Origin of the sequence: Acinetobacter kanungonis, from assembly GCF_009939195.1 — a bacterium.
Lineage (GTDB): Bacteria > Pseudomonadota > Gammaproteobacteria > Pseudomonadales > Moraxellaceae > Acinetobacter > Acinetobacter kanungonis.
In genome coordinates this window covers 1-45,671 of sequence record NZ_JAACKC010000011.1, presented here as the reverse complement: position 1 = coordinate 45,671, position 45,671 = coordinate 1, and the positions used below count along the sequence as shown (strand labels likewise).

At 43.3% G+C, this 45,671-nt stretch carries 42 protein-coding genes; 20 read left to right on the top strand and 22 right to left on the bottom strand.

The window, feature by feature from the left end:
- Positions 1-261: 261 nt before the first annotated feature.
- From GWK51_RS15985 to GWK51_RS15970, 4 genes are all read right to left on the bottom strand, one after another.
- Positions 262-831, bottom strand: coding sequence for a peptidylprolyl isomerase (locus tag GWK51_RS15985; protein ID WP_100242830.1), 570 nt, complete (start codon positions 829-831; stop codon positions 262-264).
- A 165-nt stretch (positions 832-996) separates the two neighbouring features.
- Positions 997-2,058 (bottom strand): alpha/beta hydrolase, encoded by a 1,062-nt coding sequence (locus GWK51_RS15980; protein WP_161934449.1) that lies wholly within the window; start codon positions 2,056-2,058, stop codon positions 997-999.
- Between the two features lie 265 nt (positions 2,059-2,323).
- Complete coding sequence (locus GWK51_RS15975; RefSeq protein ID WP_142769856.1) at positions 2,324-2,560, bottom strand: hypothetical protein; 237 nt, start codon at positions 2,558-2,560, stop codon at positions 2,324-2,326.
- 539 nt (positions 2,561-3,099) lie between these two features.
- Positions 3,100-3,954 (bottom strand): MBL fold metallo-hydrolase, encoded by an 855-nt coding sequence (locus tag GWK51_RS15970; RefSeq protein WP_161934455.1) that lies wholly within the window; start codon positions 3,952-3,954, stop codon positions 3,100-3,102.
- Positions 3,955-4,062: 108 nt separating this feature from the next.
- Here GWK51_RS15970 and GWK51_RS15965 point away from each other — a divergent pair, with 108 nt between their 5' ends.
- From GWK51_RS15965 to GWK51_RS15945, 5 genes are all read left to right on the top strand, one after another.
- Positions 4,063-4,941 carry a LysR family transcriptional regulator gene (locus GWK51_RS15965; RefSeq protein ID WP_161934448.1) on the top strand — a complete coding sequence of 293 codons (879 nt, stop codon included), beginning with the start codon at positions 4,063-4,065 and terminating at the stop codon, positions 4,939-4,941.
- 174 nt (positions 4,942-5,115) lie between these two features.
- On the top strand, positions 5,116-5,664 hold the full coding sequence (gene grpE, locus GWK51_RS15960; protein WP_100242867.1) for a nucleotide exchange factor GrpE: 549 nt from the start codon (positions 5,116-5,118) through the stop codon (positions 5,662-5,664).
- Between the two features lie 120 nt (positions 5,665-5,784).
- Complete coding sequence (gene dnaK / locus GWK51_RS15955) at positions 5,785-7,728, top strand: molecular chaperone DnaK (RefSeq protein ID WP_100242835.1); 1,944 nt, start codon at positions 5,785-5,787, stop codon at positions 7,726-7,728.
- Between the two features lie 116 nt (positions 7,729-7,844).
- A complete protein-coding gene (locus tag GWK51_RS15950) occupies positions 7,845-8,744 on the top strand; it encodes a matrixin family metalloprotease (RefSeq protein WP_161934447.1) in 900 nt (299 codons plus the stop codon).
- A gap of 118 nt (positions 8,745-8,862) precedes the next feature.
- Positions 8,863-9,240, top strand: coding sequence for a hypothetical protein (locus tag GWK51_RS15945; protein ID WP_100242837.1), 378 nt, complete (start codon positions 8,863-8,865; stop codon positions 9,238-9,240).
- A 49-nt stretch (positions 9,241-9,289) separates the two neighbouring features.
- Here GWK51_RS15945 and GWK51_RS15940 read toward each other — a convergent pair whose 3' ends face one another.
- The 4 genes from GWK51_RS15940 to GWK51_RS15925 form a co-directional block, all read right to left on the bottom strand.
- Positions 9,290-10,588 (bottom strand): lytic murein transglycosylase, encoded by a 1,299-nt coding sequence (locus GWK51_RS15940; protein ID WP_161934454.1) that lies wholly within the window; start codon positions 10,586-10,588, stop codon positions 9,290-9,292.
- Positions 10,589-11,257: 669 nt separating this feature from the next.
- Complete coding sequence (locus tag GWK51_RS15935; RefSeq protein WP_161934446.1) at positions 11,258-12,379, bottom strand: 5-(carboxyamino)imidazole ribonucleotide synthase; 1,122 nt, start codon at positions 12,377-12,379, stop codon at positions 11,258-11,260.
- Between the two features lie 15 nt (positions 12,380-12,394).
- Complete coding sequence (gene purE / locus GWK51_RS15930; protein ID WP_026441188.1) at positions 12,395-12,910, bottom strand: 5-(carboxyamino)imidazole ribonucleotide mutase; 516 nt, start codon at positions 12,908-12,910, stop codon at positions 12,395-12,397.
- Positions 12,911-13,203: 293 nt separating this feature from the next.
- The gene (locus GWK51_RS15925; RefSeq protein ID WP_100242840.1) at positions 13,204-13,542 is read right to left on the bottom strand and encodes a DMT family protein; all 339 of its coding nucleotides are present in this window, start codon (positions 13,540-13,542) and stop codon (positions 13,204-13,206) included.
- Positions 13,543-13,796: 254 nt separating this feature from the next.
- On the opposite strand from GWK51_RS15925, the gene mpl reads away from it, so the two are divergent.
- Entirely contained in the window at positions 13,797-15,164 is a 1,368-nt protein-coding gene (gene mpl, locus GWK51_RS15920; protein WP_161934445.1) for a UDP-N-acetylmuramate:L-alanyl-gamma-D-glutamyl-meso-diaminopimelate ligase, read from the top strand.
- 62 nt (positions 15,165-15,226) lie between these two features.
- On the opposite strand, the gene GWK51_RS15915 is transcribed toward mpl, so the two are convergent.
- Complete coding sequence (locus GWK51_RS15915) at positions 15,227-15,511, bottom strand: GNAT family N-acetyltransferase (RefSeq protein ID WP_161934444.1); 285 nt, start codon at positions 15,509-15,511, stop codon at positions 15,227-15,229.
- A 648-nt stretch (positions 15,512-16,159) separates the two neighbouring features.
- Here GWK51_RS15915 and GWK51_RS15910 point away from each other — a divergent pair.
- Complete coding sequence (locus tag GWK51_RS15910; RefSeq protein ID WP_161934443.1) at positions 16,160-17,122, top strand: TerC family protein; 963 nt, start codon at positions 16,160-16,162, stop codon at positions 17,120-17,122.
- Between the two features lie 64 nt (positions 17,123-17,186).
- Here the strand turns inward: GWK51_RS15910 and GWK51_RS15905 are convergent, their stop codons facing one another.
- The gene (locus tag GWK51_RS15905; RefSeq protein WP_235941176.1) at positions 17,187-17,819 is read right to left on the bottom strand and encodes a nucleotidyltransferase family protein; all 633 of its coding nucleotides are present in this window, start codon (positions 17,817-17,819) and stop codon (positions 17,187-17,189) included.
- Positions 17,820-17,908: 89 nt separating this feature from the next.
- Between GWK51_RS15905 and GWK51_RS15900 the strand changes: the two genes are divergently transcribed.
- The 4 genes from GWK51_RS15900 to GWK51_RS15885 all read left to right on the top strand — a co-directional run bounded on the left by GWK51_RS15900 (position 17,909) and on the right by GWK51_RS15885 (position 21,533).
- Positions 17,909-18,964, top strand: coding sequence for an aromatic ring-hydroxylating oxygenase subunit alpha (locus GWK51_RS15900; protein WP_161934442.1), 1,056 nt, complete (start codon positions 17,909-17,911; stop codon positions 18,962-18,964).
- Positions 18,965-19,017: 53 nt separating this feature from the next.
- Positions 19,018-20,337: a guanine deaminase gene (guaD, locus tag GWK51_RS15895; RefSeq protein WP_161934441.1), complete on the top strand. Its 1,320-nt coding sequence runs from the start codon at positions 19,018-19,020 to the stop codon at positions 20,335-20,337.
- 204 nt (positions 20,338-20,541) lie between these two features.
- Positions 20,542-21,069 (top strand): hypoxanthine phosphoribosyltransferase, encoded by a 528-nt coding sequence (gene hpt / locus GWK51_RS15890; protein WP_100242846.1) that lies wholly within the window; start codon positions 20,542-20,544, stop codon positions 21,067-21,069.
- A 206-nt stretch (positions 21,070-21,275) separates the two neighbouring features.
- On the top strand, positions 21,276-21,533 hold the full coding sequence (locus GWK51_RS15885; protein WP_161934440.1) for a GlsB/YeaQ/YmgE family stress response membrane protein: 258 nt from the start codon (positions 21,276-21,278) through the stop codon (positions 21,531-21,533).
- 67 nt (positions 21,534-21,600) lie between these two features.
- Here the strand turns inward: GWK51_RS15885 and GWK51_RS15880 are convergent, their stop codons facing one another.
- Both GWK51_RS15880 and dmeF read right to left on the bottom strand, forming a co-directional pair.
- Complete coding sequence (locus tag GWK51_RS15880) at positions 21,601-22,302, bottom strand: DsbC family protein (RefSeq protein ID WP_161934439.1); 702 nt, start codon at positions 22,300-22,302, stop codon at positions 21,601-21,603.
- A 463-nt stretch (positions 22,303-22,765) separates the two neighbouring features.
- Positions 22,766-23,749, bottom strand: a complete 984-nt coding sequence (gene dmeF / locus GWK51_RS15875; protein WP_216071796.1) for a CDF family Co(II)/Ni(II) efflux transporter DmeF — start codon at positions 23,747-23,749, stop codon at positions 22,766-22,768.
- 53 nt (positions 23,750-23,802) lie between these two features.
- Here dmeF and GWK51_RS15870 point away from each other — a divergent pair, with 53 nt between their 5' ends.
- The gene (locus GWK51_RS15870) at positions 23,803-24,069 is read left to right on the top strand and encodes a metal/formaldehyde-sensitive transcriptional repressor (protein ID WP_100242850.1); all 267 of its coding nucleotides are present in this window, start codon (positions 23,803-23,805) and stop codon (positions 24,067-24,069) included.
- 87 nt (positions 24,070-24,156) lie between these two features.
- Positions 24,157-25,341 (top strand): MFS transporter, encoded by a 1,185-nt coding sequence (locus GWK51_RS15865; protein ID WP_456236805.1) that lies wholly within the window; start codon positions 24,157-24,159, stop codon positions 25,339-25,341.
- A gap of 60 nt (positions 25,342-25,401) precedes the next feature.
- Here the strand turns inward: GWK51_RS15865 and mnmE are convergent, their stop codons facing one another.
- The 5 genes from mnmE to rpmH all read right to left on the bottom strand — a co-directional run bounded on the left by mnmE (position 25,402) and on the right by rpmH (position 29,503).
- Complete coding sequence (gene mnmE, locus GWK51_RS15860) at positions 25,402-26,757, bottom strand: tRNA uridine-5-carboxymethylaminomethyl(34) synthesis GTPase MnmE (protein ID WP_161934438.1); 1,356 nt, start codon at positions 26,755-26,757, stop codon at positions 25,402-25,404.
- 101 nt (positions 26,758-26,858) lie between these two features.
- Complete coding sequence (yidC, locus tag GWK51_RS15855) at positions 26,859-28,613, bottom strand: membrane protein insertase YidC (protein WP_161934437.1); 1,755 nt, start codon at positions 28,611-28,613, stop codon at positions 26,859-26,861.
- Between the two features lie 5 nt (positions 28,614-28,618).
- Complete coding sequence (yidD, locus tag GWK51_RS15850; RefSeq protein WP_161934436.1) at positions 28,619-28,939, bottom strand: membrane protein insertion efficiency factor YidD; 321 nt, start codon at positions 28,937-28,939, stop codon at positions 28,619-28,621.
- 9 nt (positions 28,940-28,948) lie between these two features.
- Complete coding sequence (gene rnpA, locus GWK51_RS15845; RefSeq protein WP_100242855.1) at positions 28,949-29,338, bottom strand: ribonuclease P protein component; 390 nt, start codon at positions 29,336-29,338, stop codon at positions 28,949-28,951.
- Between the two features lie 30 nt (positions 29,339-29,368).
- Positions 29,369-29,503: a 50S ribosomal protein L34 gene (gene rpmH / locus GWK51_RS15840; protein WP_000831329.1), complete on the bottom strand. Its 135-nt coding sequence runs from the start codon at positions 29,501-29,503 to the stop codon at positions 29,369-29,371.
- Positions 29,504-30,153: 650 nt separating this feature from the next.
- On the opposite strand from rpmH, the gene dnaA reads away from it, so the two are divergent.
- The 5 genes from dnaA to GWK51_RS15815 all read left to right on the top strand — a co-directional run bounded on the left by dnaA (position 30,154) and on the right by GWK51_RS15815 (position 36,906).
- The gene (gene dnaA, locus GWK51_RS15835) at positions 30,154-31,533 is read left to right on the top strand and encodes a chromosomal replication initiator protein DnaA (protein ID WP_142769874.1); all 1,380 of its coding nucleotides are present in this window, start codon (positions 30,154-30,156) and stop codon (positions 31,531-31,533) included.
- 110 nt (positions 31,534-31,643) lie between these two features.
- Entirely contained in the window at positions 31,644-32,792 is a 1,149-nt protein-coding gene (dnaN, locus tag GWK51_RS15830; RefSeq protein WP_100242857.1) for a DNA polymerase III subunit beta, read from the top strand.
- 14 nt (positions 32,793-32,806) lie between these two features.
- Positions 32,807-33,889 (top strand): DNA replication/repair protein RecF, encoded by a 1,083-nt coding sequence (gene recF, locus GWK51_RS15825; RefSeq protein WP_161934435.1) that lies wholly within the window; start codon positions 32,807-32,809, stop codon positions 33,887-33,889.
- Between the two features lie 43 nt (positions 33,890-33,932).
- A complete protein-coding gene (gyrB, locus tag GWK51_RS15820; protein ID WP_100242859.1) occupies positions 33,933-36,401 on the top strand; it encodes a DNA topoisomerase (ATP-hydrolyzing) subunit B in 2,469 nt (822 codons plus the stop codon).
- A 133-nt stretch (positions 36,402-36,534) separates the two neighbouring features.
- Positions 36,535-36,906 (top strand): hypothetical protein, encoded by a 372-nt coding sequence (locus GWK51_RS15815; RefSeq protein WP_100242860.1) that lies wholly within the window; start codon positions 36,535-36,537, stop codon positions 36,904-36,906.
- 58 nt (positions 36,907-36,964) lie between these two features.
- Here the strand turns inward: GWK51_RS15815 and tyrS are convergent, their stop codons facing one another.
- Positions 36,965-38,197, bottom strand: a complete 1,233-nt coding sequence (gene tyrS, locus GWK51_RS15810) for a tyrosine--tRNA ligase (RefSeq protein ID WP_161934434.1) — start codon at positions 38,195-38,197, stop codon at positions 36,965-36,967.
- A gap of 63 nt (positions 38,198-38,260) precedes the next feature.
- Between tyrS and GWK51_RS15805 the strand changes: the two genes are divergently transcribed.
- A complete protein-coding gene (locus tag GWK51_RS15805) occupies positions 38,261-39,391 on the top strand; it encodes an anhydro-N-acetylmuramic acid kinase (RefSeq protein WP_161934433.1) in 1,131 nt (376 codons plus the stop codon).
- A 54-nt stretch (positions 39,392-39,445) separates the two neighbouring features.
- On the opposite strand, the gene erpA is transcribed toward GWK51_RS15805, so the two are convergent.
- The 4 genes from erpA to GWK51_RS15785 form a co-directional block, all read right to left on the bottom strand.
- Positions 39,446-39,781 (bottom strand): iron-sulfur cluster insertion protein ErpA, encoded by a 336-nt coding sequence (erpA, locus tag GWK51_RS15800; protein WP_142769879.1) that lies wholly within the window; start codon positions 39,779-39,781, stop codon positions 39,446-39,448.
- A gap of 126 nt (positions 39,782-39,907) precedes the next feature.
- Positions 39,908-40,915, bottom strand: coding sequence for a putative solute-binding protein (locus tag GWK51_RS15795; protein WP_161934450.1), 1,008 nt, complete (start codon positions 40,913-40,915; stop codon positions 39,908-39,910).
- 189 nt (positions 40,916-41,104) lie between these two features.
- On the bottom strand, positions 41,105-42,115 hold the full coding sequence (locus GWK51_RS15790) for a putative solute-binding protein (RefSeq protein WP_161934432.1): 1,011 nt from the start codon (positions 42,113-42,115) through the stop codon (positions 41,105-41,107).
- Positions 42,116-42,334: 219 nt separating this feature from the next.
- Positions 42,335-43,342, bottom strand: coding sequence for a putative solute-binding protein (locus GWK51_RS15785; RefSeq protein WP_161934431.1), 1,008 nt, complete (start codon positions 43,340-43,342; stop codon positions 42,335-42,337).
- 183 nt (positions 43,343-43,525) lie between these two features.
- On the opposite strand from GWK51_RS15785, the gene abc-f reads away from it, so the two are divergent.
- Entirely contained in the window at positions 43,526-45,457 is a 1,932-nt protein-coding gene (abc-f, locus tag GWK51_RS15780; protein ID WP_161934430.1) for a ribosomal protection-like ABC-F family protein, read from the top strand.
- Positions 45,458-45,671: the final 214 nt, after the last annotated feature.

Genomic DNA, 45,671 nt, shown 5'->3' with positions numbered 1-45,671 from the left:
ACCTAATACCTCGTCAGTATTAGATGCTGGACTTGATATTTAAAACAACTCAGCACTTCGTGCTTCGCTCGTTTCCGCCTATCTCGTCGGTATGGGTGCATTATAGGGGAAATAAAAACCCTTGCAAGCACTTTTAACTCGCTGTTTTCATGAGTGTTGTATTTTTACGCACCAATTTGGTTCATTATTATACTTTTATTACCATAAACTACTAATTCTACAGCAGAAATATGAATAAAATATTTCTGCTGCATTTTTTCATTATTTTGTTGGGTTTGCCTGTTTAACGCTCACATTCAGAATTTTCACAGGTTGTTGCGGTACATCTTGGTGCATGCCATAGCTTGTGGTTGGCACTTTTACAATTTTATCGACCACATCCATCCCTTTTGTCACCTTACCAAAGACGGCATATCCAGCATTCATTGAGCCTTTATTTAAGAAATCATTGTCTGCAACGTTAATAAAGAACTGACTGGTGGCTGAATTGGGGTTATTGGTGCGCGCCATCGCCAATGTGCCGCGTGTATTCTTCAACCCATTTGAAGATTCGTTGGTGATCGGTGCTTTGGTTTGCTTTTCGACCATGTTGGCATCCATTCCACCACCCTGAATCATGAATCCTGGAATTACACGATGGAAAATAGTGCCGTTATAGAAATTTGCTTTTGCATAGTCTTCAAAATTTTTTGCTGAAATTGGTGCTTTATCATTAAAGAGCTCAATTTCAATATTTCCCATTGATGTTTTCATTTCCACCAGAGTATTGGCTGCATATGTACACACACTGAATGTTGCGGCAGTCAATAACGCGAGGCTTTGTTTTAACATGTTAGGGGTTCCTATGATGTATTTTATGGTTGGTTATATTTAGCACAACTCTCAAGTTTCAGGTAGTTTTGCCTTTCTTTTATTGATCTACCCAACAAAAAATACAACATTCTCTAGCTTATGGAGGGTTCAAATAAAACCCTCTCCTTATATTCCAACACGGTCTTAGCTGTGCTTATCCCAAAATTTTCGGAACTTGCGACTCATCTCGATATAGTTCTTTTTTGCAGTACTGGATAAACCTGCGAGATTGATAAACCCATGGGTCATGTTGGGATAATCATGGTGAGCCACGTTTACGCCCTGATGTCGAAGTTTATGCGCATAGATCTCCGCTTCATCATGCAGTACATCATGCCCTGCAGTGACCACAAAGGCCGCTGCCAGCTTTTTTAAATTGCCATAGGTTGGCGAAATAATCGGATCATCCAATGCGACTTGATGTTGCGTTGCATAATGCGCAGTCACGGTATCCACATCATCACCTGTTAAGATCAAGCCATCTTTATAGGCAAAGAAGGACGGATGACGACTTTTGAAGTCTAAAGCTGGATAAATCAGAAATTGAGCATGCGGTGCATAAGCTTTCCCCGCACTACGCTGTGCCACAACTGCACTTAAATTACCGCCCGCACTGTCCCCTGCCACTGCAATGCGATTTTTTAAAATCTTCAGCTGTTTACGGTTTTGATAAACCCAAGCCAAAGCATCTTCACAACTCTGGACAATTTGATGCGGCGATGCTTCTGGTGCCAATGGATAGTCGATACTAAGCACCTGTACATTGGCATGTCGCGCCAATAAACGACAGACCTCATCATAACTATCGACACTGCCCACAACAAAGCCTCCGCCATGATAGAACACCAACATAGGCAGTTTTTTATTGGGAGCTGGATGATAGTGGCGCGCAAAGATGGTGCCGCTGTGTAAAGGTAAGCGTAAATCTTCCACTTGTTTAATGGCTGTCGATTTTCCCGCCAGAAGTTGACTCTGTAATTCAAAGGCTTTACGAGAGTGTTGGGCATCTGCCGAAATAAAGCCTGTTTTATTTTGCTTATACTGGACGGCAACTAAACATTTAAGAAAAGAGTCTAATTCGGGATAATGATAAGGATAAGCCAAGGCCTTGACGATATTTTCCTGTACAAAATTGGGCAGCTTATCTAACAACCGTGCTGCGGTACCTTGATTTTGTTCCATGACTTTTTGTATTGATACGCCCATAAACGACTTATTCCTTGTTGTTTTATCTTTCGGTGAACTTTAAAAAATAAAGCTCAACCTTAAATTATGGCTTTTGCAACAAAGCTAATCTGCTTTAAGCATATTGTCATTAACACTCTTTCTGCAAGTTCAAGTCAAAATCATCAATACAAAGCTTTAAAGCTATAACAAGCACAAAGTATATAAGCAGTGAAAGAGCCTCAGACAGTACACCTCATTCAAGTACTGTCTTTTCCTCTAAATATGCATTAACTCAAGCCCGCAACTATTGTTGCATCGATTGCGGTTGTGCCTGCATATCCTGCATTTGAGCCTGAGGAGCATTCATATTTGCAGACCCATCTGCCTGCGCTGCAATTCCGACTTGTCCTTGTGCACCGACTTCAGCCCCAGTCGACATTTGAGCTGTTTCAGTCGCTTGTACAGGATCTTTTGAAGCACAACCCACTGCAAGCACTGAAATAGCTAACATAGAAATAGAAAATAAACCGACTTTTTTCATACAGAGTTCCTTTGAAAATAAAAACACAAAGCCTTGCTCCAGCTTTGCGAGAACTAGGATTGATGTTTTCACTGGGCTTTGCACACATCTACCGTTACGTTTTTTTATGAATTGGTGGCGTTCTGCAATGTTTTTTAAACTGGCCGATTCAAACTTAATTTGTCATTAGAAAAAGCATAAAGCTTGCAAATTGCTATTTTTATTCAATTAAATTGCATCAAGCATCAATCATCAGCCTGAGAACAAGATCAATCAGAGGCATGTTTAGTCATAAAACACGTCATGATTGTTGCGGAACCAACACACAACCGACGCATTGCAACGTGATTGACATTCAATTGCTATAAAACATTGCAGTTCTGCGCAATTTCACAAAAAAAAAGCTTATTCAGAGGTTGAATAAGCTTAAAAACAGATTCTGAATCAATCTATCAGAAACTACAGCAGCGATTGCTAAGGTATAGCTTAAAAAAATCTGTAAAAATTGTGAAATATTTAATTTCGTTTAACTTGATCGTTTTTTGCTCTTAATGAATGGATTAAGGCCATTTCATCTCGCCTTTAACCACTTTCGCGCCTAATTCCAGACTACTAGACTCTGTTAAATCAGGATATTGTTGCTGCATGCTTTGAACTAACGCAGCAGCATTTTTGCTTTTTTTCACGGCCATTTCATACTGCTTTAAATAATCGATGGAAAAGTTCACCGCATTTAGACCTTCTGCAGCACCCGCCTGCATATGCGCAGGAACAACGACTTCTGGTTGAAGCCCTTTGATGGATTCTAATGTCTTCAGCACTTCAGCACGATCTTGAGAATTTGGCGTATCCGCCATCCATAAATGAATACCCGATGAAACTGGAATACCCCCAACCACTGCTTTGGCACTCGGAATCCATAAATAAGTCAGTTCCTTGTGCCCTTTAATGGCAATGACTTCATTTTCCAGCGTTAAAGTTTTACCAGTATATGCTTCAGGTACAATGATTTTGCTGGGTGCATTTGCACCCATTTGTGGTGCCCAGTATTGCACTTTCAAGGCCTGAGTTGCCTGAATATGTTGCACGGTTTCAGGCGTTGCAATGATTTTCACCTTAGGGAAATACTGCTGGAAAACATCCAAACCAAAATAATAGTCAGGATCACCATAGCTGACGAAAATCGTGCTTAAGGTTTTGCCTCGATCCAGAATATCCGCGGCGATTCTTAGCGCTTCAGACTTAGAAAATTGAGCATTCACCAGCATGACTTCTTTGTCTCCTTCAATCAGGGTAGACGTCACGCCAAAGTGTTCAGGTTGAGCTAAATATGTGTGAATTTTTAAGTCTTGCGCATACGCAGTAGAACTCAATGCTAAGGCGGTTAAGGCAACAGCATAAAACTTGGCTTGCATGGTATTCATCTCAGATTCGATTCTGAATACTATAAGTTTCAGTTTTTGCCGAATAAACTACCTAGATTAAGATAAACTGTTGCAAATATTGCAACAATAATCAGAAACATGGATACCTTAAAAGCCATTCAGGTCTTTGTCTGTATTGCCCAACAAGGCAGTTTGACCAAAGCAGCAGACCAGCTCAATTTTTCGCGCGCCATGGTGTCACGCTATTTGGAGCATCTGGAAAATCACTTTTCTGCCCGATTATTTCATCGTAATACTCGTAAAATCTCGCTCACGGCTGCTGGTGAACAAGCGCTGCATTACTGTGAAAATATTTTGCAACAACAGCAACTGCTGCTGGAGATGACTCAAGATCAGCAACAAACAGGAATGATTCGACTGACCACGGGACTGTTCCTGTTACAAAATGGTCTAGCCGAATGTATTCAACACTTCCGTCAGCAATTTCCATTTGTACAGTTTGATATTGTGGTGACCGAAGACACGCTCGATTTAATTGAAGCGCAGATTGATCTGGCTTTTCGCATCAGTCCGAAAATTGCCGAAGGCTTAATTGCACGTCCCTTATTTCCCATCGACTCGGTACTGTGTGCGCATCCTGAGTATTTGGCTCAAGCGCCTGAAATTCAGCATCCCGACCAACTATTGCAACACACCTGTCTGACACATCACAGCATGCATTCCGTCTGGACCTTGAATGCCATTAACCAAAAACCGCAAAACTATGCCTTAAACAGTGTGATTCAAAGTAACGATGCCTATGCCCTATTGGAACTGTGTAAACACGCCCAAGGAATTGCCATGTTGCCAGCCGCACTGGTACAAGCTGAACTAAATCAAAAGCGGCTCCATCAGATTCTACCCGACTACGCCTTGCCGCAAATGCAATTGTCTGTGGTGTATTCATCACGTCGCCATTTAAGTAAAAAAACGCAAGAATTCATCGCATTTGTGGCTCAACACTTCAATTTGGCTTAAAAAAACAGAAATAGTGCAAATTTAATCAAGCCGACAACTTGAATTTTCCATCCCTGCCCCGAACTCTTTTACTAATCATGAATTTCACAACTCATGGCAGTTCAGAATTAACCAGTAAATACTGACGCCAAAGGACTGTACATGTTTAAAAACCCTTTTAAACGGAGTAAATCAATGACAACTGAGCAAAACGAACAAGCTCAAGACCTTCAACAAGAGCAAGCGGATCAACAAGCAGCGCAAACTCAAGCTGAAACCGAGCAAGCAGACGTTTCAGTTGAAGATTTACAGGCGCAAATCGGCAAGCTTGAAGACAGTCTAAAACTGGAAAAAGCGCGCACTGCCAATGCCGTTTATGAAGCACAGAAAAGCGTAGAACGCATTCAACGCGAATCTGAAAAACATAAAGACACGGTGCTGGAAAAGTTTGCCAAAGAATTACTCGACTCTGTCGACAATTTAGAGCGTGCAATTCAAGCGGCTGGTGCAGAAGAAACGCCAGTACTTGAAGGTGTAAAACTCACGTTGAAATCTTTACTCACGACACTTGAGAAATTTGGTGTGGTCGAAGCAGATACGCAAAATGGTTTCAATGCAGATTTGCACCAAGCGGTTGGTATTGATCCAAATGCCAAAGCCAACGAAATTGGCACAGTTTTACAGAAAGGTTACACCTTAAATGGTCGTTTACTTCGCCCTGCGATGGTGATGGTAGGCGCATAAACCCTATAAATACGGGAGTTTGTGAAAAAATTTCAGAAAAACAACTTGAAAAATTTTGAACGGCTCTCATATCGGATAACAAGCAAAAACATTGCAAAAAATTTTTGAGGAACAGATCTAATGGCTAAAATCATTGGTATTGACTTAGGTACTACAAACTCATGTGTTGCTGTACTTGAAGGCGACAAAGTTAAAGTAATCGAGAACGCTGAAGGCGCTCGCACAACTCCATCGATTATTGCGTATAAAGATGGCGAAATCTTGGTGGGTCAATCTGCAAAACGTCAAGCAGTAACCAACCCTAAAAACACATTATTCGCGATCAAACGTTTGATCGGTCGTCGTTATGAAGATTCTGCGGTACAAAAAGACATCGGTCTCGTACCTTACAAAATCATCAAAGCTGACAATGGTGATGCATGGGTTGAAGTTAACGACAAGAAACTTGCACCACAACAAATCTCTGCTGAAATCTTGAAAAAGATGAAGAAAACTGCAGAAGATTACTTGGGCGAAACCGTTACTGAAGCCGTAATTACCGTTCCTGCTTACTTTAACGACGCACAACGTCAAGCAACGAAAGACGCAGGTAAAATTGCTGGTCTTGATGTTAAACGTATCATTAACGAACCAACGGCTGCGGCACTTGCGTTCGGTATGGACAAAAAAGAAGGCGACCGTAAAATCGCGGTTTACGACTTAGGTGGTGGTACTTTCGACGTATCGATCATTGAAATCGCAGACCTTGATGGCGACCAACAAATCGAAGTATTGTCGACCAATGGTGATACCTTCCTTGGCGGTGAAGACTTTGACAACGCGTTGATCGAATTCTTGGTTGAAGAATTTAAGAAAGAGCAAAGCGTAAACTTGAAGAATGATCCACTTGCGTTACAACGTTTGAAAGAAGCTGCTGAAAAAGCAAAAATCGAGCTTTCTTCTTCTAACGCTACTGAAATCAACCTTCCATACATCACGGCTGATGCGACTGGTCCTAAACACTTAGTGATCAACGTAACACGTGCAAAACTTGAAGGTTTAGTAGCTGACTTGGTTGCTCGTACCATTGAGCCTTGCCGTATCGCGCTTAAAGATGCGGGTCTTTCGACTTCTGACATCTCTGACGTAATCTTGGTGGGTGGTCAGTCGCGTATGCCAATGGTTCAACAGAAAGTTGAAGAATTCTTTGGTAAAGAACCACGTAAAGACGTGAACCCTGACGAAGCGGTTGCGATTGGTGCTGCGATTCAAGGTGCGGTATTGTCTGGTGACAAAACTGACGTTCTTTTACTTGACGTAACACCGTTAACTTTAGGTATCGAAACAATGGGCGGCGTATTGACTCCGATCATTGAGAAAAACACCACGATTCCTGCGAAGAAATCTCAAGTGTTCTCTACCGCTGCTGACAACCAGCCTGCTGTAGACATTTCGGTTTACCAAGGTGAGCGTAAGATGGCTCAACAAAACAAATTGTTGGGTAACTTCCAGTTAGGTGACATTCCACCTGCGCCACGTGGTGTGCCACAAATTGAAGTATCGTTCGACATCAACGCTGATGGTATCTTGAAAGTATCTGCTAAAGATAAGAGCACTGGTAAAGAGCAATCGATCCAGATCAAAGCAAACTCAGGTTTGTCTGATGCTGAAATCGAAGCAATGATCAAAGATGCTGAAGCAAATGCGGAAGAAGATCGTAAGTTTGAAGAACTTGCTAAAGCACGTAATGAAGCAGATGCACTTGTTTCTAGCGCGCAAAAAGCAATCAAAGATCTTGGCGAACAAGTGACTGCTGATGAAAAAACAGCAATTGAAACTGCAGTTTCTGAGCTTGAAGCTTCTACGAAAGAAAATGACGTAGAAGACATTAAAGCGAAAACTGAAGCGCTGCAAAACATCATTATGCCAATCAGTCAACGTGCATACGAAGCTGCTCAACAAGCGGGTGGCGCACAAGGTTTTGATCCAAATGCATTCCAAGGTGGCGATGCGGGTCAACAACAAAAAGCGGACGACGGTGTTGTAGATGCTGAGTTCACTGAAGTAAAAGATGACAAAAAATAATTTGTCAGATTGAAAAGACCGCGCGTAAGCGCGGTCTTTTCATTTTTGGGTGCAGCATATTTCCACACCACGCACTTTTCGCTACATTAAGCACACATAAAAAAGAAAAATGATTTATGCATCGACTTGGGCTTACTCTACTCTTCATGGCTTTGCTATGGCTCAGCTATCAAAGCCATGCACACTATCAATTACGCTATAACGCTTGGTCGGATCGGATACTACATCCCTTTGATCAACGTTTACGCTTTAAAATTGGCAATGTGGATCCACGTTTTGGGCTCACACAAGAGCAAGTCATTCAACTGAGCCAAGAGGCCTTAAGCATCTGGCAGCAAGGTACACAGCAAGATCTGTTTGTTTATGATCCGAATGCCAAGCTCAGTATTGAACTGATCTATGATCAACGCCAACAAGTGGCAGATGCATTAAAACAGACTCAACAAAAACTGAATCACAGCATGAATCAAACTGGACGCTCATCGGACAATATTGAACATGCACGAGTTCAGCTTGAATTTCACCAGCAGCGTTTAGCACAACAAAAACAGCAATTAGAAACTGAATATCAGCGCTTACAAAGCCAGTTTGCTGATGCCAGATCAGCTGCTCAACAGCGAAATCTGCGCGATCAGCAACAACAATTGCAGCAAAGAATTGCCCAATTCGAACAAGAAGTTCACTACTATCAACAGCAAAATCAGAGCTTTAATCAGCAGGTTGATCAACATAACTTGAGTATTCAACAGTTGAATCAGGACATCGTGCAAGCCCAGCAACGTTTTCCTGCACGCGAATTTCATAAAGGTGTGTTTATGGGCAATAAAATTGAAATCTATCAATTTGATGGGCGCGATGATTTAAGACTCACCATCGCGCATGAATTGGGACACGCCTTGGGACTGGCACATCATAATGACCCAGAAGCCTTGATGTATCCCATGCTTGGAGAACAGGATTTACAGCATTTTCGGCTCAGGGCTGCGGATTTACAGTTATTAGCTGAACGGCAATAACCTCTTGCAAAATACCCTTAAACTTTATAAGGCTTTTGGCTGGATTTGCGCAGCAAAAGATTGGATTTCATGCTATTGTGATAGAACCATCCACACAGCAAACTGAGCGGAGAACAATGTGAGTTACTATCATATTCTCATTGAAGTGAATGATCATATCAGCACAATTGAACAGACTCGTGATTTGGAATTGTTTGATATTATTGAAATTCAGCCTTATCTCCACTCTATTATCCTGCCGTATTTCAATGAGCAAGAAATTGAACTGGAAGATGAAAATATTGAATTTCAGGATATTTTGCATTTAGAAATCAAGCAGACTTTGCTGCCGATTCAACATCTGATTGAAGAAGAACAACGCCTACTTCCAAGCGATACAGATGTCACCATTACTGCACATGAAATTTTTAATAACCGTGATTTAAGTCAGGATGTCACCACTGTGATTTTTGATATTCTAGAAGCGGTGAAACTCGATCCAATCGAAGCAGAATAAGCTCTCGGAAATGCGATGACGGTACAGCAGCACCGTCATCTTTCTATTTTTACTTCATCATTAATTTGGCATTTTCATTACGGAAAGCGCGTAAAGTCTGTTGCCCTGCACGCCCTGTCGGACTTAAACCCAGACGAATCTGTTCATCACGAATTGCTTGTCGGGTTTTATCACCAATCAAACCATCGACTTTACCAATGTCATACCCGCGGTTGAGCAAATATTGCTGAATTTCACGGCGTTCAGCGCGAGATGTACCTGCATCATTGGTCGGCCAACTTTGTTGAAACCCGCCCTTGCCCTGTAACCGATCGGATAAATGTGCAATCGCTAAGGCATAACTTTCTGCCGCGTTATAACTATAAATCGCATCAAAATTTTTAAAGACCAAGAACTTAGGACCATTTTCACCCGCTGGTGCCAGCAATCCTGCTGGGGTACTTTCAGATAAATTTCCCTGAATTAAGGCACTGCCATCCGCACGTTGCACACCTTGGCTCATCCAATACGACAAACTTTTCTTATTACGACGCCCTTCACCTGACATGGACAAGCTTGCAGGTGTCGTTACCTCAAAGCCCCACGGCATGCCCGTTTGCCAGCCACGCTTAGTTAGAAAATTGGCGGTCGATGCCAAAGCATCTGAGGTACTCGATACCAAATCACGGCGCCCATCACCATCGAAGTCCACCGCTAATTCTTCATAGGTAGACGGCATAAACTGAGTATGCCCAAATGCTCCTGCCCACGAACCGCGTAATTGCTCTTCGCTTAAATCACCACGCTGTATAATACGCATGGTGGCAAAAAACTCACCACGGAAATAACTTTGACGGCGTCCTTCACAGCTTAAAGTCCCTAAGGCCTGTAATAACGGATAACTCCCTGAAATATTGCCAAAATTACTTTCAACACCCCAAACTGCCACCACCGTTTCTGCAGGCACACCATAGGCTTGGGCAACGCGATTCAATACTTCACGATGTTGGACTAATTTTTGTCGCCCCATCTCCACGCGCTCATCATCCACCAGACCCGACAAATAATCCCAAATCGGTGTAGAAAATTCAGGTTGATAATTCAACTTATCAATCACGCTATAATCAGGCGTTAAATTTTGGGTATAACGGTCATAAGTGCTCGCACTGACCCCCGCAGCAAGTGCTTGGCTACGTAAATTCGACAAGCAACCTTGAAAATTATTCTCGGAACTGTAAGCACTTGGCTTTGTTAAGTTATTGTTATAAGTCGAAACTGAAGCTGGTTGACCATTAATAATCAATTCCGCATGGGATGGCGCCGCAATCCAGAAAATGGATCCAAAAATAAAATAATTAATTCGTTTCATCATCACTTTCGTTTTAAATTCAAATTATGCGCTTACCTTAACATTCCAGCGCAAAATTGACAGATAAGAAACGTAAAATTTGAATTCATTTTCTTAATTTTAAATTCATACTTCTTTTTTAAATTTAAAATAATTATCCACAATCCAAATAAAAGCGTTCTTTGAATTCAAAACCACACTTTTAAATTTAAACTCGAGATTTAAATTTAAAAGACCTTATCCACAGCCGTATTTTTTAAATTCAAAGCACAAACACCCTCAACCCAAGCAGACATGGCATAAATTATGACACTTGAGCATGCTTTTGAATTCAAAAACCCTATTTAAATTCATAAAGTGTATGTTTAAATTTAAAAAATGAATTTAAAAGCGCGCACCCACTTTAAATTCAAAATATTTTATCCACAATTGAGGTTTTGCATGGTATTTAAATTCAAACGCCCCAGTAAAACCCAGTTTTAAATTCAAAATATCTTTCTATTTTCTTATGCTTTACTCAGTACAACCGAGCACTTATAGCTTATTTTTCATTCAACCTAGACACAATAAAAAGCTCAAATTTGCGATAAAAGGCAATACTGCAATACAGGGTCGCGTAGCATGCCTGAGTCATTGACATAAAAAAAGCGATCCACAGAGTGATCGCTTTTTTGCTAAACAGTTCAGGATTTAAATGGTCATATCTTCGCTTAATGCTAAAGGCACAGGCAAAATTTTCGCCAATTGACGGCATAAAGTAGTCAATTGAGTGCTGTCATTTGGCATTAACGTGATGTGACCAATCTTGCGGCCCGCACGTTCTGTTTTGTTATACAAATGCAAATGTGCGCCATTTAACGCCAAAACCTGTTCCGATTTTGGATATTGTCCAATGATATTGATCATTACGGTAGGGCGGACCACCTCGGTTGAACCCAAAGGTAAGCCTGCAACTGCACGAATATGATTTTCAAACTGCGAACACACCGCACCTTCAATCGACCAGTGACCTGAGTTGTGCACGCGTGGCGCCATCTCATTGGCAAATAGGCCTTGTTCTGTCACGAACAATTCTAGCGTCAGCACGCCGACATAGTTCAGGTGGTTGAGTAAACGTGTGATGTAGTCTTGTGCAGCTGGTTGTAAATCTGCACTTTTTGGCGCAGGAACAATCGAATGCGACAAGATGCCGTTGTGGTGATGGTTTTCAGCCAAAGGCCAAGTTTTCACTTCACCATCTTGACCACGCACCGCAATGATGGAAACCTCACGCGAGAAAGTCACAAAACTTTCTGCAATCAGACTTTTTGCTGGACCCAATTCAGCCCAAGCTTGCTCAATTTGATCTTCGCTACGCAGAACAAACTGACCTTTACCGTCATAACCGCCAGTGGCTGTTTTCAGCACCAGAGGCAAACCAAGCGCAGCCACGGCTTGCTGTAAACTCTCCAAAGAATCCACCGCTTGGTACGGCGCAACAGGAATCTGCAATTGATCGAATAAAGCTTTTTCCATTAAACGATTTTGTGCGGTCGCTAACGCTTGACGCGGTGGGTGAATGGCTTTGCTTTGCGTCAAAAGATCAACATCCGCAAGCGGCGTATTTTCAAATTCCAGACTAAACACGTCCGCACTTTGAATAAACTGTTGCAGACCTTGTTCGGTTTGGCTGGAAATCACCTGACCTAAAGCTGCGGAAGGGCAGTCTGTATCTGCTTCATAGAAGGTACATTGAATATTGAGTGGCAATGCTGCTTGCGCCATCATGCGACCCAATTGACCACCACCAAAAATACCGATGGTTTTGTTCATAACCTGTGTCCCGTTTTAAGCTTGACCCGGAATATTGTTGCTTGCCACTTTTTCCGTTTGTGCTGCACGGAAGTTTGCTACATTTTCAGCAATCTCTGGACGTGTCAAACCAAGAATTTGTGCTGCCATAATGGCCGCATTGGTTGCACCTGCAGGACCAATCGCCAAAGTACCCACTGCAATACCTGCTGGCATTTGTACAATAGAAAGCAGTGAATCAACACCATTTAAAATAGATGATTTTACTGGCACACCCAACACTGGTAAGTCGGTTTTTGCCGCACACATACCTGGTAAATGTGCTGCGCCACCTGCGCCAGCAATAATCACTTGAATACCACGATCACGTGCAGTTTCAGCATATTCAAATAAACGATCTGGGGTACGGTGTGCAGAAACAACTTCAGCTTCAAATGGGACACCAAGTTGCTTAAGCATATTGGCAGTGTGTTCGAGAGTCGCCCAATCAGATTGAGAACCCATGATAATTCCTACGAGGGGTTGAGCGTCTTGTGCTGCGGCCGCATTCATTGCTAATGTTCCAGAGATTAGTGTGAAAGAGGATAAATCTCGACGAGAGCCAAGCTTTAACTGGTTCAGAAGCCCGATATTATAGACTGATTTTTCATCTCACCAAAATTTATGCAGGGCATGAGTGAGATATTTTTGCTTTTTTTTCGATAAAAATAAGGAAATGATTCCAAGGATAAAAAAATGCAGCGCTCCAAGCATGATTGAGACGGCTCAACTGGCATGTTTTGCCGCTTAAATGACCTTAGCCGCTCAAACCAAGATTGGTACAGTTTAATTCTGCTCTATAAAGCTTACTGACTTCGAAACACGAAATACACGCACCCCAATAGGCAAAAACCTGCCCAGAGATAGTCCAACTTAAACGGTTGCTTAAATAGATAAATCATAAAAGGCACAAAAATCACTAAGGTCATGACTTCTTGGGTAATTTTCATTTGACCTACAGACCAGCCATCCTGAGATAATAAGCGTGTCGCAGGAATCATAAAGGTATATTCCAGTAGCGCAATCAACCAGCCAAATAAGATCGCTTGCCACAACGGCGCACCATGTAAAAACTTCAGATGACCATACCAAGCCAAGGTCATAAAGCAATTGGCAATCACCAACAGAGCAAAGGGAGTGAGCATGGTATGTATCATTAGGCTACATTCACAATCAAGACCAAGAATGGGCTGAAAATTATACGCCAAAGTGCCCATTTTAGGGGATTTTATCGGCTTTAATCTGCGGTTAATTTACGCTGCAACAGTGGTCTAAATTGATACAAGAAAAACTATCTTTTCCCAAAGAGCCTTGCTATCGTTGCTGTCAAATCGAATCAATTCTGACAACAACACCAATCATGAAGTGTTGTGTCAAAAAGCAGTGGAGTTAAAAATCAATGCATCTGCATATTTTGGGTATTTGCGGCACCTTTATGGGTTCATTGGCGTTACTGGCGCGGGATTTAGGACATAAGGTGACAGGTTCTGATTTGAACGTCTATCCGCCAATGTCGACCCAACTGGAAAATGCAGGCATTACCTTAATGCAAGGCTATGATCGTAGTCATTTACAACCACATCCGGACTTAGTCATTGTCGGCAATGCCATGAAACGCGGCATTGATGCCGTGGAATATATGTTGAACGAAGGGCTTCCGTATATTTCAGGACCACAATTCCTCGCGGATCATGTGCTGCAAGGTAAACATGTACTGGGTGTTGCTGGCACCCATGGTAAAACGACTACCACCACCATGTTGGCGTGGGTACTGGATCAAGCAGGTTTAGAACCCGGCTTTTTAATTGGTGGCGTACCTTTAGGTTTTTCTGAAAGTGCGCGTTTAGGTGCTGGAAAATATTTCTGTGTAGAAGCCGATGAATACGACTCGGCATTTTTCGACAAACGTTCCAAGTTCGTGCATTACCATCCTAAAACTGCGATTTTAAACAACCTCGAATTTGACCATGCCGACATTTTTGATGATTTGGCGGCCATTCAAAAACAATTCCATCATTTGGTTCGTACCATTCCAAGTGAAGGTCGCATTATTGCACCCATTACCGAAACCAACATTGATGAAGTTTTAGACATGGGTTGTTGGACGCCCGTAGTACGCACTTCTTTAGATGCACATACTGATGCAGCACTGTCTGCGCAACAGCTTTCGGCAGATGGTTCACACTTTAAAGTATTGCAGCACGGCGTGGTCAAAGGCGAAGTGAAATGGAATATGACAGGGCAGCATTCGGTCGCGAATGCCTTAGCCACCATTGCTGCAGCAGAACACGTGGGTGTGGCGATTGAAACGGCTTGTGAAGCCTTATCCAATTTTGGTGGCGTCAAGCGTCGTATGGAACTACTTGGCACCATTCAGGGCATTGAGGTTTATGATGACTTTGCGCATCATCCGACAGCCATTGAAACCACGCTAGACGGTGCACGTAAACGCTTAGGCGAGCGTAAATTGTGGGCGATTATTGAACCACGCTCCAACACCATGCGTATGGGCAGCCATAAAGATGGACTCGCTTATTCAGCACGCTTGGCTGATGAAGTGATCTGGTATCAACCTGAAGGTTTGGACTGGGACTTACAGCCTGTAGTGGATGCAGCACCAAATAAAGCGGTCGTTGCGCGTTCTCTGGAAGATATTATTCAAACCGTGCTGACTGAAGCAGGTGAGGGCGATGCTGTGGTGATCATGTCGAATGGTGGTTTTGGTGGTTTACATCAAAAACTAATTCATGCCTTAGAAACACAATAAATACTGAACTGAAAAAGCCCGCTGCAAGCGGGCTTTTTTATTTTTTGAGCATGTAACGAGGATTATGCCGCGACATCCAACAGGCTTTGATCACGTTTAAACATCACATCCACATAAGAACAAACAGGTACGATTTTTAACTGTTGTTCACGGGCATATTCCACCAAAACATCCAGCAACTGACGTGCTACACCTTGCCCACGCAAACTGTCATCCACCCAAGTATGGTCTGCCACAATTGTAGCAGCATCACGCCATAGATAAGTAATTTCGGCAATGCGCTGACCCGCAGCATCATTTAGAAAAAAAACACCCTTTTGCGCATTATTTTGATGTTGGAACTGCATGCTCAGCGATCCTCAATTTGGAAAAATTACAGTTAACATGCCATAAGAAACGTAGAAAAAACACCCAGTTTTTATATCCGTCGACCAAAGTTTAAAATCTGGTTACACCTTGCGCAATAAATCACCAGTTTCAGGGATGAAGCTTGCTGTGCTTTATTTCTATGCTAAGCATGTAGCACGCACAGGAGCAGCGGCATGTTAATTTATTTTGTTTTAATGCTCTGTGGTTCGTTATTGGCCAAAGTGATTGCCCAATATGACAACACAGTTCCCTATAGACCATAATATTTAAACCCCAAACCAAGAATAAACTTTGCTTGCCCACTCAGATCAATGCTCTGAGTCTTACATGAGTCAACTTCGTTTTAGATTTGCACTTTTGTACAAAATATGCGATTCTTGCCGCATCATTTGGACACAGTCCAATACAGAATTTGAACAAGGGGAGTAGCCTCCTCCAGACGTCAGCCACAGCACAGCGTGCTGACGTGTCAGAATATCGTCATTACACTTTGCAAAAAGTCGGTATCTGAGCATTACTCACTGTAATGTAGGCAAGACCTTGATCATGTTGACACAGATGTTTGTATCATCTGGCAACAGGTCAAGGTTTTTTTGTGGCCATTTGCCAGATGTTGAGGATTTTATATGGAATCTATCGGCAATTTATGGCTGTATTTAGCGTTCTTCGGCATTGTGATTATCATGCTGTTGATCGACTTTCTTGGATTTAAACAAAAGCAAGGACAACAGGTTGCCATTAAAACAGCAGCTTACTGGAGTATTGCTTGGGTCACTGTGGCGATGTTATTCGCAGGCGGTCTCTGGCTGTATTTACAGCAAACCGTGGGCGTTGCGATTGCAAACCAAAAGACCATGGAATATATCGCGGGTTATTTACTGGAAAAATCCCTCGCGATTGATAACGTCTTCGTTTGGTTAATGATTTTCGCGGCTTTTGCGATTCCACCTGCATTACAACGCAAAATCTTACTTTACGGCGTACTCGGTGCCATTGTACTGCGTACCATCTTTATTTTCATTGGTGCTTGGTTTGTTCAAGAATTCTCTTGGATTTTGTACCTATTTGGCGCGTTCTTGGTCTATACAGGCTTCAAATTCCTGAAAGGGCAGGATGACGAACCCGATATCGAGAACATGGCCATATTGAAATGGTTACGTAAGCATTTACGCATTACCCCGCAACTGCAAGGCGATAAGTTCTTTATCCGTCAAAATGGCGTGCTGTGGTTTACCCCATTATTCTTGGTGCTGATTCTGGTTGAGGCGTCTGATGTGATTTTTGCAGTGGATTCGATTCCTGCCATCTTTGCGGTGACCAGTGACCCGTTTATTGTCTTGACGGCGAACCTGATGGCGATTTTAGGTCTGCGTGCAATGTTCTTCTTGCTCTCGGGTGCTGCATCGAAAATGCATTACTTGCCCTACGGTCTCGGGATTATCCTGTTGTTCATTGGCTTCAAGATGTTGATGCTGGATGTGTTCCACATGCCAATCTGGATTTCTCTGAGCTTTATTGTGATTGTATTGAGCATTACCGCGTGGCTATCCGTTCGCCACAATAAGAAACAAGAGCATTCATCCACTTAAACCGAAAGCATGAATCTCAGAAAGACAGATTTAGTCCACTAAGTCTGTCTTTTTTATGTCTGTTTCAATCCACAACATGCTCTTTCACCCAACGCAGTTTGGGCCACTTGTGTAGAAAACCTTTGCTTTGCATCCGCTGTAAAAACACTGCATGGCTGACCATGCGAGGATTCCAACGTAATTTCAGCTCAAATAAATCAATAAGTCCCAAAGGTGCAACTACTTCTAATTGTCCATCTACACACAAGCGCACGGCCACTGCCGTCGCTGTTTCGGGCCACATCGAAATGGCCTCAGACAAGGATGAATAAGCCGCAATCGACTGTCCATCTGCGCGGGTGTACCAGCGATGCACATTGGCTTGATTGACCACATCCCAAAGGTACTCGGGATAATGTGCCTGAAGTTGCTGTTCCAGTCGCTGCACCACCCGATCTTCTGGGTCGGTTGAATCATAAAAAATCACATCGATTTCACTCTGTTCCAACACCCATGCCTGCTCATGCAAATTTGACCAGACCAAGTTTCTTAAAGCACCTGCACAAATATAAGCATCAGGGTGCAAGCTGTGCAAAAGTTCCAAACATTGCCATAGTGCAGCATGCTGCCGCAGCATCTGTTGCAGTGCCCTGATGTTCTGTCGATCTAAGCTTTGAGTTTTTGCCTGCATCATGTTGTCCTGTTTGCGCTCAAACATACCGCTGACACCGCATCTCTTGACTGGATCAGAATGGCTTGGCAAAGAATTTGCTTCATTCAAATCAAACTGGATGATGAGCGCACAGCATGAATACTATTCCAACCTTGAACCCGATTGCCATACCTTGTCATAGCCAATTTATCGCACAAGACTGGGACATTCTGGCGCAGTACTGGTATCCCGTTGCCCGTATTCAAGATGTCAGCACACAACCGCAGCGCGTGACTTTATTGGATGTGAATATGACACTCTATCAAACGGAAGCGGGTCATATTCATCTGGTTCGTGATGTATGCCCGCATCGTGGCGTGCCTTTGTCCAAAGGCTGGGTTGAAGGGGAGGAGATTATTTGTCCCTATCACGGTTTACGCTATAACAGTGCAGGAAAATGTACCAAAATTCCCGCACAGCCAGATTTAAAGACCATTTCAGAACGTTTCAGTTTGACTCAGTTTCCCGTGATTTTACGTTATGGTTTGGTCTGGACCAGTCTACATGCACGTGATCTCACGCAAACCAATATCCCCGTGCTAGATACATGGGATCATGCAGAGCATCAAGCGATTTTACCGCCCTCTGTGGATATTGCAGGTTCCAGTGGTCGGCAACTGGAAGGCTTTATTGATGTGGCGCATTTTGCTTGGGTGCATCATCAAGCCTTTGCCGATCGTGAAAACCCTGTAGTTCCCAAATACCAGACTGAACGTACCGAGTATGGTCTCAAAACCGTGTATATCAGCAATGTCAGTAATTATCCACATGGCTTGCAGCACTTGGCGCCTGCAGATTTTTTATGGGTGCGGACCTTTGAGGTCTATCCACCATTTTCTGCCATTCTGAGTATTGATTTTCCGAATGATGGCGTGCTGAAAATTCTGAATGCCTGCTGTCCTGTGTCCCACAAGCAAACCCGTTTATTTGTCCCGATTACCCGTAATTTTGACCAAACTGGGGATTTGGCGTCGGTCTATGCCTTTAATGCGCAAATCTTTGCCGAAGACCAAGACATGGTGGAATCACAAAAACCTGAAGAACTGCCACTGGATTTAATGATGGAGGCCCATTTTGAAGCCGATCGTTCATCCACCATGTATCGCCGTATTTTAGCCGAGTGGGGACTCAGTCAACGTTATACAGTTTAGTTGGGCATTTTCAGGTACAATCAATCGAAAAAAGTAAAAGTTGTAGGTTTTCCATGTCTTCATTGTTGCAGACCACTGTCGTTCGCGGTCGTTTTTTAGATATTCAAAATTTAGTTGCGCAAGCTGCGGATATTGCCGAGCAGGTACGTTATATAGAAGATGGCGTACTCATCAGTGAAGCTGGAAAAATCAAATGGTTTGGCGCTTGGCAGGATGCTGCTGCACATCTGCCAGAAGGCGTTGCCATCCAGCATTATCCTGAAAAATTGATTGTGCCTGGCTTTATCGATACCCACATTCATTTTCCACAAACGGAAATGGTCGGTGCCTACGGCGAACAACTGTTGGAATGGCTCAATACATATACTTTCCCCACCGAAATGCAGTTTGCCGATGCGGCTTATGCGGCTCAAATTGCTGAGTTCTTTGTGCAAGAACTGCTGAAGAATGGCACCACCACTGCACTGGTGTTCTGTACCGTGCATCCTGAATCAGTCGATGCCTTATTTGAAGCGGCACAACGTCACCACATGCGCCTGATTGCGGGCAAAGTCATGATGGATCGTCATGCACCTGATGCCTTATGTGACACACCACAACGTGCGTATACAGACTCTAAGACACTGATTGAAAAATGGCACGGGCAGGGGCGTGCGCTGTATGCGATTACCCCACGTTTCGCACCGACGTCCACACCTGAGCAATTACAACTGGCGGGGCAACTCAAAGCCGAATATCCAGATGTCTATGTGCACACCCATTTAAGTGAAAATAAAAATGAAATTGCATGGGTCAAAGAATTGTTCCCTGCACAGCAAGGCTATTTAGATGTTTACCATCACTATGGTCTCACAGGTTCGCGTTCAGTGTTTGCGCACTGCGTGCATTTGGAAGAGCACGAATGGGATTGCATGCATGCCACGGATTCAGCCATTGCCTTCTGTCCAACCTCGAACCTGTTCCTCGGCAGTGGTTTATTTCCATTGAAGAAGACGTGGGAAAAACAAGTGAAAGTCGGTTTAGGCACCGACATTGGCGCAGGGACGTCGTTCAATCAACTACAAACCCTAAATGAAGCCTATAAGGTGCAACAACTGCAAGGCGACAAGTTGTCTGCCTTTGAATCCCTTTATCACGCGACTTTGGGCGGTGCTAAGTCACTGAGTCTAGATCATCAACTTGGTAACTTTAATGTTGGGAAAGAAGCCGATTTTATTGTACTGGATCTGCACGCCACAGCCTTACAGTCCCTCCGTCAACAACGTGCCAAAGGCATTGAAGACGCTTTATTTGCGTTGATGACCATGGGTGATGACCGCAATATTCACGCGACCTATGTCTACGGTCAAGCGGCCTATGTCCAGCCTGAATAAGCCGATTGCACCCGCAATGCCCAAGTCAAAACTGTGCCTGTTCTTGCTTGCAGGCACGCTCATCCTTCGACACGATCATCATGGTGCGAGCAAAAAACAAACAACAAAGGGTGCATCTGCTTAGAAGATGTATTAAAATAAATGCATATTTTGAGGTGTTGCAGGTCAACGCCTTTTTTATTTTTGATTTTTAGGTATCTGCCCATGACCGTTCAAATGAGCGTAATGATTTCAGCTGAAGAGATCCAAGCAAAAGTTCAAGCGCTTGGTGCTAAAATTAATGCCCACTATGCCGAAAGCGACAAAGAACTTGTTTTAATTGGCTTATTACGTGGTTCCGTTATTTTTATGGCTGATTTATGCCGAACAATTGAAAAACCGCATGAACTCGATTTTATGACCGTTTCAAGCTATGGCAAATCTACAGTGTCTAGCCGTGACGTGAAAATTTTGAAAGATCTCGATGGCGAAATTCGTGGTAAAGATGTGCTGGTTGTCGAAGACATTATCGACTCTGGACATACCCTCAGCAAAGTGCTTGAAATCTTGCAAACACGTGAACCCAACTCGATTGAACTTTGTACGTTGGTCAGCAAGCCTTCACGCCGTGAAATTGATTTAGACGTTAAATTCTTAGGCTTTGAAGTCGAAGACAAGTTTATTGTGGGTTATGGTCTCGATTACGATCAAAAGTATCGCCACATTCCATTTATTGGTGAAATTGGTCTCTAAGTCCTAGACCAAGCACTTCTGAAAAAGCCTTTTAAAACGGTAAATCAACTGTATTTAAAAGGTTTTTTTTATACCGACTGTGCAACATACTCACACAAAAACACCACATTCGCTTGCAGGATGAGGCTTTAATCAAACCAGCTTAGCCGCCAAACTATTCCTGTTCACTTAATCATTCATTCAAACAGAACAATAAGGAGAACACTATGTGGTCACTGATTGTTGCGATTTTCGTTGGTTTTGTTGCAGGTCTAATTGCACGTGCCATTCATCCAGGGGATGACAAGGCAGGCTTTTTGGTTACTACCTTGTTAGGGATTGCAGGTTCCTTGCTTGCCACTTATGGTGGACGTATGATCGGACTCTATGCCGACAATGTCGCAGCGGGATTCTTCGCCTCCGTCATTGGTGCAATTATTATTTTATTTATCTACAACCTGTTCAATAAGAAATCTCACGCTTAAAGCTGCCATAAAAAAAGCCTTTTCACGTGAAACATGCAAAGGCTTTTTAACAGCGATTGATTTGAAATTATAAACCAAACTCTTTCCAGATCAGTTCAATTTGTTCCGCAGGGTAACTGCCTGCGGCCTTAAATCCATTGGAGAAAATCAGGGTCGGGGTTCCATTAACCCCTAGGGATTTACCCAAAGCTAAATTACGTTCGATCGGGTTGGCACAACTCTTGTTCCCCGCAGGCGCAACCCCTTTGGCAATCAGATTTTCCCACGCATAGCTCTGATCTTTTTCACAATACACCGCTTTCGACGGCGCTACCGATTGCGGCTTAATTGGATAAATGAAGGTATAAATGGTCACGTTATCTAGCTTTTTCAATTCAGCCTCAAGTTGCTTGCAATACGGGCAATTTGGGTCAGAAAAGATCGCCAGTTGGCGTTTGCCATTACCGCGCACGGTTTTTACTGCGTCTTGTAGCGGTAATTTTTTCCAGTCAATCGAGTTTTGTTTTAAAATCAAATCTTTGGTCAGGTTATGCTGATCCTTAAGGCGGATCATCGAACCTACTAAAATATGTTGAGCATTTTCCCCCAGATAAACCACCTGGCCATCCATAGAGCCACTGTAAATGCCAGACATTTCTGTGCTTTGAATATTCTCAACTTTCAACTCTGGATGTTGTTTTGCAAGATTGGTTTTTACATTGTCCACCCCCGCAAAACTAGACAAAGACACCAAACCTGCCAGTACAGCGACCATTGTTTTTTTCAACATGAATTCTGCTCGTTCACTTAAGAGATAAAAAGGGAATCAGTTTAATCTGAATTGTGGTGATGATTGATGATTTTTATCAGGTATTTGGTAAAGCAAATACCAGTGTGTTTCACGTGGAACCTAGACAGGTATGACTATTCAATGATCTTAAAAAAATCTCCTCTTGGTGAGGAGATTTTTATATAGATAAACATACCCAAGCTTGGATATTCTTCAAATTGGAAGATGGATGTGAATCATGTCAATCCAGCAGAATGTGTAAACTCTGAATTTGCAATCATTTCACTCGAATTTGAGTCACTTTATTCATAGCCATTTGGCATATAAGCGGTCATTCAACCGCTTAGAAGGATCATCAATAAGGCTAATTTAAACATGTTCTACTCCCCATTTTCGCAAGGGGGAGATCGAGTATTCGTAATGGTCTGAAAACCCATACAATAATGATCATCGTGTTATTTGTTTAACTGTTGTTCGCCCAATCAACGGTCGAGCTTGGCATTAAAGCATTAATCTCAACGGAAACATGCACAATTTCCTCATGAATCGATAAGGCTTCTCGCACCTCATCTGCACTAATTGAGGCATGGCTGCTGAGCGCCAAAATACAGGCGAATTTGCCTTTGGCAACCTTCCAGACATGTAAATCCGTCACATCAACCCTGACGGGTAAATCTTGTATCACTTCACGAATTTCAGCCACCACAGGGTGATTCATTTCGGCATCCAACAGAGTTTTTGCGGTTTCCTGCATCAAACCATAGGCCCATCGTGCCACCAAAATCGCCCCGAGAATCCCTAACAACGCATCCAGAAATGACCAGCCCATATATTTTCCTGCAAACAAGGCCATAATCGCAAACACCGATGTCACTGCATCGGCAACGACATGCAAAAATGCCGCTTTTTGATTTAAATCATGTTCATGAGTATGGTCATGATCATGCGAATGATGAGATTCCTCATGATGGTGATGGTGATGGTGATGGTGATGGTGACCATCATGCAAAAGCCATGCGCAAATCAAGTTAATCACCAAGCCCAGAATCGCTATCGGGATGGCTTCATTGTATTGAATATCAACAGGATGAAGCAGTCGCTCAACCGATTGAAACGCCATAAAAATGGCCACGACCAACAGCAAAATCGCACTGCTATAACCCGCCAGAATCTCAATTTTCCATGTTCCAAAACTAAAACGCTGGTCTTGCGCATAGTGTCGTGCAGCATGATAGGCAAAATAAGCCAATCCGAGCGCCATCATATGTGAACTCATGTGCCAGCCGTCGGCCAGTAATGCCATCGAATTAAAAATCCAGCCACCAATCACTTCTAATAGCATCATGACTGCCGTTAAAATAGTGGCAATTAAGATTCGTTTTTGTGCCAAAGGATTCCCTTGATCAAATTGATGGCTATGGGTTCTGGGCTGTGCTGAATGTTGCATGATGTTCTCACCAATATACTCCCTAGTAGTATATTTATTTTTTGGAGGAAAGTGTGGGTCATTTATCTGAAGATAAGAAAATTCAAAATCGCGTGAAGCGTTTACAAGGGCAAATTCAAGCGGTTGATCAAGCCTTGATGCAGCCTGATTGCTCCTGTATTGATGTTCTGCAACAAGTTGCGGCTGTCAAAGGCGCGGTGAATGGTCTAATGAACGAATTGATTGAAGCGCATCTGCGTCATCACGTGATCAAACCAGATACAGAGCTGGATGAGGCTGAACTGGCAGAGTTCCTAAAGTTATTAAAACGCTATGGTTAATGATTGTTAAAGCAGCAGTTTCAGCTTAAGCTGTCGGAACTCTTCTCTTTTTTACTGTGCTTTTTCCGACAGTTTTTGTGATGCTTTATGACGGTTCAACCACCTTGGCGATCATTCCTGATGATCAGCCTCGCTTTATGCATGGGTACCATTGGTACAGCATTGGCTAGTCCGCTGTATCCCATTTATCAGCAGTTATGGCATTTACTGCCGAGCCAGATTACCTACATCTTTGTCGCCTATATGTTTGGGTGTTTAGCCACACTGCTGTTTTTCGGACGAGCCAGTAACAGCTTTGGCTTTTTGCGTACCCTGCAAGTGGGTTTATTTTTTGTCATCACAGGTTTGGTGCTGTCCGCATTTGCCAGCAATGCGCTTTGGTTGGGCTTAGGACGCTTTATTATTGGCATTGCCTCAGGACTGATCAGCACTTCCGCGATGTTAGGTTTAATGCTGACCATTCCAGACGATCATAAAGCACATGCCCCTCAACTCAGTTCAATTATTACCGTGATCGGCTTTGCTTTGGGACCCTTCATCGGCGGTGTGATCGCGCAATTTTCTGCATTGCCATTACTCATGCCTTATCTGCCGATTATTGCAGGGGCAATCCTGTGTTTGATCGGCCTCTTTCGATTAAAACCTCCTACGTTTCAAGCACAACCCTTTTCAATCGCACCGCATTTGGAACTTCCTGTCGCCTCGACACGGATTCATTTTTTTATTGCAGGTTTAACTGCATTTTGTGCTTTTGGTGCATTCAGTCTGTTTGCATCCCTGTCGGCCTCCTTTGTCAAAGACCTGATCCCTTGGCATGGTCCTTTGGTCAGTGGTCTCGCCATTTCCAGCATTCTGTTTATTTCTGCACTAATCCAATTTTTTGCCAAATCTCTCCCTGCAGCGCGTAGCTTAAATTATGGTTTGCTTCTACTGCTTCTGAGTTGCCTGCTTTTGGCAATCTGCATGCAAACCCATTGGAGCCCGTTGTTCTTTATCAGTGATATTGGCGTCGGTTTAGGGCATGGTTTGGGCATCATGGGATCTTTTGGTCTGATTCACCAAATGACCAATCCACACAATCGTGCTGCGGTCATTTCGACCTATTTGTTCATGGGTTATTTGGGAACGATCGTGCAGATTATTGCCGTCGGTTACAGTGCCGATCTTTGGGGTTTAAATCTAGCCGTTAGCGGTTTTGGCCTTGGCATGGCACTACTGTGTTTCGGGCTTTATTTGTGGCACAGCAAACAAAAGGCTTTGCGTCCTGTGTGAAACAAAGCCTTGTCATTCTTTCAAGTTAGCGTGAAATTAGAGAAAGGGGAGATCGAACGGTTACTTTCCAATACAGAACGAGCCAAAGATTTTGCCCAGCAAATCATCTGCACTGAAGTCCCCCGTGATCTCACCCAAGGCATTTTGCGCCAGACGTAATGACTCAGCCACCAATTCACCTGCATGAAACACCACCAGTTGCTCATGTGCTTCTGCAAGATAGTGCTGCGTGCGCTTCATTGCGTCTAAATGACGTGTTCGTGCAATAAAGGTGTCTTCCTCTGGCTGGAAGCCTGCATGCGCTGTAATCGCTTCTATGAGCGATTGAACGCCTGTTTCCTGTTTAGCAGAGACTGTAATATGTCGGAAACCTTGAAAATCGCCAATTTGAGCTGCAGCACCAGTTAAATCGCATTTATTACCAATTAACATCAGACGCTTAGGTTCTAAATGATGTTCAAAGTATTCACGCGCCAGTTGCAATGGATCTTCACCTTGGCTCAAGTCATAAACCAACAACAACAAATCGGCTTGTTCAATTTCTTTAATCGCGCGGCGAATACCTTCTTTTTCCACCACATCGCCCGTTTCACGCAAGCCTGCGGTGTCGGTGAGGGTAATCGGTAAGCCATTCAGGCTGATCTTTTCATGCAGTACATCACGGGTGGTTCCCGCGATATCAGTCACAATGGCACGCTCAATCCCTGCCAAAGCGTTTAACAGGGAAGATTTACCCGCATTCGGCTTACCTGCAATCACCACCTGCAAACCTTCACGTAGCAACTGTCCTTGACGCGCCGATTGCTGTACCGCAGCAACAGAATGCTGTACGTCTTGCAATAAGGAGAGAATCTTGCCATCCGCCAAGAAATCAATTTCTTCTTCAGGAAAGTCAATCGCAGCTTCTACATGCAGACGCAAATGAATCAGTTTTTCGAGAACCGTATTCACTTTATGTGAAAAGGCACCTTGTAAAGAACGTACCGCTGAACGCGCGGCTGCCTGCGAAGTGGCATCAATCAAATCAGCAATGGCTTCCGCCTGAACCAAATCCAGCTTGCCATTTTCAAAGGCGCGCATGGAAAATTCACCTGCTTTTGCCGCTGTCGCGCCCAATTCTAGGCAACGTGCTAACAAGGCATTTTGAATCACTGGGCCACCATGTCCCTGTAACTCGACCACATCTTCACCGGTAAATGAGTTCGGGTTTGGAAAGCAAATCACCAGACCTTCATCCAGCACTTCACCCTGAAGATCCAGAAACTGACGGAAGCCTGCCATCCGCGCTTTCGGCAAGGCCTTTTGGGTCAACTGTTCTGTAATGGCATAGGCTTGTGGACCTGAAAGACGAATTACACCCACCCCCCCACGACCTGGCGGAGTAGCAATCGCTGCGATAGTGGTTTGATGTTGCATAAAATTCACCTGACGTTTAGTCCTAATCGAACCCAAAGAAAAATCCGCCTAAGATTACCATCTTAAGCGGATTTAATCAGCTAGTTGCTGTGAGAAGCTGCTTAAGCAGTTTCTTTCGAGCTACGTGCTTTCTCAACTGATTTATTGATAAACCATTGTTGAGTAATGGTAATACTGTTGTTCACAATCCAGTACAGTACCAAGCCTGCAGGGAAGAACAACATAAATACCGTGAACATGATCGGCATGATCTTGAACACTTTGGCCTGCATTGGATCGGCAGGTTGTGGGTTCAACATTTGCTGGATGAACATGGTTGCACCCATCAACAACGGCAGGATAAACCACGGATCCATTGCAGATAAGTCTTGAATCCAGAGGATCCAAGGTGCATGACGCAATTCTACACTTTCCATCAGCACCCAGTACAATGCCAAGAAGATTGGCATTTGTAGTAACAAAGGTAAACAGCCTGAAAGTGGATTCACTTGCTCGCGCTTGTACAATGCCATCATTTCTTGAGAGAAGCGCATACGGTCTTCACCGAATTCTTCTTTCATACGCTGCATTTCAGGTGCAATCACACGCATTTTCGCCATAGAGCGATAGCTCTTCGACGACAATGGCCACAAGATCAACTTCACCAAAATCGTCAGTAAAATGATTGACCAGCCCCAGTTTCCGACCAAGTTATGGAAGAATTGTAAGCCAAGGAACAATAATTTCGCGATTGGCCATAACCAGCCATAATCTACAGTTTGATTTAAACCGACAGCCAAGTCTTTCAATTCTGATTGAATTTTAGGACCTGAATAGAAAGTCGCATCCACTTCTGCCACTGTACCTGCTGGTACATTGATGGTTGGTGAAGTAAAACTGAGGATGTTCATGTCATCACTCGATTTACGCGACTCTAATTTAGCGCTGTATGCTTGACCATTGGCTTGAGTCAACTTCAACTCGCCTGGAATCCAAGCGCTGACGAAGTAATGCTGAACCATTGCAATCCAGCCGCCTTTCGCTTCAACACTTAACTTTTCATCGTTAAAGTTGGCAAATTTAAGCTTGTTGTAATGTTCTTCAGGTGTACCCCATGCGCCACCCAAGAAGGTACCCAGAGTGAAAATCCCTTGATCCGATTTACCTGGATCTTCCGAATTATCACGTTTCAGCTGACCAAACATCTGGCCTTGCCAGTTTTGACCACTGCGGTTGACCACTTTGTGGTTCACCACAACAGGGTATTCGCCTTGCGTGAAGGTAAAGGTTTTAATAATTTCTACGCCGTCAGCCGTCTTGAAGACCATCGGAACAGAAAGTACATGAACTGACTTGCCGTCTTTATCTTTCGCTGCTTTTGCATCAGCTAAAGTATATGCAGATTTCTCAATTTCATAGACAGGACGACCATTACGACCACTGTCAGGTCCATTCAGACCAATTAAACCAGATTGTGCAACATACGTACGTTTGGCATCGCTTTCCAGCATAACAAACGGTTCATCGCTATCTTTGTTTTTATCATGATTGAGTAATTCAACACGAACAATATCACCACCTTTAGGATTAATCCAAAGATGATAAAGGTCAGTTTGAACTGAAATAAGCTGTTGACTTGCTGCCGCAGTCGATTCTGTTGTTTGCTGCGCTGCATGATTCGCTTGTGGCACATCTGAAGCAGCCGTAGCTGTCTGTCCATTTGGCAGGTCAGCAGACACTTCATGTGAAACAACCGCAGCTTTTTGAGGCTGCTGTTGAGTTTCATTATGACCATAGTCCTTTTGCCATGCCAAAATAAGCAAATATGCGACGACAAACATGGCTCCTAGAATTGCAATCCTGGCCCATTGTTGCATATCTATTACCCCAAAAAGTTAGAGTGATTTTGATTCCATAAACATCCACGAAAGGGTACAGCAACGAGATGCGTTTGAGAATCGATTTGCTGAAATGAAATAAAACGAATTGCTTTTGCGGGAACAGGATCATAGCCCGAGCCGCCCCATGGATGACATCGACAAATACGATTTTTAGCCAACCAAACACCCCGTACAGCTCCATGCGTATGGATTGCTTCCAATGAATATTGAGAACATGTAGGTATATAACGACAGCGTGGTCCTAACAGCGGACTAATCGCGATCTGATAGAATCGAATCAACCAATGCAGCACACGTACCATTGGCCTTCTCTACTTCTGTGGGGAGGGAGCTATTTTTGAATGCTTTTTAGCAATGCGTTGCAGCTTTTGCCAAGCAAATTGTAATTGCTGATGCAATTCTGAATTGGCGACTGTTTCTATACCAACTTTAGGCATAACCACAATATCCAAGGCATCCAATTGCATTTGATGCAGGCGAAAACTTTCGCGAGCAAGTCGTTTTACTCGATTCCTTTCATGCGCACGGCGCACTTTCTTCTTAGCAACAACAATTCCCAAACGACTGTTAGGTTGTTTGGAATATGTTGCAAGAAACAAGAAGTGGGGTTGATGCACTTTAAAAAGCGCACCATCAAACACTACTTTATAATCGGCAGCACAGCGAAGACGCCGCTCTGCGCCGAAGTCATAAAGTGTCATAACACCCAAAATCGTTTAAGCGTTAACAGATTAAACAGTTAAGCTGTGACGACCTTTTGCACGACGGCGAGCTAATACTTGACGACCAGCTTTAGTAGCCATACGAGCACGGAAACCATGAACGCGCTTACGCTTTAATTCAGATGGTTGGAATGTACGTTTCATATCGAAACTCCAAAAATTGATCTTTCTATAAAGGTCCGCGATTTTAGTGTTCATTGCTTGAGCTGTCAATCAAAAACACCAATTCCGCATAAATAAACTTGTAACTACTCAATTTTTGACTTCAAGCCTTTCATTAAACGTTCAAGCCCATAAAAAAGTATTCACATCATAATAACTTGTTAAATAATGGAAAATAAGTTATAAACAATATTATGCACAAATTTATCCACATAAGTATAAACACTCTGAAGTTATAAATTTAAATTTATTCTGGTGTTTGGGTTATCCACAGCAAAGTCAAATCCTATAAATAAATTCAAATTTTAAAATTTAAATTTATTCTTATTAAGGAGCGTTTTTTCTGTGGAAAACCTATTTTTACTATATAAAAACAAGTATTAGCATTGTGGATATCTATGTTTTTAAGACTTTAAAGAATTGTGGATAACTTGATGGTTTTTTTTATCCACAGCTTGTGGGTTTTTTTATCCACATGTGGTTTTGAATTTAAATTTAGATTGTTTATTTCTTTTTTGAGCAATTTCTGCAGAATTCTTCATGACAGATGTGGATAACTTGGTTAGAATGGCGACCCGCTTTGGCGGACACTGGTGTTTTTAAATTTAAAAATGGATGAATAGGGGTTTCACATGCTTTGGACAGACTGCTTAACTCGCTTGCGACAAGAGCTCTCTGGAAATGTTTTTACAATGTGGATTCGCCCTTTAGTTGCTGAAGAGTTGGATGACACTTTGCGACTATATGCGCCTAATCCATATTGGACGCGCTATATTCAGGAACATCATTTAGAACTGATCACCATTTTGGCGGAACAATTGTCTGAAGGACGCGTTCGCCATGTCGAAATTATGGTAGATTCGCGTCCAGGCGCGATTTTATCCCCAAGTGAACAGCCCGCGACGACGACTGCGGCACTAGAAACAGCCGCGCCTGCACCCGTTGCAAAGGTGAAGAAAGAGAAAGATGAGGCGCAGTTAAAGAACAAAAAGCGCTTACTCAATCCTTTGTTTACATTTTCTTTGTTTGTTGAAGGTCGCTCTAACCAGATGGCAGCAGAGACTTGTCGTAAAGTATTGACACAATTGGGTGCTTCACAGCATAACCCATTGTTTTTATATGGTCCGACAGGTTTGGGTAAAACCCATTTGATGCAAGCCGTGGGTAATGCGTTATTACAGGCAAAACCGAATGCACGTGTGATGTACATGACGGCGGAAAGTTTTGTGCAAGATTTTGTCAGTTCCTTACAACAAGGCAAAGTTGAAGAATTTAAGAAAAATTGTCGTTCTCTAGATTTACTCTTGGTCGATGATATTCATTTGTTGGCGGGTAAAGAAGCCAGTTTGGTTGAGTTTTTCTATACCTTTAACGCCTTGCTTGATGAATCTAAACAAATTATTTTAACTTCAGATCGTTATCCAAAAGAATTGACGGAGCTGGATGCACGTTTGGTGTCCCGTTTTTCTTGGGGCTTGTCGGTTGGCGTTGAACCACCGGATATCGAAACGCGAATTGAAATTTTATTAAAGAAAGCGCAGAGCAGTGGGGTTGATTTACCTCGGAACTGTGCACTCTTTATTGCGCAGCAAGTGGTTGCCAATGTGCGTGAATTAGAAGGCGCACTGAATAAAGTGGTTGCGATTTCACGTTTCAAAGGCACTTCGATCGATCTGGATGTGGTGCGAGAGTCGCTAAAAGATGTTTTAGCCATCCGTGCACGAACCATCAGTACAGAAAATATTCAACGTGTGGTGAGTGAATATTTCCGGATTCCTCTGAAAGAGTTGATTGGTCCGAAACGTACCCGAATTTATGCACGTCCACGTCAATTGGCAATGGGCTTAGCTCGTGAGCTGACAGGGGACAGTTTCCCTGAAATTGGCATGGCATTTGGTGGTCGTGATCACAGTACCGTGATGCATGCCTGTGAAAAAGTGCAAAGCCTCAGAGAAGATGATCCGATCTTTAATGAGGATTACAAAAACTTGCAGCGCCTGTTGCAAAGTTAAACCTTATTGCTCAAATTCTATTCTTGCAATGCGGTATATTCTGCCGCATAGTACACTGCTAAAAATACATTTATTTATATTTCATCTTCAGTTTTTTCGAGGAATGCATCGTGCGTTTAAAAATCGCCAAAGAAAGTTTACTTAATGTTCTTTCACATGTGGTAGGAGCGGTGGAACGTCGCCACACCTTAAACATTTTGTCGAATGTTAAAGTACAAGTGAGTCAAAATGCTTTGGCGATTACAGGTTCGGATTTGGAAGTTGAATTGGTGGCAAGCACCAACTTGATGGAAGGTGCTTGTTTACAAGCAGGTGAGACTACAGTTCCTGCACGTAAACTCATGGATATTTGTAAGTCTTTACCAAGTGCTGCTCTCATTGATATTCAAATTACTGAAGATCAACGTTGTATTCTGAAATCGGGCAACAGTCGTTTTGTCTTGGGGACTTTACCTGCGGAAGATTATCCGCTGTTAAACACTGAAAATACGCAAGGCACGCAAGTTGCCGTGACTCAGCGTGAATTAAAGCGTTTATTTGAAAAAACTGCCTTTGCGATGGCGGTGCAAGATGTACGTTTCTATTTAACGGGTACCTTATTGGAAATTGATGAAAATCAATTGCGTGCAGTCACGACTGATGGTCACCGTTTGGCCTTATGTGAAACTTTAGCGTCTTCAAATACCCAGCAATTGATTCAAGCAATTGTGCCACGTAAAGCTGTGGGTGAATTACAGCGTTTACTGAGTATTGAAGATGAGCAATTGTCTTTATTGATTGGTCGTGAATTGTTGAATGTCACCATCAACACGCCAAGCCGTGATAAAGAGCAGGGTCCGATTACCGTTCGTTTTACCACGAAATTGATTGATGGAAAATTCCCGGATTATCGCCGTGTGATTCCACGTGGTGGCGACAAAAATGTAATGATTGCCCATGATGTGTTTAAGCAGTCTCTACAGCGCGTGTCGATTTTAAGTAATGAAAAACTTCGTGGTGTGTTCTTGAATTTTAGTACCGATACCTTGCAGTTACGTGCCAATAACCCTGAACAAGATGAAGCCATTGAAGATTTGGCGATTCAATATAACGATGCGCCGTTAGAAATGTCATTTAATGCGCAGTATTTACTGGATGTACTCAGTGTATTGGATGGTGATGATGTGTCGATGACCATGACTGAAGCCAATCAGTCGGTATTGGTACATGATCCTGCACATACCGATCAGACTTATGTCGTGATGCCGATGCGTGTCTAAGCACTAGATTTATTATGCATATTACGCGTTTAAATATCGAACGTGTTCGTAATTTAAAGACGGTTGCACTCTCTGAGTTGCAGCCGTTTAACGTCTTTTATGGTGCGAATGGTTCGGGTAAAACTTCAATTTTGGAAGCCATTCATTTGCTGGCGACAGGGCGTTCCTTTCGTACCCATATTCCTAAACACTATATTCTGTATGATGCTCAAAATGCCGTGGTTTTTGCACAATCTGCCAGTGAAAAAGTAGGGATGCAAAAGCACATAAGTGGAGAGCAGGTGATGAAGGTCAATGGTGACCACATCGCCACCCAAGGGCAACTGGCCAAACTGCTGCCCTTACAACATATTGACCCACAAAGCACCGATATTATTGATCATGGTGCAAAGCCTCGACGACAATTGTTGGACTGGCTCATGTTTCACGTGGAACCTGAGTTTTATCATGCTTGGCAGTATTATTCTCGTGCATTGAAACAACGCAATAGCTTGCTAAAATCACAACGTTCATTAAGTTTGGAGCAGTTGGAGCCGTGGAATAAAATGCTGGGTGAATATGGTGAAATTTTGCATTCCCAGCGCGTAGCGATTGTGGAGCAGTGGAATGTTTATTTTCAGCAAGATTTGCAGCAATTATTACCTAATTTAAGCATTGAACTGGAATATGTCGCGGGTTTTCATACTGAGCATGGGTTATGGAATGACCTGTGCAGTCATCATCAAAAAGACGTCGATCGACGCTATACCGAATACGGTCCACACCGTGCCGATTTACGCTTAAAAACCCCGATGGGGGAGGCGGATATTGTTTTATCGCGTGGACAAAAAAAGCTGTTGATTATGGCGCTAAAACTCTCCCAGATTGCAATGCTACATGCCTGTAATAAGGAAACTGTGGTATTATTAGATGATCTGACAGCAGAATTAGATTTAGCCGCACAACAACGTTTAATTGAGCGATTAAGCCAACTTGGTAGTCAAGTTTTTATTACCACTTTAGAGCATGAATCTGTGCAAAAACATTTACATGACTTGTCTATTTCCCACCAATTGTTCCACGTGGAAAATGGTCGAGTGGCATGTGTTGTGCAATGATTTCCCATCTTTGGATAGACCGATTTTTCACTAGGGAGTAACCATGAGTTCAGAAGACCAATCTGTCACTCAAACAGAACAAAGCAACGAAAAGGCTTATGATTCCTCCAGCATTAAAGTTTTGCGTGGTTTGGATGCCGTTCGTAAGCGCCCAGGTATGTATATTGGCGATACTGATGATGGTACAGGTTTGCATCACATGGTGTTTGAGGTGGTGGATAACGCCATTGATGAAGCTTTAGCAGGTCATTGTGATGAAATCTTGGTGACGATTCATGAAGATGAGTCGGTGAGCGTTTCGGATAACGGGCGTGGTATTCCAACCGATATTCACCCTGAAGAAGGGGTGTCTGCCGCAGAAGTAATTTTGACCATTCTGCATGCCGGCGGTAAGTTTGATGATAATAGCTATAAAGTTTCAGGTGGTTTACACGGTGTAGGTGTTTCCGTGGTAAATGCCTTGTCGAGCAAGCTCGAATTAACCATTCACCGTGCTGGACATATTCATCAACAAGAATATCGTCACGGTGATCCGCAGTATCCTTTAAAAGTGATTGGTAATACTGAAACGACAGGTACGATCGTACGTTTCTGGCCAAGTGCGGAAACCTTTAGCCAGACCATTTTTAATGTGGATATTTTGGCGCGCCGTTTACGTGAACTTTCATTCCTGAATGCAGGTGTGCGTATTGTTCTGCGTGATGAGCGGATCAACCTAGAACACGTGTATGACTACGAAGGTGGTTTGTCTGAGTTTGTAAAATATATCAATCAGGGCAAAAACCATCTGAATGAAATTTTTCACTTCACTACGCAAGCTGAAAATGGCATTGGGGTTGAAGTGGCTTTGCAGTGGAACGATTCTTATCAAGAAAACGTGCGTTGCTTTACCAACAATATTCCACAAAAAGACGGCGGAACACATTTGGCTGGTTTCCGTGCAGCATTGACCCGTGGCTTAAATAGCTATATGGAAAATGAGAGCCTGCTGAAAAAAGAGAAAGTTGCGGTTACGGGTGATGATGCTCGTGAAGGTTTAACGGCGATTATTTCTGTCAAAGTGCCAGATCCGAAGTTCTCTTCACAAACCAAAGAAAAACTGGTGTCGAGTGAAGTGAAGCCTGCGGTCGAGCAAGCCATGAACAAAGCGTTCTCGGAGTACTTGCTTGAGAATCCTGCGGCGGCAAAATCCATTGCAGGCAAGATTATTGATGCTGCACGTGCCCGTGATGCTGCGCGTAAGGCACGTGAAATGACGCGTCGTAAAAGTGCACTGGATATCGCAGGTTTGCCTGGTAAGTTAGCAGACTGTCAGGAAAAAGATCCAGCGATGTCTGAACTGTATCTGGTCGAGGGTGACTCTGCGGGTGGTTCAGCCAAGCAAGGACGTAATCGTAAAATGCAGGCAATTTTACCGTTAAAAGGTAAAATCCTGAACGTGGAACGTGCACGTTTTGACAAGATGATTTCTTCTCAGGAAGTCGGCACCCTGATCACGGCGCTTGGCTGTGGTATTGGGCGTGAAGAATATAATCCTGACAAGTTGCGTTATCACAAAATCATCATCATGACCGATGCCGACGTCGATGGTTCACATATTCGTACCTTGTTACTCACTTTCTTCTTCCGCCAAATGCCAGAATTGGTGGAGCGTGGTCATATTTATATTGCCCAGCCGCCATTGTATAAGTTGAAGAAAGGCAAGCAAGAGCAGTACATCAAAGACAATGAAGCATTGGAAACCTTCCTGATTTCGAATGCGATTGATGACTTGGCACTACACATCAGCGCTGAAGCACCTGCGATTCGCGGTGAGGCTTTAGCCAACGTGATTGCGGATTATCAGACTTCGCAGAAGAGCTTACAGCGTTTAACCCAGCGTTATCCTGCAAGTTTGTTGGATGGTTTGATTTCATTGGAAACTTACAAATTCGACCACTCGCAAGATTTGGCTTATGTGCAACACTGGGGTGAGCAATTACGTGCCGCAGTGGAAAAAGTTCAGCCGAGCTTGCGTCCTGAGTTAACACTGGAAGCCTTTGATAAAGAATTGCCAGATGGTGAAAAAGCGGTGGTGTATTTCCCACGCATTACCATTTATGTGCATAACTTGCCGCATAGTTATTTACTTGATGCGGGCTTATTGTCTTCGACTGAATATGTACGTTTACTCAAGAATTCGAAGAGCTGGTTCAGCCTGCTTGAAGAAGGTGCTTATTTGGAGAAAGGTGAGCGTAAAATTGCGGTCAGCAATTTCCATCAGGTTTGGCAGCATATTTTACAAGACTCGCGTCGCGGCATGATGATCCAGCGCTATAAAGGTTTGGGTGAGATGAATGCGGAACAGCTTTGGGAAACCACCATGGATCCTGAAAACCGCAACATGTTGCAAGTCACCATTGATGATGCGATTGAAGCTGACCGTATGTTCTCGTGTTTGATGGGGGATGATGTAGAACCACGTCGTGCCTTCATTGAAGAGAATGCCTTGAATGCAGATATTGATGCTTAAGCAGTTGTGATTTTTAAAAGCAGCCTCAGGGCTGCTTTTTTTATGGCAGGTTGTTTTGTTGGGTTTTGGTGAGAGTTATTAAACTGACTTATTGCTGTGGCATGCTGAATAAAAATAACAGCGAGGGAAGACGATGGATTTAAGTTTGGAGCAGTGCCGTGACCACTGGCTAAATGCCTTTTATACAGGGCAGGTGCAAGAGTTGATGCAATACGAGCATCCAGAGTTTAAGGTGGTGTATGAAGCGCAAGGCAAAGTAGAAAGCAATTTAAGCCGTTACGCCAGTATTCAGCATGCAGTGCAAAATGGGGTATGGAAGCCGCGTCATTTAGAGATTCAGACTGAAATGTTTGAGTTTAATCCGACTCAAACAGAATGCCGAATCCTGTTGCATTTGGCGCAGCCTGAACAGGTTATTCAGGAAACGTGGCATTTCCAATCTGATGCATGGCGAATTGTAGAGTTACGCTTTTGTAAAAAAAAACTGGTGGGCTTATTCGATTAAGTTGATTTTTAGACATAAAAAAAGCAGGTCGAGTGACCTGCTTTTCGCTTTGCGTGGATTAGTCGGTAAACGTCACTTTCGCAATGGCTTTTTTACCCGCTTGAACAATCAGGGTGATGTTTTCATTCACAGAGAAGCTGGCATCAACCACATTCCAGTCGACTTTAACGGCTCCACGTGAAACAGCATCTTTAGCCGCCGCCGCATTTTTGGTTAAACCCGCTGCACGCACAATCGAGGCAATAAATATTTCACCACCAAACTCGGCACGTGAAATGGTCACTTCAGGGGTCCCTTCTGGCAGTTCACCTTCAGTAATGATGTTGCCTGCACCTTTATGGGCATTGGCAGCCGCTTCAGCGCCGTGGAAACGTTCAACCAACTCGAGTGCAAGAATCTTCTTCACTTCTTGTGGGTTACGACCTTCTGCAATTTCTTGGAGCAGGACTTTAATTTCTTCAACCGATTTAAAGCTGAGTAGATCAAAATAACGTTCAATCAAAGCATCTGGCATAGAAAGGACTTTTTGATACATTGCCCCTGGGGTATCAAATACGCCAATGTAGTTGCCTAAAGATTTAGACATTTTGTTGACGCCATCCAAGCCTTCAAGAATTGGCACGGTAATACACACTTGCGCTTCTTGATCATAACGACCTTGCAAAGTACGCCCCATTAACAAGTTGAAGGTCTGATCCGTACCGCCCAATTCGACATCGGCATGTAAGGCAACAGAGTCATAACCTTGTACCAGTGGATACAAGAACTCGTGAATCGCAATCGGTTGTTGGTTGTTATAACGCTTGGTGAAGTCATCACGCTCTAACATACGCGCAACAGTTTGCTGTGAAGCCAACTGAATTAAATCAGCTGCAGTTTTGGTCGCAAACCATTCTGAGTTAAACACCACTTTGGTTTTGTTTGGATCAAGAATTTTAAAGACTTGCTCTTGATAGGTTTTGGCATTTTCTAAGACTTGTTCACGTGACAACGGTGGGCGAGTTGCGCTTTTACCCGTTGGATCACCGATCATCGCAGTATAGTCACCAATCAAGAAAAACACTTCATGACCGAGGTCTTGGAAGGTTTTTAATTTGTTGATCAGCACCGTATGACCCAAGTGTAAGTCAGGTGCAGTCGGGTCGAAGCCCGCTTTAATTTTTAGAGGACGATTCTCTTTGAGTTTCTTTAACAGATCCTCTTCAGAGATAATTTCATGAGTGCCTCGTTGAATGAGGGCAAGCTGTTCTTCAGCTGGCAGGAAATTTGACATCACAAAACCCAAACACATCAGTTATTCAATTTGTGCGATATACTAACACTTTTTCAGCACATTGCAGGCTTTAGAATAATCATGACAGCAATCTATATTGGGGTAATGACCGGCACCAGCATGGATGGGGTAGATATTGTGGCCGCTTCATTCGATCCATTGCAGTTGCATGCCACGCTCACCTTGGCTTTTGACCCCGATTTACGCGATGAACTGATGGCACTGACTTTGCCAGATGACAACGAAATTGATCGTATGGGCAAAGCGGATGTGGCTTTGGCGAAAATGATTGGTGAAGGCATCAATACGCTGATTGAACAGCATCAACTGGATCGTGGCCAAATTAAAGCCATTGGTTCACATGGGCAAACCATTCGCCATCGACCAGAGCATGGTTTTACCTTACAGATTGGTGATCCGAATATCATTACCGAAATCACCAAAATTCCAGTGGTGTCCGATTTTCGCCGTCGTGATATGGCAGCAGGAGGGCAGGGTGCGCCGCTGGTGCCTGCTTTTCATCAAGCCTTATTCCAACATGAAAGTATTCATCGTGTAATTCTGAATTTGGGTGGCATCGCTAATGTCAGCCTTTTACCTGCAGGTGCACCAGAGCAAGTATCGGGTTTTGATACCGGACCTGCCAATATTCTGATGGATGCATGGTGCCATCGTTATACCGGTCAACCGTATGATGAAAATGGCAATTGGGCAGGCTATGGTCAGCCGATTCGTAGTTTGTTAGAACGTTTACAAGCGCATGAGTTTTTCGCCAAAGAGCCACCGAAAAGTACTGGGCGTGAAGATTTTAATCTGGATTGGCTGGATGATCAGCTCATGGACTGGCGTAATGACGAGCTGGCTTATGATGAATTGGAAGATACGCCTGAAAATGTCCAAGCCACCTTATTAAAACTGACCACGCGTGCCATTAAAAAAGCCATTTATCGTTCCAGCATGGATACAGGTGAAGTCTACGTGTGTGGTGGTGGAGCTTATAATTCACAGTTATTAGAACAACTACGCTGGCGTTTGCGTAAGCACCAATGGACAGTCCAAAGTACCGCAGATTTGGGCCTAAGTCCGACGTGGGTGGAAGCTACGGCTTTTGCTTGGTTGGCGATGCGTTTTGTCGAATACCTGAGCGGTAATTTACCTGCGGTGACAGGCGCGGATGGCTATCGTATTTTAGGCAGTATGACTGCGGTCTAGGCCCCCATAAAAAAAACCTCCAATTCAGGAGGTTTTTTAAATTCTGTAATCGGCTTAAATCGAGAAAGATGATCCACAGCCGCAAGTTGTAGTTGCATTCGGATTTTGTACGATAAAACGTGAACCTTCTAGACCTTCCACATAATCGACTACTGAACCGACGAGATATTGATAGCTCAGTGAGTCAACCAGCATTTTTACATCGCCATTAATGAACTCGGCATCATCCTCATTCATATTGTCGGCAAAGTTAAAGCCATAAGAAAAGCCTGAACAGCCCCCACCCGTTACATAAACACGTAACATTAAATCTTGGTTGCCTTCACTATCGCGCAATTGGCGTACTTTATTTGCAGCATTGTCAGTCAACTCAAGCGCTGGAGCAGTCATGATAGATTCCTCTGTTCGGTTCTCGGGTCTTTTAAAAAATAAAAAGACCATATGTCTAGTATAGCATACTCAATATATGGTCAATATTCGAAGATTAAAAGTCAAATCAGAGTAATTTTATCAAGATTATTTGTAGTTTTCATCTTGCAGACCACATTCAAAATTTTTGGCATCTTCTTTACAGCGGAATTGCCATAGCAGTTTCATCATGCGTTTGTCGTAGACGCCTTGCTGGGTCAAATTAATCCGCGCTTCACGCATCATTTTTTGATAGCCAGGTTTGTCGGCAGCAGGAACATCCATCCAGTACTTCGTTGGAATATCGGCTTTCATCTTGCCTAAAATATCAAAGGCACGTGGTAATTGTGCTTTTACCCATTCACGGGATTGTTGACCATAGCCTTTAGGAAAGCGTTCGGGACGAATAATGATATTGCCTGTGACCTGTAAGATTGGATAGTTCACAATTGCGCCCTTGCTGCCTAAACCTTTATGCAGTTCGAGCGGCTTAAAGGCTGCCGCTGGAGCGCCAATAATATCGACCTGACCATTGTTAAACTTACTGCCGAAATTGGTAACATCTGAACTGACCGCTTGAGCACCGACTTGCTGCACCATAATTTTTTGTGCTTGGTCATAATCCAGTACCGCAATCTTTTTCCCTGCGGCCTTTGCCACAGTATTAATTTTGCGGTCATTCACCATTAAATAGGCATCACCAACAGGAATTACCCCCGCAATTTCATATTTGCCTTTTACCATATATTTACTGAAGGTGGGATTGGCTAAACCTTGCATCACTTTGACCGCCAGTTTGAGATTGGGAATTGCCCCAATCGCATCCAGCGAACCTGTAAAATCATTAAATTGACGTCCCCGCATGCCCGTAACGCTGATGCCATCACATTTGCCTGCTTTAAAATCTTCCGCAATTACGGCTTCATTTTGCGCCACTCGTAGTTCAATATCCGCGCCCCAGTTTTTGGCAGCCAATTGATAGTCTTTCATTAGGGCATATACATCGCCACTTTTCCCGACCAAGTCAAATACGCAAACCACTTGTTTGGCTTGTACAAGGCTGGTTGCAGCACAGAGTCCGAGTCCAATCAAAAGTTGCTTGGATGATGCTGTCATCATATGAATTGTCCTTATTCCATTCTTTTTATAGTGTTGTGATGAGATTCTTCATCATGTCGCGGTAAAATAATGATGTTACCTGTGCTCAAGCTTAGCCTGTTTTTCAGGATCTGCATTGGCATAGGAGACAGAAGATAAACAGAAAAAAGCCTAGAAGAATCTAGGCTTTAATGATTGATTTTAGGTTTATTCACCAGCCATTGAACATTCGAAATTGGCTTTATCGACAGAGCAACGTGCTTTCTTCAAAACACTCATCATGCTGGCATCATAAATGCCTTGTTTGGTGAGATCGATACGACCATCACGTAACATCTTTTGATATTTGGTTTTATCTTCAGCACTCAGATTCATGCGGTATTTGGCAGGAATTGCGGCTTCAAGGCGGTTAATCATGGCGAAGCTTTTTGGCAGATTTTTCACAAACCAATCACGGGATTTTTGTCCGAAGCCTGCAGGGAACTGTTCTGGGCGAATCACAAAGTCAGCGGTCACTTGCAGTACAGGGAAGTTGAACATGGCACCACTGTTACCCAAACCTTTGTAAATTTCTAAGGGTTTATAGGCATAGGCTGGTGCACCGACCATATCCACCTGACCATTATTGAATTTCGCCACGAAGTTCGAGACATCTGAAATGACGGCCTGTGCCCCGACACGTTGCACCATAATTTTCTGTGCTTGGTCATAGCCTAATACCGCGAATTTTTTGCCTGCGGCTTTTTCAATCGAGTTGATGTTTTTGTCACGAACAAAAATAAAGGCAGAACCGAGTGGTGCAATGCCTGCAACTTCATATTTTTTACCCCCCAGAGTCGTGACCATTTTGCTGGCATTACGCTGGTCTAGAGCAAAGCTAATGGCTTTTTGTGCAATGGCATTGCTGGGTACACCACCCAAGGCATCAATCGAACCTGCAAATTTATTGTATTGACGGGCACGCATGGCAGTCATAAATACGCCGTCACATTTACCAGCTTTAAAATCGTTGTCTGCAACCGCTTCATCTTGACGTGGAATCAGATTGATATCGACTCCCCAACCTTTCGCTGCTAATGCCCATTCTTGCGCCATTTGATAAGACTCACCTGATTTTCCAAGCAAATCAAACACACAGACATCTACCTGTGCGGCTTGCGTGGTCGCTGATAGACCCATCGCAGTCACTGCAGCGAAACCTAACATGACTTTTTTCATTGTGTTCATCCTTTTCAGATTGATTCTTGTTTTTAGTGTCCTTACACGCAGACAATATTAAGCAAGTTTTGTATGTATAAATAGAGTATTTACTCCATTTTTAAATAAAAAAATGACACGCTGAGTAAAATTGCTGTCAATTTGTCCAATACGAAGCCGTGTTCTCATAAAAATCAGTCAATTGAATAATGTACTTGCTACTCAAAAGTGATCCAAAAATTATTCACCACCGAGTGAGCATTCAAAATTGGTCCGTTCCACAGTACAGCGGGCTTTTTTGAGGACGGTCATCATGGTTGGGTCATAAATACCTTGCTGGGTCAGATCCATGCGTGCATCACGCAGCAGCTTTTGGTATTTTTCTTTATCTTCCTTGTCCAGCTCCATTCGGTATTTCGCGGGAATCGAGGCTTCTACCCGTTGCACCATGGCAAAACTTTTAGGCAATTGGCGAACAAACCATTGCCGCGATTGAGCAGCAAAGCCATCTGGAAATTTTTCAGGGCGTAGAATCAGATCTGCGGTGACATTCAGCACGGGAAAGTTGATCATCGCGCCGTTACTGCCCAATCCCTTATGGATTTCCAAGGGTTTAAACGCATAGGCTGGGGCAGGGACAACATCGACTTCGTTTTGATTAAACTTTTTCACGAAATTAGAAATTTCAGACATTACGGGCACAGCATTGACCCGTTTCACCATAATTTTCTGGGCTTGATCGAATTCCATCACCGCAATTTTTTTACCATTCAGCTTTTCTACACTATTCACCGCTTTATCGCGTACAAATAAATAAGCAGGACCAATCTGACCAATGCCCGCGACTTCATAGGTGTCTTTTCCTGATTTGGTAATCAAGCGTTTTTGATTTCTCTTGTCCAAGACATAAATAATGGCTTTTTGCGCAATCGCATTATTGGGTACACCGCCTAAGGCATCGATCGAACCTGCAAATTTATTATAATTGCGTGCCCGCATCGAGGTCATATAGAAGCCATCGCAGACACCTGCTTTGAAGTCTTGGTCTAATTGAGCTTCATCTTTATAGGCTGTCAGATTGATCTGGGCGCCCCAGTTTTTGCTGGCCAATGCCCATTCCTCCAGAAATTTATATGATTCTCCTGATTTGCCCAGTAAATCGAATACACAGATATTGCTCTTGGCGTGAGCGACATTAGACAAATTAAAGAGCATTGCTGTCGATAAGATCAAAAAGGCTTGCTTCACGATTCCACCTCATTCTTTTGATTTTTCAGGAACAAATTTATATAAGCATGTTTTATTTAGATAAAATAGAGTTTTTACTCTATTTCCGATCAATAACATTTAGATCGGCATTCATTTGTACTTTTTGTTTTCTGAGCGACTTCCTTTAGAATAGCGCTAACTTTTTATGTGCCAGTCTTTGTAATGATTCAGTTAGATCAACTTTCTATACGCCGTGGGGGACGAGTTTTGTTCCAAAAAGCCTCTATGCAACTGCATCCAGGCTGGAAAATTGGTCTAACAGGGGTGAATGGTGCGGGTAAATCGACCTTATTTGCTGCATTTTTAGGTGAATTGGGTGCCGATGAAGGCAGTTTGACCCGTCCAGCCGTCTGGACAGTTGCACATATGGCTCAAGAAATCAAAGCTCTAGATATGAAAGCGATTGATTTTGTTTTATCGGGCGATGAAGAATATTGGGAGATTCAGCATAAACTGGATCATCCAGAAAACTTAAGCAATGATGAACTGGCGCATTTATATGGTCGCTTTGATGAAATTCATGGCTATTCGGCTGCGGCCAAAGCATCACAACTCATGGCGGGCTTAGGTTTCTTTGAACATCAATCACAGCTCGATGTTTCAAGTTTTTCAGGCGGATGGCGTATGCGTCTGAATCTGGCACGTACCCTGATGAGCCGTTCAGATTTACTATTGCTAGATGAACCGACCAACCATTTAGACCTAGATGCGATTTTGTGGTTAGAAGACTGGTTAAAAGCCTATGAAGGCACATTGGTGTTGATTTCGCATGACCGTGATTTCTTGGATGCCATCACCGATCATATCCTGCATATCGAAAATCAAGAATTGACCTTATATACAGGAAATTACTCGACTTTTGAGCGTACCCGCAGCGAGCGTTTGGCGCAACAACAACAGGCGTACGAAAAGCAATTAGAAACTCGTGCACATTTGCAAAAATATATCGACCGCTTTAAAGCACAAGCCACCAAAGCCAAACAGGCGCAAAGTCGTATTAAACAATTAGAGCGGATGCAGGAACTTTCGGCTGCACATGTGGATACGCCGTTTACGTTTAGTTTCCGTGAACCGTCGAAAATGAGTTCACCCTTACTGGAGCTTGAAAGTGCTGATATTGGTTATGGTGACAAACTGATCGTGACCAATGTCAATCTGCAAATTACCCCGACCAGTCGAATTGGTTTATTGGGGATGAATGGTGCGGGTAAATCTACCCTGATTAAATCCTTGGTGGGTGATTTACCTTTATTGGCAGGACATCGCAAAGCCTCAGAATTACTCAATATTGGTTATTTCGCCCAGCATCAGATGGATGCGTTGGACGGGAATGCAAGTCCAATGTTGCAATTGGCACGTATTGCAGACCCGAAAATTAGTGAAGCAACATTACGTTCATTCCTTGGCAGCTTTGGCTTTAGTGGCGAGCGCATGGATACGCCAAGCGAAAGCTTCTCTGGCGGTGAGCGTGCCCGTTTAGCCTTGGCATTAATCGTTTGGCAACGCCCAAATGTCTTAATTCTAGATGAACCAACCAACCATTTGGATCTGGACATGCGCCATGCACTGACCATGGCTCTACAAGATTTCGAAGGTGCTGTGGTGTTGGTGTCACATGAACGTCAATTGATTGCCAGCGTCTGTGATGAATTGTTGTTGGTCCACCAAGGCACGTGCCGTGACTTTGATGGTGACTTAACTGCGTATGCAGAATGGTTACGCCAAGCGCGTATCGATATGATGAAGAATGGTCAGCAACCTGCTGCTCCAGTTCAATCACAGGTCGAAGCGAAACCTGCGATTTCTAAACTGGATAAAGAAGCGCAGCGCAAAGAAGCCGCACGTCAGCGTGAACAAACTCGTCCAATTCGTAAGAACATTGAGAAATGCGAATCGCAAATGGAAAAGTTACAACCACGCTTACAAGAAATTGAAACCTTGCTGGGGGACAGTACTTTGTATGACGCCGAGCGTAAGCAAGATTTATTAAAATTGATGGATGAGCAAAATCAACTTAAAACCAAGTTAGAGCAAACTGAAGAAGAGATGCTAGGTTTGATGATGGAGTTGGAAGAACTCGAAAGCTCATTTTGATTCACGAACAGCGTAACCCCCAAAGCACAACCTAGGTTGTGCTTTTTTTATTAAGAGTGGATCTAAAAAACTAAAAAAGAGATTGAGGCCCAATCTAGACAGATAAAAGAGAGAAAAATGGAAAGAAATATGAGATTTAAGTGTAAAAGCGCTTAAAAAATGAGTGAAAAACACGTTTTTTGCATAAATTCGTGGAAAAAAGCAACAGACGTGC

Coding starts and splice junctions, on each gene's coding strand:
- GWK51_RS15935 (WP_161934446.1), bottom strand. CDS start 12,379: ATGAACAAAACCATCGGTATTTTTGGTGGTGGTCAATTGGGTCGCATG.
- GWK51_RS15900 (WP_161934442.1), top strand. CDS start 17,909: ATGAATACTATTCCAACCTTGAACCCGATTGCCATACCTTGTCATAGC.
- dnaK (WP_100242835.1), top strand. CDS start 5,785: ATGGCTAAAATCATTGGTATTGACTTAGGTACTACAAACTCATGTGTT.
- GWK51_RS15965 (WP_161934448.1), top strand. CDS start 4,063: ATGGATACCTTAAAAGCCATTCAGGTCTTTGTCTGTATTGCCCAACAA.
- GWK51_RS15915 (WP_161934444.1), bottom strand. CDS start 15,511: ATGCAGTTCCAACATCAAAATAATGCGCAAAAGGGTGTTTTTTTTCTA.
- GWK51_RS15815 (WP_100242860.1), top strand. CDS start 36,535: ATGGATTTAAGTTTGGAGCAGTGCCGTGACCACTGGCTAAATGCCTTT.
- tyrS (WP_161934434.1), bottom strand. CDS start 38,197: ATGTGTTTGGGTTTTGTGATGTCAAATTTCCTGCCAGCTGAAGAACAG.
- GWK51_RS15795 (WP_161934450.1), bottom strand. CDS start 40,915: ATGACAGCATCATCCAAGCAACTTTTGATTGGACTCGGACTCTGTGCT.
- GWK51_RS15885 (WP_161934440.1), top strand. CDS start 21,276: ATGTGGTCACTGATTGTTGCGATTTTCGTTGGTTTTGTTGCAGGTCTA.
- purE (WP_026441188.1), bottom strand. CDS start 12,910: ATGAATGCGGCCGCAGCACAAGACGCTCAACCCCTCGTAGGAATTATC.
- mpl (WP_161934445.1), top strand. CDS start 13,797: ATGCATCTGCATATTTTGGGTATTTGCGGCACCTTTATGGGTTCATTG.
- rpmH (WP_000831329.1), bottom strand. CDS start 29,503: ATGAAACGTACATTCCAACCATCTGAATTAAAGCGTAAGCGCGTTCAT.
- abc-f (WP_161934430.1), top strand. CDS start 43,526: ATGATTCAGTTAGATCAACTTTCTATACGCCGTGGGGGACGAGTTTTG.
- GWK51_RS15905 (WP_235941176.1), bottom strand. CDS start 17,819: ATGTTTGAGCGCAAACAGGACAACATGATGCAGGCAAAAACTCAAAGC.
- GWK51_RS15925 (WP_100242840.1), bottom strand. CDS start 13,542: ATGCTCACTCCCTTTGCTCTGTTGGTGATTGCCAATTGCTTTATGACC.
- gyrB (WP_100242859.1), top strand. CDS start 33,933: ATGAGTTCAGAAGACCAATCTGTCACTCAAACAGAACAAAGCAACGAA.
- erpA (WP_142769879.1), bottom strand. CDS start 39,781: ATGACTGCTCCAGCGCTTGAGTTGACTGACAATGCTGCAAATAAAGTA.
- GWK51_RS15805 (WP_161934433.1), top strand. CDS start 38,261: ATGACAGCAATCTATATTGGGGTAATGACCGGCACCAGCATGGATGGG.
- recF (WP_161934435.1), top strand. CDS start 32,807: ATGCATATTACGCGTTTAAATATCGAACGTGTTCGTAATTTAAAGACG.
- GWK51_RS15940 (WP_161934454.1), bottom strand. CDS start 10,588: ATGAAACGAATTAATTATTTTATTTTTGGATCCATTTTCTGGATTGCG.
- GWK51_RS15865 (WP_456236805.1), top strand. CDS start 24,157: ATGACGGTTCAACCACCTTGGCGATCATTCCTGATGATCAGCCTCGCT.
- GWK51_RS15980 (WP_161934449.1), bottom strand. CDS start 2,058: ATGGGCGTATCAATACAAAAAGTCATGGAACAAAATCAAGGTACCGCA.
- guaD (WP_161934441.1), top strand. CDS start 19,018: ATGTCTTCATTGTTGCAGACCACTGTCGTTCGCGGTCGTTTTTTAGAT.
- yidD (WP_161934436.1), bottom strand. CDS start 28,939: ATGGTACGTGTGCTGCATTGGTTGATTCGATTCTATCAGATCGCGATT.
- mnmE (WP_161934438.1), bottom strand. CDS start 26,757: ATGCAACATCAAACCACTATCGCAGCGATTGCTACTCCGCCAGGTCGT.
- GWK51_RS15790 (WP_161934432.1), bottom strand. CDS start 42,115: ATGAAAAAAGTCATGTTAGGTTTCGCTGCAGTGACTGCGATGGGTCTA.
- GWK51_RS15970 (WP_161934455.1), bottom strand. CDS start 3,954: ATGCAAGCCAAGTTTTATGCTGTTGCCTTAACCGCCTTAGCATTGAGT.
- GWK51_RS15975 (WP_142769856.1), bottom strand. CDS start 2,560: ATGAAAAAAGTCGGTTTATTTTCTATTTCTATGTTAGCTATTTCAGTG.
- GWK51_RS15880 (WP_161934439.1), bottom strand. CDS start 22,302: ATGTTGAAAAAAACAATGGTCGCTGTACTGGCAGGTTTGGTGTCTTTG.
- yidC (WP_161934437.1), bottom strand. CDS start 28,613: ATGCAACAATGGGCCAGGATTGCAATTCTAGGAGCCATGTTTGTCGTC.
- hpt (WP_100242846.1), top strand. CDS start 20,542: ATGACCGTTCAAATGAGCGTAATGATTTCAGCTGAAGAGATCCAAGCA.
- GWK51_RS15985 (WP_100242830.1), bottom strand. CDS start 831: ATGTTAAAACAAAGCCTCGCGTTATTGACTGCCGCAACATTCAGTGTG.
- GWK51_RS15910 (WP_161934443.1), top strand. CDS start 16,160: ATGGAATCTATCGGCAATTTATGGCTGTATTTAGCGTTCTTCGGCATT.
- dnaA (WP_142769874.1), top strand. CDS start 30,154: ATGCTTTGGACAGACTGCTTAACTCGCTTGCGACAAGAGCTCTCTGGA.
- rnpA (WP_100242855.1), bottom strand. CDS start 29,338: ATGACACTTTATGACTTCGGCGCAGAGCGGCGTCTTCGCTGTGCTGCC.
- grpE (WP_100242867.1), top strand. CDS start 5,116: ATGACAACTGAGCAAAACGAACAAGCTCAAGACCTTCAACAAGAGCAA.
- GWK51_RS15950 (WP_161934447.1), top strand. CDS start 7,845: ATGCATCGACTTGGGCTTACTCTACTCTTCATGGCTTTGCTATGGCTC.
- dmeF (WP_216071796.1), bottom strand. CDS start 23,749: ATGCAACATTCAGCACAGCCCAGAACCCATAGCCATCAATTTGATCAA.